Annotated in this window: 52 protein-coding genes and 6 pseudogenes (1 of these 58 cut by a window edge); 37 read left to right on the forward strand and 21 right to left on the reverse strand. The window is 34.9% G+C overall.

What is annotated here, in order from left to right; all coding sequences use genetic code 11:
* Both OPR57_RS04220 and OPR57_RS04225 read right to left on the reverse strand, forming a co-directional pair.
* On the reverse strand, nt 1-723 hold the 5' portion of the coding sequence (locus OPR57_RS04220) for a type I glyceraldehyde-3-phosphate dehydrogenase (protein WP_265035852.1). Its footprint begins 375 nt before the window's first position; 723 of the gene's 1,098 nt are visible here — the first part of the coding sequence; its start codon is at nt 721-723; the stop codon falls past the left edge of the window.
* A gap of 581 nt (nt 724-1,304) precedes the next feature.
* Nucleotides 1,305-1,457 carry a hypothetical protein gene (locus OPR57_RS04225; protein ID WP_265035854.1) on the reverse strand — a complete coding sequence of 51 codons (153 nt, stop codon included), beginning with the start codon at nt 1,455-1,457 and terminating at the stop codon, nt 1,305-1,307.
* 297 nt (nt 1,458-1,754) lie between these two features.
* Here OPR57_RS04225 and OPR57_RS04230 point away from each other — a divergent pair, with 297 nt between their 5' ends.
* From OPR57_RS04230 to OPR57_RS08045, 4 genes are all read left to right on the forward strand, one after another.
* Entirely contained in the window at nt 1,755-2,288 is a 534-nt protein-coding gene (locus OPR57_RS04230) for an HK97 family phage prohead protease (RefSeq protein WP_265035855.1), read from the forward strand.
* A 135-nt stretch (nt 2,289-2,423) separates the two neighbouring features.
* Nucleotides 2,424-2,846, forward strand: coding sequence for a hypothetical protein (locus OPR57_RS04235; RefSeq protein ID WP_265035856.1), 423 nt, complete (start codon nt 2,424-2,426; stop codon nt 2,844-2,846).
* Between the two features lie 101 nt (nt 2,847-2,947).
* Nucleotides 2,948-3,559: a hypothetical protein gene (locus OPR57_RS04240; protein WP_265035857.1), complete on the forward strand. Its 612-nt coding sequence runs from the start codon at nt 2,948-2,950 to the stop codon at nt 3,557-3,559.
* Between the two features lie 26 nt (nt 3,560-3,585).
* Entirely contained in the window at nt 3,586-3,858 is a 273-nt protein-coding gene (locus OPR57_RS08045; protein WP_410541009.1) for a hypothetical protein, read from the forward strand.
* Here the strand turns inward: OPR57_RS08045 and OPR57_RS04250 are convergent.
* Nucleotides 3,842-5,017 (reverse strand): CCA tRNA nucleotidyltransferase, encoded by a 1,176-nt coding sequence (locus OPR57_RS04250; RefSeq protein WP_265035859.1) that lies wholly within the window; start codon nt 5,015-5,017, stop codon nt 3,842-3,844. The two genes, OPR57_RS08045 and OPR57_RS04250, sit on opposite strands and share 17 nt — an antisense overlap.
* Nucleotides 5,018-5,099: 82 nt before the next feature.
* Nucleotides 5,100-6,203, reverse strand: a complete 1,104-nt coding sequence (locus tag OPR57_RS04255; RefSeq protein WP_265035860.1) for an OTU domain-containing protein — start codon at nt 6,201-6,203, stop codon at nt 5,100-5,102.
* Between the two features lie 109 nt (nt 6,204-6,312).
* Here OPR57_RS04255 and ychF point away from each other — a divergent pair, with 109 nt between their 5' ends.
* Nucleotides 6,313-7,407, forward strand: coding sequence for a redox-regulated ATPase YchF (gene ychF, locus OPR57_RS04260; RefSeq protein WP_265035861.1), 1,095 nt, complete (start codon nt 6,313-6,315; stop codon nt 7,405-7,407).
* Between the two features lie 179 nt (nt 7,408-7,586).
* On the opposite strand, the gene OPR57_RS04265 is transcribed toward ychF, so the two are convergent.
* Both OPR57_RS04265 and OPR57_RS04270 read right to left on the reverse strand, forming a co-directional pair.
* On the reverse strand, nt 7,587-8,606 hold the full coding sequence (locus tag OPR57_RS04265; protein WP_265037507.1) for an IS110 family RNA-guided transposase: 1,020 nt from the start codon (nt 8,604-8,606) through the stop codon (nt 7,587-7,589).
* A 318-nt stretch (nt 8,607-8,924) separates the two neighbouring features.
* On the reverse strand, nt 8,925-9,308 hold the full coding sequence (locus tag OPR57_RS04270; RefSeq protein WP_265035862.1) for a hypothetical protein: 384 nt from the start codon (nt 9,306-9,308) through the stop codon (nt 8,925-8,927).
* 132 nt (nt 9,309-9,440) lie between these two features.
* Between OPR57_RS04270 and OPR57_RS04275 the strand changes: the two genes are divergently transcribed.
* From OPR57_RS04275 to gmk, 3 genes are read left to right on the forward strand one after another with little or no spacing between them, the layout of a single operon-like run.
* Nucleotides 9,441-10,637: an ankyrin repeat domain-containing protein gene (locus OPR57_RS04275; protein WP_265035864.1), complete on the forward strand. Its 1,197-nt coding sequence runs from the start codon at nt 9,441-9,443 to the stop codon at nt 10,635-10,637.
* Complete coding sequence (locus tag OPR57_RS04280) at nt 10,630-12,435, forward strand: pentapeptide repeat-containing protein (protein ID WP_265035866.1); 1,806 nt, start codon at nt 10,630-10,632, stop codon at nt 12,433-12,435. The genes OPR57_RS04275 and OPR57_RS04280 overlap by 8 nt, the downstream gene beginning before the upstream one ends.
* Nucleotides 12,419-13,024 (forward strand): guanylate kinase, encoded by a 606-nt coding sequence (gene gmk / locus OPR57_RS04285; protein ID WP_265035868.1) that lies wholly within the window; start codon nt 12,419-12,421, stop codon nt 13,022-13,024. The genes OPR57_RS04280 and gmk overlap by 17 nt, the downstream gene beginning before the upstream one ends.
* A gap of 223 nt (nt 13,025-13,247) precedes the next feature.
* Here gmk and recO read toward each other — a convergent pair whose 3' ends face one another.
* Both recO and OPR57_RS07835 read right to left on the reverse strand, forming a co-directional pair.
* Nucleotides 13,248-13,970, reverse strand: a complete 723-nt coding sequence (gene recO, locus OPR57_RS04290) for a DNA repair protein RecO (protein WP_265035870.1) — start codon at nt 13,968-13,970, stop codon at nt 13,248-13,250.
* Between the two features lie 200 nt (nt 13,971-14,170).
* A pseudogene (locus OPR57_RS07835) lies at nt 14,171-15,202 on the reverse strand (PDDEXK nuclease domain-containing protein).
* 172 nt (nt 15,203-15,374) lie between these two features.
* On the opposite strand from OPR57_RS07835, the gene OPR57_RS04305 reads away from it, so the two are divergent.
* From OPR57_RS04305 to OPR57_RS08055, 3 genes are all read left to right on the forward strand, one after another.
* Nucleotides 15,375-15,995, forward strand: a complete 621-nt coding sequence (locus tag OPR57_RS04305) for a hypothetical protein (protein WP_265035872.1) — start codon at nt 15,375-15,377, stop codon at nt 15,993-15,995.
* Nucleotides 15,996-16,073: 78 nt separating this feature from the next.
* Nucleotides 16,074-16,241, forward strand: coding sequence for a hypothetical protein (locus OPR57_RS08050; protein WP_265035874.1), 168 nt, complete (start codon nt 16,074-16,076; stop codon nt 16,239-16,241).
* Between the two features lie 105 nt (nt 16,242-16,346).
* Nucleotides 16,347-16,508: a hypothetical protein gene (locus OPR57_RS08055; protein ID WP_265035875.1), complete on the forward strand. Its 162-nt coding sequence runs from the start codon at nt 16,347-16,349 to the stop codon at nt 16,506-16,508.
* Here the strand turns inward: OPR57_RS08055 and OPR57_RS04320 are convergent.
* Nucleotides 16,459-16,623, reverse strand: a complete 165-nt coding sequence (locus OPR57_RS04320; protein WP_265034966.1) for a hypothetical protein — start codon at nt 16,621-16,623, stop codon at nt 16,459-16,461. The two genes, OPR57_RS08055 and OPR57_RS04320, sit on opposite strands and share 50 nt — an antisense overlap.
* On the reverse strand, nt 16,620-16,958 hold the full coding sequence (locus OPR57_RS04325) for an outer membrane protein assembly factor BamE (RefSeq protein WP_253302542.1): 339 nt from the start codon (nt 16,956-16,958) through the stop codon (nt 16,620-16,622). Before OPR57_RS04325 ends, OPR57_RS04320 begins: the two co-directional genes overlap by 4 nt.
* Nucleotides 16,959-17,088: 130 nt before the next feature.
* Between OPR57_RS04325 and OPR57_RS04330 the strand changes: the two genes are divergently transcribed.
* From OPR57_RS04330 to tsaB, 3 genes are all read left to right on the forward strand, one after another.
* Nucleotides 17,089-18,078 (forward strand): ribonucleotide-diphosphate reductase subunit beta, encoded by a 990-nt coding sequence (locus OPR57_RS04330; RefSeq protein WP_265035877.1) that lies wholly within the window; start codon nt 17,089-17,091, stop codon nt 18,076-18,078.
* Nucleotides 18,079-18,226: 148 nt separating this feature from the next.
* A complete protein-coding gene (locus tag OPR57_RS04335) occupies nt 18,227-19,357 on the forward strand; it encodes a cation:dicarboxylate symporter family transporter (RefSeq protein WP_320157512.1) in 1,131 nt (376 codons plus the stop codon).
* On the forward strand, nt 19,357-19,941 hold the full coding sequence (gene tsaB / locus OPR57_RS04340; RefSeq protein ID WP_265035880.1) for a tRNA (adenosine(37)-N6)-threonylcarbamoyltransferase complex dimerization subunit type 1 TsaB: 585 nt from the start codon (nt 19,357-19,359) through the stop codon (nt 19,939-19,941). The genes OPR57_RS04335 and tsaB overlap by 1 nt, the downstream gene beginning before the upstream one ends.
* A gap of 1 nt (nt 19,942) precedes the next feature.
* On the opposite strand, the gene OPR57_RS04345 is transcribed toward tsaB, so the two are convergent.
* Nucleotides 19,943-20,560 (reverse strand): hypothetical protein, encoded by a 618-nt coding sequence (locus tag OPR57_RS04345; protein WP_265035882.1) that lies wholly within the window; start codon nt 20,558-20,560, stop codon nt 19,943-19,945.
* Nucleotides 20,561-20,833: 273 nt separating this feature from the next.
* Between OPR57_RS04345 and OPR57_RS04350 the strand changes: the two genes are divergently transcribed.
* The 4 genes from OPR57_RS04350 (at nt 20,834) to OPR57_RS08060 (ending at nt 23,490) form a co-directional block, all read left to right on the forward strand.
* Nucleotides 20,834-21,544, forward strand: a complete 711-nt coding sequence (locus OPR57_RS04350) for a class II aldolase/adducin family protein (protein WP_265035884.1) — start codon at nt 20,834-20,836, stop codon at nt 21,542-21,544.
* 195 nt (nt 21,545-21,739) lie between these two features.
* Complete coding sequence (locus OPR57_RS04355) at nt 21,740-21,967, forward strand: hypothetical protein (RefSeq protein ID WP_265035886.1); 228 nt, start codon at nt 21,740-21,742, stop codon at nt 21,965-21,967.
* A gap of 203 nt (nt 21,968-22,170) precedes the next feature.
* Nucleotides 22,171-23,118, forward strand: a complete 948-nt coding sequence (locus OPR57_RS04360; RefSeq protein ID WP_265035888.1) for an IS110 family transposase — start codon at nt 22,171-22,173, stop codon at nt 23,116-23,118.
* 231 nt (nt 23,119-23,349) lie between these two features.
* Nucleotides 23,350-23,490: a hypothetical protein gene (locus tag OPR57_RS08060; protein ID WP_265035891.1), complete on the forward strand. Its 141-nt coding sequence runs from the start codon at nt 23,350-23,352 to the stop codon at nt 23,488-23,490.
* A gap of 26 nt (nt 23,491-23,516) precedes the next feature.
* Here OPR57_RS08060 and OPR57_RS04370 read toward each other — a convergent pair whose 3' ends face one another.
* Together OPR57_RS04370 and pdhA are read right to left on the reverse strand one after the other, a co-directional pair.
* On the reverse strand, nt 23,517-24,713 hold the full coding sequence (locus OPR57_RS04370) for an IS4 family transposase (RefSeq protein WP_265037552.1): 1,197 nt from the start codon (nt 24,711-24,713) through the stop codon (nt 23,517-23,519).
* A 140-nt stretch (nt 24,714-24,853) separates the two neighbouring features.
* Entirely contained in the window at nt 24,854-25,834 is a 981-nt protein-coding gene (gene pdhA / locus OPR57_RS04375) for a pyruvate dehydrogenase (acetyl-transferring) E1 component subunit alpha (RefSeq protein ID WP_265035894.1), read from the reverse strand.
* Between the two features lie 65 nt (nt 25,835-25,899).
* Between pdhA and hemJ the strand changes: the two genes are divergently transcribed.
* The 11 genes and pseudogenes from hemJ (at nt 25,900) to OPR57_RS04425 (ending at nt 41,336) form a co-directional block, all read left to right on the forward strand.
* Complete coding sequence (gene hemJ / locus OPR57_RS04380; RefSeq protein ID WP_265035896.1) at nt 25,900-26,328, forward strand: protoporphyrinogen oxidase HemJ; 429 nt, start codon at nt 25,900-25,902, stop codon at nt 26,326-26,328.
* Nucleotides 26,329-26,408: 80 nt separating this feature from the next.
* Nucleotides 26,409-26,678 (forward strand): hypothetical protein, encoded by a 270-nt coding sequence (locus OPR57_RS04385; RefSeq protein WP_265035898.1) that lies wholly within the window; start codon nt 26,409-26,411, stop codon nt 26,676-26,678.
* A 301-nt stretch (nt 26,679-26,979) separates the two neighbouring features.
* Nucleotides 26,980-27,927, forward strand: coding sequence for an IS110 family transposase (locus OPR57_RS04390; protein ID WP_265035888.1), 948 nt, complete (start codon nt 26,980-26,982; stop codon nt 27,925-27,927).
* Nucleotides 27,928-28,127: 200 nt separating this feature from the next.
* Nucleotides 28,128-29,258, forward strand: a pseudogene (gene ligA, locus OPR57_RS04395) (NAD-dependent DNA ligase LigA); the annotation flags it as partial.
* A 267-nt stretch (nt 29,259-29,525) separates the two neighbouring features.
* Nucleotides 29,526-30,458 carry an Rpn family recombination-promoting nuclease/putative transposase gene (locus OPR57_RS04400; protein WP_265035902.1) on the forward strand — a complete coding sequence of 311 codons (933 nt, stop codon included), beginning with the start codon at nt 29,526-29,528 and terminating at the stop codon, nt 30,456-30,458.
* A 20-nt stretch (nt 30,459-30,478) separates the two neighbouring features.
* Complete coding sequence (locus OPR57_RS04405) at nt 30,479-31,012, forward strand: pyrimidine dimer DNA glycosylase/endonuclease V (protein WP_265035904.1); 534 nt, start codon at nt 30,479-30,481, stop codon at nt 31,010-31,012.
* A 9-nt stretch (nt 31,013-31,021) separates the two neighbouring features.
* Nucleotides 31,022-31,192 (forward strand): annotated as a pseudogene (locus tag OPR57_RS08160) (pyrimidine dimer DNA glycosylase/endonuclease V); the annotation flags it as partial.
* A 108-nt stretch (nt 31,193-31,300) separates the two neighbouring features.
* A complete protein-coding gene (locus OPR57_RS04410) occupies nt 31,301-32,770 on the forward strand; it encodes a cytoplasmic incompatibility factor CifA (protein WP_265035906.1) in 1,470 nt (489 codons plus the stop codon).
* Between the two features lie 53 nt (nt 32,771-32,823).
* Nucleotides 32,824-36,255: a cytoplasmic incompatibility factor CifB gene (locus tag OPR57_RS04415; protein WP_320157483.1), complete on the forward strand. Its 3,432-nt coding sequence runs from the start codon at nt 32,824-32,826 to the stop codon at nt 36,253-36,255.
* 651 nt (nt 36,256-36,906) lie between these two features.
* Nucleotides 36,907-38,832 carry an ankyrin repeat domain-containing protein gene (locus tag OPR57_RS04420; RefSeq protein WP_265035907.1) on the forward strand — a complete coding sequence of 642 codons (1,926 nt, stop codon included), beginning with the start codon at nt 36,907-36,909 and terminating at the stop codon, nt 38,830-38,832.
* 221 nt (nt 38,833-39,053) lie between these two features.
* Nucleotides 39,054-41,336 carry an ankyrin repeat domain-containing protein gene (locus OPR57_RS04425; protein ID WP_265035908.1) on the forward strand — a complete coding sequence of 761 codons (2,283 nt, stop codon included), beginning with the start codon at nt 39,054-39,056 and terminating at the stop codon, nt 41,334-41,336.
* A 142-nt stretch (nt 41,337-41,478) separates the two neighbouring features.
* On the opposite strand, the gene OPR57_RS04430 is transcribed toward OPR57_RS04425, so the two are convergent.
* Nucleotides 41,479-42,810 (reverse strand): IS4 family transposase, encoded by a 1,332-nt coding sequence (locus OPR57_RS04430; RefSeq protein ID WP_406831669.1) that lies wholly within the window; start codon nt 42,808-42,810, stop codon nt 41,479-41,481.
* A gap of 240 nt (nt 42,811-43,050) precedes the next feature.
* Nucleotides 43,051-43,194 (reverse strand): annotated as a pseudogene (locus OPR57_RS04435) (helix-turn-helix domain-containing protein); the annotation flags it as partial.
* Between the two features lie 312 nt (nt 43,195-43,506).
* Here OPR57_RS04435 and OPR57_RS04440 point away from each other — a divergent pair.
* Nucleotides 43,507-44,436 carry an AEC family transporter gene (locus tag OPR57_RS04440; protein WP_265035911.1) on the forward strand — a complete coding sequence of 310 codons (930 nt, stop codon included), beginning with the start codon at nt 43,507-43,509 and terminating at the stop codon, nt 44,434-44,436.
* Nucleotides 44,437-44,498: 62 nt separating this feature from the next.
* Here the strand turns inward: OPR57_RS04440 and OPR57_RS04445 are convergent, their stop codons facing one another.
* The 3 genes from OPR57_RS04445 to OPR57_RS04455 are packed head-to-tail and all read right to left on the reverse strand — an operon-like array spanning nt 44,499 to nt 45,871.
* Nucleotides 44,499-44,813 (reverse strand): FtsB family cell division protein, encoded by a 315-nt coding sequence (locus OPR57_RS04445; protein WP_265035912.1) that lies wholly within the window; start codon nt 44,811-44,813, stop codon nt 44,499-44,501.
* A 49-nt stretch (nt 44,814-44,862) separates the two neighbouring features.
* Nucleotides 44,863-44,991 carry a type B 50S ribosomal protein L36 gene (ykgO, locus tag OPR57_RS04450; protein WP_006279631.1) on the reverse strand — a complete coding sequence of 43 codons (129 nt, stop codon included), beginning with the start codon at nt 44,989-44,991 and terminating at the stop codon, nt 44,863-44,865.
* A 49-nt stretch (nt 44,992-45,040) separates the two neighbouring features.
* Nucleotides 45,041-45,871: a pyruvate, water dikinase regulatory protein gene (locus tag OPR57_RS04455; protein WP_265035913.1), complete on the reverse strand. Its 831-nt coding sequence runs from the start codon at nt 45,869-45,871 to the stop codon at nt 45,041-45,043.
* Between the two features lie 150 nt (nt 45,872-46,021).
* Here OPR57_RS04455 and ccmC point away from each other — a divergent pair, with 150 nt between their 5' ends.
* From ccmC to OPR57_RS04490, 6 genes and pseudogenes are all read left to right on the forward strand, one after another.
* Nucleotides 46,022-46,732: a heme ABC transporter permease CcmC gene (ccmC, locus tag OPR57_RS04460; protein ID WP_265037555.1), complete on the forward strand. Its 711-nt coding sequence runs from the start codon at nt 46,022-46,024 to the stop codon at nt 46,730-46,732.
* A gap of 139 nt (nt 46,733-46,871) precedes the next feature.
* Complete coding sequence (locus tag OPR57_RS04465; protein ID WP_265035915.1) at nt 46,872-48,149, forward strand: adenylosuccinate synthase; 1,278 nt, start codon at nt 46,872-46,874, stop codon at nt 48,147-48,149.
* Between the two features lie 103 nt (nt 48,150-48,252).
* Nucleotides 48,253-48,987, forward strand: a pseudogene (locus OPR57_RS04470) (IS5 family transposase).
* A 205-nt stretch (nt 48,988-49,192) separates the two neighbouring features.
* Nucleotides 49,193-49,729, forward strand: coding sequence for a hypothetical protein (locus tag OPR57_RS04475; RefSeq protein WP_265035917.1), 537 nt, complete (start codon nt 49,193-49,195; stop codon nt 49,727-49,729).
* A 6-nt stretch (nt 49,730-49,735) separates the two neighbouring features.
* A pseudogene (locus tag OPR57_RS04485) lies at nt 49,736-51,597 on the forward strand (hypothetical protein); the annotation flags it as partial.
* Nucleotides 51,598-51,622: 25 nt separating this feature from the next.
* Entirely contained in the window at nt 51,623-51,781 is a 159-nt protein-coding gene (locus OPR57_RS04490; protein ID WP_265035923.1) for a hypothetical protein, read from the forward strand.
* 253 nt (nt 51,782-52,034) lie between these two features.
* Here OPR57_RS04490 and OPR57_RS04495 read toward each other — a convergent pair whose 3' ends face one another.
* Together OPR57_RS04495 and OPR57_RS04500 are read right to left on the reverse strand one after the other, a co-directional pair.
* Entirely contained in the window at nt 52,035-53,360 is a 1,326-nt protein-coding gene (locus OPR57_RS04495; RefSeq protein ID WP_265035925.1) for a dihydroorotase, read from the reverse strand.
* 122 nt (nt 53,361-53,482) lie between these two features.
* Nucleotides 53,483-54,724, reverse strand: coding sequence for a hypothetical protein (locus OPR57_RS04500; RefSeq protein WP_265035926.1), 1,242 nt, complete (start codon nt 54,722-54,724; stop codon nt 53,483-53,485).
* 312 nt (nt 54,725-55,036) lie between these two features.
* Between OPR57_RS04500 and OPR57_RS04505 the strand changes: the two genes are divergently transcribed.
* The gene (locus OPR57_RS04505; protein ID WP_265035927.1) at nt 55,037-57,133 is read left to right on the forward strand and encodes a heme lyase CcmF/NrfE family subunit; all 2,097 of its coding nucleotides are present in this window, start codon (nt 55,037-55,039) and stop codon (nt 57,131-57,133) included.
* Nucleotides 57,134-57,316: 183 nt separating this feature from the next.
* On the opposite strand, the gene OPR57_RS04510 is transcribed toward OPR57_RS04505, so the two are convergent.
* Nucleotides 57,317-57,616: a hypothetical protein gene (locus OPR57_RS04510; protein ID WP_265035928.1), complete on the reverse strand. Its 300-nt coding sequence runs from the start codon at nt 57,614-57,616 to the stop codon at nt 57,317-57,319.
* Between the last annotated feature and the right edge of the window lie 55 nt (nt 57,617-57,671).

The raw sequence follows: 57,671 nt of genomic DNA on the forward strand, positions 1-57,671 counted from the left end.
AACCATAGAAACATTGCTAACTGGAACTCTGACGGCAGTGCCATCTAGCTTTCCTTTTAATTCAGGGATGACAGAACCAATTGTTTTTGCTGCCCCGGTTGTAGTTGGCACCATAGATAGTCCGCAAGCCCTTGCTCTACGCAAATCTTTATGATTACCATCAAGAACATTTTGATCATTCGTGTAGGCATGTATAGTAGTCATAAAACCGCTTTTTATACCTAAACTGGAGTGTAGGACTTTCACAATCGGAGCAAGGCAATTTGTAGTGCAAGAACCTGCTGATATCACTTTATGCTCTTTTTCGAGCATATCGTTATTCACACCATAAACTATAGTGACATCAGCATCCGGAACTGGAGCAGAGACAATTACTTTCTCTGCATTGTGCCTTATTGCTTCTTCACGTTTGTTGAATGCACCAGTACATTCAAGTATTACATCAACATTCCAAGGAATATTTTCAGGATTCCGTTCTCTATATAAAGAAAACTTTTTGCCATTTATAGAAATCCAATTTTGAGACTCATTAAAATCAATATCACCACTGAATTTGCCATGAACAGAATCATATTTAATCAAATGTGCATGCTGCTTTGCACTGAGCGATCCATTCACAGCTACAACTTCTATTTGTTTGCTATATTCTTCTATTTCGAAAATAGCACGCAATACGCCTCTGCCTATTCTACCCAGACCATTAATTCCTACACGAATCGTCATCTCTTCATTCAAAAAATTTAATTATAGAGGATATCACTTGATATTCCATTCTATTCTTTTGCTTTTCTATTGATATGAACATTATAGCAAGGAGACAGGACTAAAAACTTGCTTGACAAACTCCGCCAGCCCCCTTATCATAAAATTGAAGCTATTTATTTATCTTCGCAATCTGCAGATTAAAACGACAAAGGGAACTTTGTATTTGGCGTAAATCATGCTTAATTTTTTGCACTATGTGCACCTCATGTCTTTATAAAACTTCTGGGTTTCTACCTATACAAGACGAAACGCGCTTATAAAGCGTTTAAGACATCAAAAGACGTCAAATAGAACAAGGGAGAATTTGAATACTAGCTACCCTAGGTTTTCTTTGCCTTTTTTTCTGCTTAGTAAATTTTTTAATCTTTATAGCTAAAAGTTAGTTGCAGTTTAAATGCAGCTGAGTCGCGGTTACTAAGTGTAAAAAACATAAAAAAACGCCAATACTGAAAATAGACAATGACTAGGGTTTCTTTTGCCTGTTTTTCGTTTGGTAAGTTTCTTAATATTCATGGCTAAAGATTGCACGAATGTTGCAATTACAAAAGCGTTTCTACTAGGAGGGTGTCATCCCAGTGCTCCTTTTTTGTCATCCCAGTGTCAAGCACTGGGATGACAAAAAAGAGGCTACTCGGATGACAAGAAAGGAGCACTGCTATTATAGAGTGAAATGAGATCCCAGTGTCAAGCACTGAAATGACATCATAGGGGCTTGCATGACATCATTCTTTTTCTTGGATCCAAGTAGTCAGGGCACTGGGATGACATCATAGAGGCACTAGGATGACACCTTGACAATCGTCATTCCGCTACTTGTTAGCGCCGCGGTGGTATGACGTAGAATTTTATAACCCAGTGTCCAATCTGGATTCCAGTTAGCATTTTTAGTAACTAAGAAAAGTGCTTCCCCCTTTTAGAGCACTGCATATAATAGATTTAACATTGCAGTGCATTGTGCAAACAAAATTCCCAACACTACAGGAGGCCTTATGAATAAGAAATTTCTCTATTCACCATTGTCAATAAAAAGCATAGGAGAAAACGGTGTATTTTCTGGTTATGCTAGCGTTTTTAATATAATTGATAAACAAAATGATCTGATATTGCCTGGATCATTTAAGAAAAATTTAAACAGAAATAAAATAAAACTCCTTTGGCAGCATAATCCTGACGAACCTATAGGTAGTATCATAGATATTTATGAAAACGATGTTGGCCTGTATATAACCGCACATTTACTTTTGGGTATTCAGAAAGCAGAAGAAGTGTATTTGATGCTCAAAACTGGAGCAATTAACGGACTTTCCATCGGCTATATACCTATAGAGTATGATGTTGATCATAAAAGCGGAGCTAGAGTGTTAAAACAAGTGGAATTATGGGAAGTCAGTTTGGTCACTTTTCCTGCAAACTTAGCTGCTCAGGTAATCAATGTGAAAAATCAGAACAATGAACAGGAAGTGTTAGCAAGAGCGATAGGAAAAGCAAATGCTGTACTTACAGACATGTGTATTTCTGCTTAAAGTGTATTAGGCGAGCAAAGACTTTACCATAATTTGACACCTGCATTAGTATTTGTTTAACATTTATACTGATATATATAACTTTACTACTATTAAAATTTTCTGTAAATTAAAGTTAAAAAACAAGGTAATTTTATGCCAAATATTAATAATACGGTTAATTATGAAATTAATGTTAAACAAAAATACAGTTGGTCTACTGTATTTGCTTGGTTGTACCTAAAAACGATTGGACGAATACTACCAAGGAAATGGAACAAATGGACGGAAAATATTCTATATTGCGATAAAGCTACTGAAAGTAATGAAATTCGGACTGATAAAACAACAGATGAAAGTGCTCAAATTGATTTAAAACCTGAAGTTGCAGAAAAAGGGAGTCAAAGTGAAGTAATAAGTAAGGATGGAGAGGTTCAAACTGAAGAAAATAGTGAGTTCACTGATGAGAGTTGTTTTGATACTATAGTAAATGATGAATTCATTGATGAAGACTACGATAGTATGGAAGAAGTAAGCATAGAGGAGGATGAAGAATTGAATAAACAACTGGAAGATTAAGTCAGGAACTAGAACTTGAACGTTCACAAAATGTCCTTTTAGAAGAGGAAAATAGAGAGTTAAGGTCTAAACTTGTAGAACTTGAAAAGAATTATAGAGAATTGGCAGAAGATGCAGGTAAACGGGAAGAAGAGTTGGTAGGGGTGGAGGAAAAAGACCCAAAAATAAATAGTTTAATGCGGTTAAATGAAGGATTAGATGAAGATAAAAAGAAAATGGAAGCTGAAGTGGAGAATCTGAAAAAACAACTACAAAGTGCTCAGGAATCCAAACAACAACTGGAGGAAGGAAAAATTGATTTAGAAGGTAAATTGAAAGATTTAAGCAGTCAATTAAGCACTGTAGTAAGCGAGAAAAAGGACTTAGAAAATAAGGTTGCTAGGTTACAAGAACAAGTTGAACATCTGAATGCAGAACTAGAAAGAGTAAGAAGTATTGGAATATCGTCTATTGGAGAGTGTACAAAAACACTTGATGAAAATTTGAAATTAAAAAATCAACAGATTGAAAGTTCAACAACTGAACATGGACAACAAAATGCGAAAGAAAAGTCAAGAAATGGGAATGTTCAAAAAGGACAAACAAAGGTTCAAAAGCCAGATGCAGAGAGTTGTATGGGCACAGTTTCAAAAACCACTAACAGAATAAAAGGCATACCTAATTCCTTGATAAATTCCTCCGTATCTGTTCAGCAGAGTGGCAAAATAAGGTAGACGAGAAAAGACAACTATAGGAATAAATGGGTGTCATTTCAGTGCGTGACACTGGTTTCCATCCAAAAGGGTGTCATCCCAGTGCCCAGACACTGGGATCCAGAAAATTTGATTGTGTACTATACAACATTTTCGATCAAAAGCTGGATTCCAGTGTCAAGCACTGGAATGACATCACAGGGGCACTGGAATTTTTGTTTCAATATTTGTACATTAGCCATGCATCTGAACAGATACATTCCTCCTATATTGCACAAGCATACATCAAACCGCCAAAAATAGTTAAAGTAGGCTCTTAGCATAAAGCACCAGCTCCTCTTTTGTTAAAGTGTAGGAGCTGTCTTCCCAATGTTGCCTGAGCAACTCTAAGTTTTTACCTAAACTTTTTCCTGGCTGGTGACCTATACTTATTAAATCATCGCCAGATAAAGGAAATTTTGGAATATTGAATGTATTAGCAAATGAAATGTATTTATCAACATTTTCTCCAGACTCAACACCACAAATTTTTACTAAATCACAATATAATTCTCTACCAAATAAAGATATGTATTTTTTTTGCTCTTTTTCTGAAAGTTCTGTTTTGATATCGTTGGATAGTAAAAATAGCAGCTTTTTCTTTTGCTTGTTCGAAAGACGTAAAAACTTACTTATGTATTCTCCAAGACTTAGCCTGTCATTTTTTTTAGTAGTCCTAAGGAGTAACGCTAATTTTACTAGCGTATCGGTGCCTAAAAGAAGTGACGAAGACAGAATTTCGCATTTTACTTCTTTTGGGATAATCTTTTGCAAAACATCAGATTCTTGCATGCTCTTAAGTGTTGGAAAAGGATCATTGCACTCCAGCAATTTAAGTATTTCATCTCTTATTCTCTCTCCAGAGAGGTTTTGGATCATATGCGAATGCTTTTTGCATACGCTTAGTATTTCATCACTCAAATCTCCGACACATATTTTTGCATGAAAACGAAATGCTCTTAAAATACGTAGATAGTCTTCTTTAATTCTATCTTCAGCGTTGCCTATAAAGTTTAATCTTTGCGCCTTTAAGTCCTCTATACCACCAAAGTAGTCATATATATGGCCATGCTTATCTGCATATAGAGCATTAAATGTAAAGTCGCGCCTTGAAGCATCCGCTTGCCAATTATTGGTAAATTCTACTTTTGCATGCCTACCATCACATTTCACATCATGCCTTAGTGTTGTGATCTCAAAAGATCTTTGATTTAGAACCGCAGTGATAGTTCCATGTTTTAAGCCAGTTGGAATAGTTTTTATATTACGGAGTTTTAGCGCTTTAATCGTTTGATTGGGAAGCAAATTAGTAGCTAAATCGATGTCGTGGACATCACGCTGCAAAATTGAGTCTCTCACACATCCGCCGACAAGCCTAGCCTCACCACCAAATTCCTCTATGGCATCAATAATTAAACTAGTCTCATGGTCAACTTGCATTTAGGTTAGTACGTACTGCAAGTTCATATTATATGAAATGCTTGCAAAAGCCCTATATAAAAATATACAGGGCTATGAAAATTTATTTTACAAGTATTTGTTGTGGATGAAATGGTTGTTCTACCATCGTTTCCTGCGTACCACATCTTAGTAAACTTGAAGGGTTTTGCTCTTCAGAGCGCTCTATGCGCTGCTTTATATCACTAACGCACTGGTCTACAACATCACGAATTTTTCCATCAGCATTTTCTGCCAATAACTTATCAAATCCCTTTTCAACCTCTGCTCTCTCAGAGATATCCTTTGAAAGGTTACAATATTCCAAGATCTCATCTAACTGAAGCTTTTTTGCTAATAGGAAATCTTCTTGCTCTTGAATTTCCTTAGTTACAATTTTAGCTCTAGAGTAATGGTTCCCTCCAAGATGTATTGTTTCTCGCTCTTTACTACCCCATAACTCGTCGTTTAATTTATAACTTTCACGATTAAATACCTGATTTAACTGATCATCATTATTTATCATTTGTGGATCTGGCTCAAACCTTTTTTGCTCCTCGCTATTATTATCTTTGTAGTAGACATTAATTTCAATGTTAGCTAAAGAAGCTAACATACTAATTTCTTCAATGAAAACAAAATAACTTTGACTTTTTATTGCTTCAAGATAAGCTTGGTAGAGTTCAGAGTTATTAAGAAATGAGTGTGTAATAAATTCACTATTATATTGAGCATTGTACTCATTTTTACCAAGGCCATGAAGAGCCTCTGCATATTCTCCTAAATCACGCATAGCTTGATCACGTGATATATTAAATTTGCTAACAGCTTTACTTACTAACCTCTTCACATTATCTTCAGCATTTTCAATTTTCCTATTTGTTTGCTCAACCAACTCTTTTATTTTATCAGACTTACCAGTTAAATCCCCTGGCTTGTTTAAAAACATATTAAAAACCTTTTCTAGCTGAGCTCTTAAAGGAGCTGGCATACTTACATCATCTAAAGATGTAAATTGACTTAAAAATTTGTGCCATTCCATTCTCATATCTTGCGCTCTTTCAGCTTTATATGGACCAGAGCTATTATCACCAAACACAGCATGAAAAAAACAATTGCCATCGCCCGCAGTATTATACTTAACTACTTGGCTATTAGTTGGTAATTTCCGTTCCCTAGATTGAAGCATAATTTTTACCTTAATTTAAGCTATATGTTACTATACTAACAAATTGTAACTAATTAAGTATAGCAGAAATTTTTAAATTATGCAATAGTTATAATTTTACATAGCAAATATGAGTTTTAACTGTGGTATAGTTGGGTTACCAAACATAGGAAAATCAACCTTATTTAATGCGCTTACAGAGTCAAGTGCAGCCGAAGCTGCAAATTACCCTTTTTGCACAATCGAGCCAAATATAGGCAAGATTTCGATAAAAGACCAACGTTTGAAACAAATCGCAGCAATTGCAGGCTCAGAGAAGGTAATCTACAACCAATTAGAAGTTGTAGATATTGCAGGCCTGGTAAAGGGTGCGAGCAAAGGCGAAGGGCTCGGCAATAAATTTTTAAGCCACATCAGAGAAGTTGATGCCATCGTTCATCTGCTCAGGTGCTTTACGGATGACGATATCAGTCATGTACACAGTAAAATAGATCCAATATCAGATGCTGAAGTGGTAGAAATGGAATTAATCCTAGCTGATATTGATAGCATAGAAAAAAGGCTTCCTCAATTGGAAAAGAAAGCAAAGCAAGGTGATAAAGAGCTAAAGAGACAACTTGAATTAATGCAAGAGGTATTAGCTACTTTAAAATTAGGTAAACCTGCAAGAAGTTTGGAGAATATCGATGGAGATGAGATGAAGTTGCTTCAATTGCTGACAACAAAGCCCGTTATGTACGTTTGCAATGTTGAAGATACAAATGTTATAACTGGCAATGAATTATCTAAAAAGGTAGAGAGAATGGCGGAGGAAAATAAAAGCAAATTTTATTGTATTTCAGCAAAACTTGAAGCAGATATTGTAAATCTTGATAGTGAAGAGGAAAAACAGAGTTTTTTATCAGAATTTGGCTTACAAGAATCAGGCCTTGATGGAGTAGCGCGTATTATGTATGAAGTGCTGAGTATGATAACTTTCTTTACTGTGGGCCCCAAAGAAGCACGGGCATGGCCAGTAAAAATAGGATCAACAGCTGATAAGGCAGCAGGTGTAATCCACACTGATTTTGAGAAAGGCTTTATAAAAGCAGAGACGATAAGCTTTGCAGACTACATAAAGTATGGAAGTGAACCGGCTTGTAAAGACGCAGGAAAAATTCGCTTCGAAGGCAGAGATTATATCGTACAAGATGGCGATATAATGCACTTTAGGTTTAATGTGTAGTTTATTATGCAGCCACTTATTTAAAGTTAAGTTTTCTGGATCCAAGTAGTCAGGGCACTGGGATGACAAGAAAGGGAGCACTGGAATTTTTGTTTCAATATTTGTACATTAGCCATGCATCTGAACAGATACCTCCCCTAAACGGATATACTGTAGAAGGAGAGTTTCTTCTCCTATGATTATTGTCCAGTAGAAATTTCAAATTTTGTGAAATCTTTAAAAACCCAGTCATTTTTAAGAGTATAGAAAATAGTTATAAGAAATTTCCTAGCAGTAGCAGTTATAGCTTTAGCAGAACCACGCTTCTTTTTTATATGTTCATAAAAACTTTTCAAGTAAGGACTGTAACGTACAGCAATCCAAGTACATTGAACTAAAGAAGTACGCGCTATTTTTGACCCTCGTTTGGTAATTCTTCCAATTGTACATTGCTGATTAGATTGAGAAACTCTTGGTACAACTCCAAAATATGCAGTAAGTTTCTCAGGTCTACGGAAATCATTAATGTCTCCAATTGTTGCAATAAAGACAGCTGCAGAAATTGGACCAATTCCCTTTATGCTGATAAGATTGCTGAACCCAGGAAGTTGTTTAGCAAAAGCTATAATTTCCTTTTCAAGTTTTTTAAGGCTTTCTCGGATAGCTTCTAAATGATAGCTAATCACTTCAATTTCAACTTTTTCTAAAGGCTCCCAATTATGCTTTTGAGTAGCACGTTCAAATCCTACTTTAGTTGTAAGTACTTCTTTTTTAATTTTTATTCCATGATAATTAAAAAGACCATGAACTTTATTGATTAAAGATACCCGTGACTTTACTAACTGATCTCTCGTTTGAAGAAGAGAAGCTAACTGCTGGCATTGTTTGTTTTTGCACCTTGCCTCAGGCAACATATCTTTGCTTAGAAAGAAAGCAATAGCTCGCGCATCATGCTTATCTGTTTTGTTCACAGAGCGACGAACAACTTCAAACTGTCCAGGAGCAATTATTACTATGCGTTTAACGTAAGGTGAAACTGCATCATAAAAGAAACAGCTGTTACCTGTTGCTTCTATGGCTACTTCATATGTTTCTTGAAGATCTTTGGTGAAATTATCCAAGTCTTTTAAGCGAAACGTTTGAATATGCTCAGGTTTCCCTTCTTGTAAGTAACAAGCAGTAAAACTATTGGTATGTAAATCAACTCCAATGTGACGCATATTTTTTCCTCCAATTGCATATTTCAATATATCAGAGTAGAATATTGCCGGTTGTTCCAAACTCCTATACGAGGTCATCACATTTTGTGAGCCTCACGATGATTTTCGGTGGCAGGGGCAGTTAATCTCCCCCACGAAGTCTTCTTTCTACTCCCTGGGCAGAAAGTGCTTCAGAAAAACATCCAACCTGCCACCTATCCACTCTGAGAAGTTATTATCTTCTCTTGCTTCCAACCAAGCAATACTTATTCATACCATCTCCCCAGTAAAGACTAGATTCCAGACTGGAATGACAGCAGTCCTACGTCATACCGCGATTCATTCCATAGCTGTACGAACATTCATTTTTGAAGGTAAATTGCACAGCAAATGGTCAGTGCTTGGCACTGGAATAACGTCCTCCTTTGTCATCCCAGTGCCCAGACACTGGGATCCAGTTTTCCATATAATCTCATCGAAAATGTTGTAACCACTTTCTATGCTAGTTTGCTTGCTTACAAGCAAACTTTTCTGGATCCAAGTAGTCTGGGCACTGGGATGACAGGAGAAGGAGGCTACTTGCATGACACCATTCTTTTTTCTGGATCCCAGTGTCTGAGAACTGGGATGACGAGAAAGGAGCACTGGGATGACATCCTCCCTAGCGGAGATTGCTCTCAAATCACAATGTTCGTACAGTAAGCACTGACCACTTTGCTTCAATATTTGCGATGCCCCTGAACAGATACAAAAAATCTATTGTTTTTTTATAAATTAAATCCTAAGGCATTTTTTACTGTAGATTAATCATTTGATTATAGTATCATTTTAATTAAGCTTATGTTTTGAACATTTATGAAAAATATTGTATATTTCATACTATTAGCTGTTGTATTCGGATCACTGAGCCTATTTGCTGTAGAGCAATTTGAAGAAAAGAAAATCGAATCAGTTCATAAAAACGAAAATGTAGGTGTAAGGAAGCAAGATAGCACAAATCAAAAAGATGAGTTAAAAAGCAACGTCGATGCTAAACAAACACAAGAGGCTGAGAGCAAAAGATTAGACGGCACTACCGATAAAGAGAAACTGCAACACAACGAGGACAAAGCTTCCGTGGTTGAAAAAACTATAAGTAAAGGTGAAAGGATTGATAAAGATTTGCCAAATGACCAGCTAGAAGGAAGCACAGACAAATTTGCTCAAAATTTACCAAATGTGGCCAATAAAGAAGTGAATAAAGATTTGAAACCAGAGCCTTTGCCTTTAAGTGCTGATTTAAATGAGAATACAGCTAACCCGCAAAAAAATCTACAAGCTGATCAGAAGATTGATATAAAAGATAATGAACTTTCAAAAAGTGATGTGAGTCAATTATTAGAAGAAAAAAAAGAAGAAGTAGGAAGTCAGTCTGAAGAAAAAAAAGTGAAAGAAACAAACAATAATTCCAAGGACCGCAATAGGAAGAGTCGAGTAAAACCTATAACTAAAGAAGAAGAGCAAAGTGAAAAGAAAAATTTACAAAAATGGACAAAGCTAAACAGAGAACCAATAAAAGAATGGAGTCATAAAGATATACAAAGCAAGTCAATATATAAACGACAATATGATAGCCTTAATGAGCATCTTCCTACAACTGTATTTATTGATGATTACAGTAAGCAATTTTTTTACTGTATTAAGAAAAATAACTTACCTTGCTTAAGAGGAATAATAAGTAAGCTAGAAAAAATTGGATTAACAACTCAAGAGATACTAAGGTTTAGAAATAAATTGGGTGATACTCCTCTCATTTATTCAGTTAAACAAGGTGAGGTAGACATAGTGCGCTTTCTCTTATTACAAGGTGCTGATCTTAGAGTAGTTAATAATAATTTTCAATCCCCAATTGATATAGCAATCGAAAAAAAGCAGGTCAATATAATAAATGCGATTGCCGAAATGATGCCACATCTTTTGGAGGATAGAAAAATAGACAATAAAGAAAGCTCAGCAATGTACGATTGGGCTGTGAAAACGAAAGAAATACAGTGCGATAAGCAAGATGATTAGATTTTTGATATTAATTTTAGTTGGTCATTTATGTTATGGAAATGAAATAAATGATGAAAAAAATCAGATTAGTGATTTTTTAAATGCTCTGCGTGATGCAAAATACGTATCTTACAGTAAAAAAGACTTTGCTGAATTTTTGGTACAGTGCCACAAAGAGGGCGTGCCAGAAGATTTTAAGAAAGGTTTTGGTTCTAACTTAAATGGAGCTAATTTTAACCAACTGTACCTAAGTAAATCTGTTTTTGATGGAGTAAGTCTGATTGGTGCCGATTTTTCTAACACCGATTTATCCGACGTGTCTTTTATTAATGTTGATTTACGTGGTGCTAATTTCTCCAATGCTAATTTACATGGCATTAAAATAAAAGGTACAAATTTGAGTTTTACAAAATTTGTTTCTGCAAACTTAACAGATATCGTATTTGATCAGTCTAATGTTAGTTATGCTGATTTTATCAGTTCCGATCTCAAAAAAGTAAGTATGCACAACGTAATTGGTTTGCATACTAATTTCTCGAATGTGAAAATGAATCTTTCCAACTTATCAAACTCGAATGTTGGCCACGTAAATTTTAGTGATAGTGAAATAAACGATACCATTATGCAGAAAAACAACCTTGATAATGCAAGTTTCTTTGGAGTGGATGCATATAAATTAAAGATACAATTTTCTTCATTAAAAAATGCTAACATATATGGTGCAGAGTTAAAAGAATCATACTTTACAGGTAGCAATCTTTCCGATGCCTACCTTAATTCTTCTATCATAATTAACAGTAACTTCGACGAAACTAATTTAAGCAACACACAAATTTCCTATGTGAATGACGATCATTCAAGTTTTGTTCAATCTATACTAAATGGTTCCAAGATAAAGCATGCATATGTTTCTGAAACAAATCTTCAGGATGCTGATTTATCCAATATTGATTTTAGTTTTAGTGAACTGCATCAAGTTAATGTCTCTAATGCTGACATTCGTCACGGAAAGTTTCATAATACTAAAGTTGCGAATTCTAATATGAATGGCTCATTTTTTGACCATTCACTATTCACCTCTGCGAAGATAGAAGACTCAGACCTTTCTACAACTTCAATGTATAAGATAAAAATCCAAGACTCTCAAGTTTATAACAGTACGCTTTCTCGCCATAATATTGATTCCAGTGAAATAGAAAATTCAACATTCTTTAATTTATTAGCTGATAATTCGAGTTGGTCCAATTTAAAAGTAACTAATTCAAATTTTGTTGAAAGCGATTTCAGATCTTCTTTGCTTCACGCTAATGCCTTTAGGAAAACTAGCTTTTTTCTTAGCAATTTGAGCAATTCAACAATTAGTGATATGTCTTTTCACTCTTCAAGCATATATAAAAGTTCAATTGCTGATGTTCACTTAACAGGTTGCAAATTTGATAATTCAATTTTGATTGACAATCAAGGGCAGGAGAAACTCACAGGTTCAGGAAATGCTATAACTTCAATTGGAGATTTGCAAGAGAAAATATCACAGGGTGAAAAATTTAATGCAAATTATTCTTACTTTGAATTTAAGGATATGAATTTAGAAAATGCCGATTTTTCTAATTCAACATTGAGTAGAGCAAAGTTTGTAAACGTTAATTTGAATAAGGCAAATCTTGAAAAGACCGATTTGCGCTATGCCGTCTTTGATAACTCTTCTCTTATTGGCACCAACTTATCAAATTCTAATTTAGAAGGTTCTAGCTTTTTAAACTCTGATCCAAAAAGCGTCATGTTAAAAAATGCAAAGAAAAATGACCGTAAAAAGTGAGGGCGTATTATTGGTTCTATCCTCCCCTTCTGGAGCTGGAAAAACTACTATATCAGCAAAATTACTTGAGCAATCAACTAATTTAGTTAGGTCTGTTTCTATGACTACACGCAAGCCTCGCCCCGGCGAAATAAATGGAAAAGACTATTTTTTCGTTACCGAAGAAAAATTTCACGAGTTATGCGAAGCTGGTCAGATGCTTGAATACGCCAAAGTTTTTGAGAATTTTTATGGTATACCAAGAGATTTTATAGAGCAAAACTTAAGCAGTGGAATAAGCGTTTTACTAAGCATAGACTGGCAAGGAGCATTTCACTTATTCAAGCTCATGAGAAAAAAAGTTGTGAGTGTTTTTATACTTCCCCCTTCAATGGAAGAGCTTAGGTTGCGTTTGCAAAAGCGTAATAGTGATGATGCAAGCGAAATAGAGCGCAGATTAGCTGAAGCTCAAAAAGAGATAAGCAAACGTGATAAATATGATTATGTAATAATCAATGATGATATTGATAAAAGTGTAGAAGAGATAAGCTCCATACTAAATAAAGAAAGACTTAAAAAATCAGAAGAAAAACCAAGCCTGGAAGACTGATAAAAACATCAATTTGCAGCTATAGTTTCTTATCCTATAGCTATACCGCTTCGGCATAGATTCCGCTAACTATAGTATTTTCTAAAATGAATGATAAAGGTATAATATGGAATTGATGAAATATAAGATAAGTAATGGCATACAGTGTGGATTTAAGGGAGAAAGCTATCTCTGACTTTACCCAGATGACACCGTCATTCTTTCAAAAAAATGATAACTAAGATTAAAGCAACAACATGAGGTTTCTCAGCTCTGGAAATTTCACGTTTAACTGCAAAAATAGATACTTATTTAAAAAATATCCTGTGACTTTCAGTCCTAACTGAAATTCTTGGAATGAGTAGCTGTTTTGTAAGTTATTATTGTATACATCATGCAACATTTGTGGAAAAGGTAGGAGTTTATCTGCATAATAATCTCCTACTTTTTTTGACACTGCTCTGCCAGTTTTTGGAGAAATAAATTGTAAATTTTCCTTAACACCTGTTACAGCGCATTTGGATAAGTCTAACTTGAATCCCAATTGCGTAAGAAGCAGAAGCTCTAAGTTAAGATAATGGCTTTGCCAAGACTGATTGTTGTGTTTAATTACATCGATGAAATATCGAAAATTGTCATACAGCATGGCACAGGGTTCACTTTCTGGAAGCACTTTTTCTAAAATAGAGGAGAAAGAAACAATAGTAATGCTTTTTAACCTATCTTGAAAGAAATGATGGAATGGAGATTCGATTAATTCGCACTTAAAAAAACCTAGATTTTCAGGTAACTTAGCACTCCATTCTGCATGTAATAGATTACTTATTTGAAACTTATAATTGCTATTGTTTGTTAGCTTAGTTAATCCCCTGCGCTTTCCATGATTTTTTGTAAATAGAGAGAGAATTAAGTTTTTATCACCGTATTTTTTAGCAGCTATAATGATGCCTTCATCTTTCCATCTCATTTAGAGTGTATTGACCGTATGATATTATAGGATAGTACACCTAGAGCTTGTAATCCATAAAAATCACTTACTCTGTTACTGTTTGCTTCCAAAGTTTCAAGGCTATGAGAGAGTAAGTTATTGGCTGCCACTCTTCTTCCTGAGCCTCCATGCTGAGTTTTTGGTTTGCTAAATAATTGTTTGAATGATTTTAGTAACCATTACTTTTCCTTATCTGAAATTTTGGATAATTCAGCTTCTAATTCTTCTATCGTCGGTAAAGCTGTTTTTATGTTCTCTGGTAGATTTTCAGTTATTCGATATTCCGCTAATTCTATTGGTTTATTTATGTCTTTGAGTGTATATTTAGCAAGTACATCGTCTTTAGATTTACATAAGATTAACCCTATAGAAGGTTGATCTGTCGAGTGCTTCAGTAAATCATCAACTGCAGAAAGATAAAAATTCATTTTACCAGCATATTCCGGCTTAAAATCCTTATCTTTTAGTTCAATCACTACGAAGCAACGTAACTTTAAATGATAGAATAATAAATCAATATAAAAGTCTTTATTACCAACATCTAAATGAAATTGTCTACCAACAAATGCAAATCCTTCACCGAGTTCTAACAGAAATTTTTCCATATGCCCTACGAGTCCTTTTTCTACTTCTCTTTCATGAGCATCCTTACCTATACTTAAAAAATCAAAAATATATGGATCTTTTAATGTGTAATGTGCTAGATCGGATTGTGGAGATGGTAATTTTTCTTTAAAATTAGTTATTGCTTTTCCTTGACGTTTATGTAGTCCAAGTTCTATCTGCATCACCATAATGTTACGTGACCAGCCATGTTCAATAGCTTTTTTTACATAAAATAATCTTATTTCATGACTTTCTATTTTTTCCAAAAGAGTGATATTGTGATACCAAGTTAATTGTGCAAGAGGCTCCTGCACAAATTCAACATCAGGATATTCTTAGGCAAACTTACGCATATACTTCAGATTTCTCGTGCTAAAGCCTTTCATTTCTGGAAATGTACTTCTCAAATCCTTACTTAATTGATCAATTACCTTAGCTCCCCAGGTATGTTCTTTTTGGCGTTTTAGGATCTCTGTACCAATATGGTGGTAAAGCAAAATAAGCTTACTATTTACTGCAAGTGCTGCTTTATAACGGTTTGTTGCAATATGATCCTTCAACTGCTCTAAAAATTCTGTATATTCTTTTGCTATAATTTTTGTCATACGGTTCCTTTTAATCCATTATACAATTCCTTTGTCTGTCGAGAAGACAATCTTTCGCTTGCCTTCAGCTTTGAAAGGATTCCTTATTTACTTCAAACTCGTCCATCAACTAAAATATATTGACTTTACGTGCAATATTAGCTTTAAACCAGTAAAACAAGCTGCTTAACATATGCGTTTTTTCTATTCTAATTATATTCTTTTTTTGTCTTTATGTTGTTTTTTGCTTTTTTCGTTATCTTCAACAAAAGCCCAAACGAATGATACGTTAGCTGTTCCTATACCACAAAGGAAAAAAGAAATAGTTGAGCACACTGTTATAGCACAACCGAGGCAAATTATTGAAGTGCAAGAAGAAGTCATTATTAACGAGGGTAAAGAATTCATTCCAATTCCAAAAAGAAAGAAAAGTGTAGAGAAAAAACTAAGAAGGGATGTTAGAGAGGCAAAGAATGAAATAGGAAACGAAAAAAGCGTTGAGAGTAAAAAGGATGAATTAGTTGTAACAGAAATTATTAACTCTATAAGAGACAAGCTCACAAAATGCTGGAGCATTCCTGAAAGCATAGCTTACAAAGAAAATTTTAATATAAAAATTAACTTATTATTGTCCAGTCAAGGCGAGATAATTATGGCCGATGTAGCAGACAGTGATTCCTATCGAAATAATCCACTTTTTAGGTCGATAGCAGATAACGCAATGCGTGCAGTATATAAATGTAGCCCATTGACCGGCTTGCCTACTCAGCACCACCACATTTGGCGTGAAGTAACACTAGACTTTATTCTATAGCTAAAGTAATTCTATAATTTAATAAGCCCACTGTATCCGTTCAGGATAGCAGCAAGTTAGTATAACCATAGAGTAAAAGTGAGTTTACAACAAATGGTGTCATCCCAGTGCTTGACACTGGGATCCAGTTTTTTTTACAAATTCACCAAAAGTGCTTCATTCTATAACGCAAAACCCATACTCACCAAACCCAATGCATTACTTGCAATTAAGTTTCCTGGATTCCAGTGTCAAGCACTGGAATGACACCATAGGGGGAGCTACTTGGATGACGGGAGAAGGAGGTTGCTTGGATGACACCCTACTTAGCCGTCATACCGCGAATGAATCGCGGTATGACGGCTAAGTAGGGTGTCATCCCAGTGCTTGACACTGGGATCCAGTTTTCTTTACAAATTCACCAAAAGTGCTTCATTCTATAACGCAAAACCCATACTCACCAAACCCAATGCATTACTTGCAATTAAGTTTCCTGGATCCCAGTGTCTGGGCACTGGGATGACACCGTCATAAAGGAACCAGTGTCAGCTACTTTCATGACACCCTTCTGGTAGGCCCAAATCGCAATGTTCGTACAGTTATGGAATGAACCGCGGTATGACGTAGGAAGATCTGAGCAGATTTTCAATCAGAAACAGCCAAAGATCTCTCTAAGATGTCAGTTTCTTTTGTATCTGCAACTTTACCGTTCTGATCGAATGAAATTTGCAGAGACTTACTGCTATACTTCCTTTTTCCTAAGAAGTTGGCTTGTTTAATTTTATATGAGACATAGTACCAAACATTGTCATCGAACTTTGATACTAATGTTGGTGATCCTAAAGTGTGAACCACTTTTTCTTTATCGTCACCTACTTTTATCTTGCTCCACAATTCAACACTAATGCCAGGAGCTCCGTGATTGTGAATAGTGTGAGTGCAGCTCACTGTAAATAATAAAATAAAAGATATTAATACTCGCATTTCTGTTGATAAATTACTTGAAGCTATAATACACTAATAGATTACCTGACGTCAAATTTCAAAAAGTTAAATTGACTAGTTCTCAATATCACTTAATATAATATTTACTTTAGAAAATAATAGGTATCTTATGTCATTGTTAGAAGCAGATCCAATATACAAACCTTTTAATTACCCTTGGGCATATGATGCGTGGCTGCAGCAACAAAGAATTCATTGGATACCTGAGGAAGTTCCGCTTGCTGATGACGTAAAGGATTGGAAAACTAAACTTTCAAACGTAGAGAAAAATCTACTAACCCAGATCTTTAGATTCTTTACTCAAGCGGACATTGAAGTAAATAACTGCTACATGAGGCATTATTCAAATATATTTAAGCCAACAGAAATATGCATGATGCTTGCAAGCTTTTCCAATATGGAAACTATACACATTGCAGCTTATTCTTATCTTTTAGACACAATTGGCATGCCAGAAAGCGAATATCAAGCATTCTTAAAGTATGATGCTATGAGAAAGAAGTATGAGTACATGCTAGAATTTGAGGAAAGCAAAAAACATGATAAAAAACATGTAGCTAAAACCCTAGCAGTGTTTGGTGCATTTACCGAGGGGTTGCAGTTATTCGCATCGTTTGCAATTTTGCTCAATTTCCAACGCTTTGGAAAAATGAAAGGAATGGGGCAGATAATCGCCTGGTCAGCCCGTGATGAAACTTTGCACACCAATTCAATTATTATGTTATTTAATACATTTATTAAAGAGAATAATGAAATTTGGAACGATGAGTTTAAAGAGGAATTATATTCTGCATGCCGCACTATTGTTGAGCTTGAGGATGAGTTTATAAAGCTTGCTTTTGATTTCGGAGACGTTGAAGGACTATCTGCAGAAGCAGTGCGCAATTACATACGCTACGTAGCAAACAGACGGTTAATGCAATTAGGTCTTGAGTCCATATATGATGTTAATGATAATCCTATTCCGTGGCTTGATGAAATACTAAATGGCGTGGAACATACGAATTTCTTTGAAAATAGAGTAACAGAGTATAGCCGTGCAGCAACTCAAGGCACATGGGAGGAGGCTTTTACTGAAAACGACACGAATAATAAGTGAGTGCTAATTTCACTCTTCTTTGTCATTCCAGTGTCAGCTACTTTCATTACACCATCTGCTGTGCAGTTTACAGCAGTTTAAACAATTTTGCTTTACTTAACAACTAACTTGCCATATATATGTCCATAGGACATTGGTATATAAGAACGTGCTACAACTACTAATCTTACTCACGGTCATCACTTCAGTTGCATTCTTTGGTCATTTAGTTCCAATGGAAGCAAAAACCTTCTTGTACTCAACGAGCCTGAGTATAAAAGAGGTTTTGCTATTTATAATGCCTTTTATTATTTTTGCGTTAATCTTTAGCAGTGTTAACAATCTTAAGCAGTCAGCTATAAAGTTTATATTGTTACTTATTATAATGATCTTCTTGTCAAATCTGGCTTCAAGTGTAATAGCTTATTCTGTTGGGCATTTTATCATACAAAACACTTATTCAATACAAGATATAACGTATGAAGAAACAATTGTTCCCTTATGGTCGTTTAGGCTGCCTGCATTGCTTTCTAATTTTTATGCCCTTGCTTGTGGATTTGTGTCCAGCATAGTAGTGTCTATACTGCTACCCAAGAAAGGCAAAGAGCTTTCGAACAAAATGTTAGATTTAACTCTCTTTATTTTGAAGACGTTTTTGACACCGATTATTCCAATATTTGTACTTGGGCTTGCTTTAAAAATGCAGCATGATCAAGTTTTATCTATAATATTTAAGGATTACTCAATAATTTTCATTATTATAGCATCTGCAACCTACCTTTATGTTTTCCTCTTATATGGAGCAGCAAATTCATTCAAGATCACAAGCTGGATAGCTAGTATAAGCAATATGATACCGGCATTTATTACTGCGATGAGCACAATGTCTAGTAATGCAACTATGCCTCTTAGTCTTGAAGGAAGCAAAAAAAATGTAAAGCAACCTGACATAGCATCATCTGTTGTACCAATAACTGCTAGCTTTCATTTAGTAGGTGATTGCTTTTTTATTATAATATTATCAATGATAATTGCCTCCGGTTATTCATTGTGCACAACAGACTATGTAACTTTCCTTCTCTATTTTTTGTTATTTAAGTTTGCTATCGTTGCAGTGCCGGCAGGAGGAATTATGGTAATGCTACCTATTCTTGAGAAACACCTCAAATTTTCTCCAGAAATGCTTTCGTTAATCACAGCATTGTATATAGTGTTTGATCCAATAATCACTTCAGCAAATGTTATGGGTAATGGTGCCTTTACTATGATATTTTCAAAACTATATGATAAGCTTAAGTAATGTCTATTTTAGCGATTGATACTGTAGGTATTGGTAGTTCAATAGCAATAGTTGATTATGATGGTAACTGTTTTGTAGAGCGCAATTCCACCAGCAATAGTCATGCAGAATCATTTTTTCAAATACTGAATACTTTGTTTGATAAGCACAACTATAATTATGATAAAATAGATCATTTGGCGGTAGTAGTTGGACCAGGAAGTTTCACTGGAATTAGAGTTGGTATATCAGCTGCACAAGGTATAAATCTTGCTACAAATAAGCCGTTATACGGAGTTAGTGCGCTGGAAGTTCAAGCCTACGCAATATCTTTGCTTTGTGCAAATAGCAAAAAAAATATCAGAGCTATAATCAAAAATGCTCAAGGGTTTTATACGCAGTCATTTGATTTCAATTTATTGCCGCTATCTGGTCCAACTGCAGCGCGTGACCCTGGTCACGCTACAAGCAGTACATATATGGATTGCAATTTAAATGCTAGCCATGCAGGACTATTAGTTCATTATAGACTGAAGAACAAGCAAAAATTAAATGAAGTTGAGGCTCTATATTTAAATGAGCCTCAGTATATGAAATCATTATAAACTATTCTTTCGCGTACATGCTAATTTGGCTAAGCTTGTGCATCTGGTTTACTATCTCTTGAGCTACTTCTTTTATACTCATATCTGAATTTTCTATCTCTATGGCACTCGGTGGTATAAATAAATTGTTAATCCTACATTGCTCTATCATGCTACTTACATTAATCACCTTCATATTTTTTCTTTGCCTTTTTAATGCAATACGCTTTTGTAATGTCGGTAGATCACACTTAAGTACCACAGGAAGGATTTCTGTGTTCATTTTTTTACTAAGCCTTACTATTGAATCATACATCCTCATGTTCTGGTCATTATTTTCCATCCACTCATCAATAAATATGTAATTTTTTGAGTGAATCGGATAATTTTCTATTACCTGAAGCATAATTTGCATAATGCCATATATTCTATCTTGAACTTCTTTAGGTATTTGATCACGTTCAAAGACACCGTCGTATATAGAGCAAGCTTGAACATTGTTATAGAACTTACTATTTGCAATTAATGCGTCTATCACATTAGATAATTCTATTGCTGTGGAAAGTTTACCACTTCCTGAAAGACCAGAGAGATATATGAAAAATCCTGCTGGCTGTTTTTTTGTGTTAATATTTACCATATTATTTTCAATCTTGAAACTTACATTTATAATAACATAAAAATGAAGCTTTAAAACATATGAAATATTATATAGAAAATTATTTTTATAGTTAAGATATTATGTCATTTAAAAACATAAATTCTGTATATAAACTCTATAATAACGATAACTATTTTTAAGCAAGCTACAACACAAAAGTGTTTGGTATTCAAGACAGAGTGACATAGACTTATTAGTTTACTACAAGTCTCTTTTCGCGTATAAACCTTCAGAAGATTCTAACAGAGGATTGTGTTGTTAACAAAGAGCAGAGTAAAAAGGGATCTAGTCTATGCCTATCAGATTTTGTCCTACCTTAAGTTCGATGATCATACATATACTCACCTTTCAGTGCGTTCTGAAGATCAAAAGTCGTTTTATATTTATCCGTTTGGTATGCGTTTTGATGAAGTAGATGAACGTTCGTTAATGAAAGTATCATTTGATGGGAATGTGATTGAAGGCAAAGAATATCAATATAATAGAACTGGCTATATAATTCATGGTTTTGTTTATCAAGCAAGGAAAGATATTCAAGCAATTTTTCACTTGCATACACCCTCTATTGTAGCGGTTTCTTCTCTCAAAGATGGGCTGCTTCCTATAAGTCAATGGGCACTGCACTTTTACAATAAAATCTCTTACCATAACTATAATTCTCTAGCACTTAGCGATACAGAAGGAAAGAGGTTAATAGCTGATCTGAAAGAAAATTTTGTCATGTTAATGCGTAATCATGGATCTATAACGTGTGGTCGGACTATACAAGAAGCAATGTTTTACACGTATCATTTAGAACGAGCGTGCAAAACTCAATGTTTAACGTTAGCAATGAATAAGGAGTTATCAATTCCAAGTGAAGAAATTTGCTCAAAAGCTGTAAAGGATCTCCTATCTTTTGAAAGCAATCTTGGTGAGAGGGATTGGCACGCATGGGTTAGACTAATTAAAAGTAAGTTGTAAGAGACTTTCGCACTACTATCTGTCATCCAAGTAGATACCGCCGCGCCGCTAACAAGCAGCGGGATGACGAATTTGTTGTTTTTCAAATTGTAGGTAAACCTAAAGCTATAGAAAAAAAGAAGAACCAGTTTCTTAGGTTTTCATTGACATAATCCACTTCATATGCCATAATAAAGTTTTATAGCTTGGTAGGAAATGGTAGAATCAAAATTTGAAGAAATGCTAAAGGAAATATTACAAGAGATCAATAATAATCAAGATATAAATAAAGAAAATGTAATTGATGAAATAAGAGACAAATTGGAAAAAAGATTTCTTCCAAAAACTAATCAAAAAGAAAATGTAATTGATGAAGTAAGAGACAAACTGGAAAAAAGATTTCCTTTCAAAATTAATCAAGACGATTGTAAGTTGGAAATGTGATATAAAAAGAAGCAAGAAGGAAGATAACTCTATAAAAATGTGGTTATCGCCAGGCTTGAGCGACCGTAAGACGGTAGTATTATAACATACGTAGATATCAAGGTACTCAAGCCTATCCTTCGAGACGTTTGAATAGTTGTTTGGGACATATATATGCACCCGTTTACAATCTTAAATTTTAACTTAAACTCTCGAGGTTCTTTATGGTTACATCTTATCAAAATTTTATTGGCATTGATATCGGAAAACTTGAATTTGTTACTGCAGTTAATGAACAAAAAGGTGTCATCAAATTTGACAATAGTTGTGTTGGTTGGAAACAATTCTACCAAAAATTTTCAAATATCTTGCCCAACTCCATGGTAATTTTAGAAGCTACAGGAGGTTATGAGCTTGGCTTATTGTATTTTCTTATTGATAGAAACATTGCTGTGCATCGTGCTAATACTCGTCAAGTTAAAAACTTCATTCTATCTCATGGAACTTTGGCAAAGACCGACAGTCTTGATGCAAAAGCGCTTGCCCAATATGGTTCTGAGCGTTGTGGACATCTGCAGCTATTTACACCTATCTCAAAAGAACAAACCACCTTGTTTGCACTTTGTCAGCGTCGTGACGATATTACGAAAATGCTTGTTCAAGAGAAGAATAGGCTAAAAACTCCTGGAAATGATTACATTAAGGAAAGTTGTCAACAAGCTATTGAATTCCTCAACAACCAGGTAGAAAAGCTTGATCAAGCTATACAAAAAATAGTCAATGAAAATCCTGAATTGCAACGATGCCAAAAAATTCTTGAAACAGTCCCTGGAATAGGTAGAAAAACCTCTCAATGTTTATTGTGTCTCATACCGGAACTTGGTTCTTTAAATAAAAGGCAAATTGCAAGCCTTGCAGGTGTTGCGCCTCATCCTAAGGAAAGTGGTAAAGCTATTGGCTACCGAAGGATTATAGGTGGAAGAAGTAACGTTCGTTCAAAGCTTTTTACAGCTGCCATGGCTGCTGCAAGGTCCAAATCTGCACTTGGTGCCTTTTATTCTAAGCTTATTGAAAGTGGTAAGAAAAAGATGGTGGCTATAACAGCTCTAATGCGTAAAATAATAGTGATTGCTAATGCAAGGCTTAAAGAAGCAGTTAATTTGCATATTTAAAAATTTACATAGCAATAACTGAAATTGGTTAATGAATATGCGCGTCCACACACATTAAAAGCGCATATTCATTAACTTAAGCAGAAATTGCTGTGGTGGCTGTTTGATACAAAATTCTGTTTCTATAACAAATGGGTTTTTATTGCCCATATGAAGTTGCAAAACTACAAATAAAAAATTTTTAAAAAAACATAGTTGATATCTCAGCAGATCCCGCTAACAAGTAGCGGGATGACGATTGTCAGGGTGTCATCCCAGTGCTCAGACACTGGGATCCAGGTTGCTCACAAGCAAACTATCATAGAAAGTGGTTACAACGTTTTCGATGAGATTATATGGAAAACTGGATTCCAGTGTCAAGCACTGGAATGACACCCTACTTAACCATACGCGTCAAGTTAAGAAGCAAGGGTAAGAAAATTCAATGAACTTAAGGTGGATACTCTAGTTTTTCTATATCTATCTTTCACAGAAAATTGTGACCAGTCTGTGGTAAGTTTTTTCAGGAAAATTCTCAAATTATTAATTTTACTGCTTAACGCTAAAAACAACTCCCTAATCCTTCTTTTTAATTCAATGAATGCCTTTGTTAAACTCAGCTCTGTATTCTCTTTCAGTTTTATACAACCAACTATTCCATGAAATATAAGAATTGCGCACAATTTAGCGTATAGTTCACATAATACTCTGTATGGTTTTCCTTTAAGTTCGTCAAGCCTGATGTGACTCTTATACAATTTAAATAATAATTCAATCTGCCATCTTACCCTGTAAACTGTTAATACTTGTTCAGCGCTGATTTTACTCTCTGGAACGTTAGTTATGAATATCGACCAATCCAGCAATTTTTGATTCTTTTGAGAAGATGTATATCCATGTGATTTTGCTAACTTATTAGCCCTTCTTCTTCTAATTATAGACTGTTCTTCAGTTAATTTTTGACATATAATTCTCACTTTAATTTTTACTTCTTTTCCTAATAGCACTTCCATCTCTAGAAGGGATTGACCTTCTAAACATTCCAACAACTCTATTTTTTGATTTGTTTCTATATCATATATATTGGTATCAGACTTATAACGACTAACAAAATATGCACCTGCTTCATCAATCTGTTTAAAAGAACTAGGCACAAAGTAGCCCAAATCAAATATTAGCAAATCATTGGCTGATAAACCGTTCAGATAATCCCTATAACCTTGATCCGACCTTATTCCTTCTATTAAATTTAACTTATCTAGCGCTTGGTTCAGGTAATCAAAGACTAACTGCAGCTTTATTCCTGATTTGGTATTACTCTCACAATCTCTATAGCTACTCCCATATCCTTTGTACATATCTTCCATGCTACTGGGCAGGCTAATATAATCCAAACCCTGTTTTGTAATTTCTATCGAGTCTTCATTTAGCAATTGGCACATTGTTTCTATGCTGCAATCACCAACTCCTATGTTACCAAAAACCATAGCTTTTATGAATGATGAGCCATTAAGTTTTCTCTTTCTTTTTATAAAACCTACTGCAATTGATATTTCGTCTGCTTTTTCATTAAAGAATTCATTGAGGTCTTTTGATAAGCAAGCTATTCTGTCCATTGTAAGTTCTCTCATTCACATATCCAAGAGAACTTATACCTTATTCTTTTCCTTCACTCTATCAATTTTACTTACACTTTTCCTTAACTTGACGCGTATGGTTTACTATACAATGTTTGTACAGTTCTGGATAAAAAAAATTAGCTAACAAATTTATAAACATCAGTATACAGCTCATCAACGCTTGGTTCTTTACTATTTTTGGCAAAATCTTCCGACTTTTTTACTAAATCACGTATTTCCTTATCAATTACTTTGCACTCTTCTTCTGAAGCAATTTTATTATCTGTCATGTATTTCTTTAAAGTGCCTATAGGGTCATGATTTTGCTTCATATCTTCAACTTCTTCTTTTAAGCGATAAGTAGCAGGGTCTGACATTGAGTGACCGCGATATCGATATGTCTTCATTTCAAGCAGGATAGGCCCTTTTCCGCTGCGTGTGTGTTCCGCTGCTTCGCTTGTAGCCTCATAAACAGAGAGAAAATCCATTCCATCAACTTGTTTTCCAGGAATACCAAAACTTTCTCCTCTTTTATATAACTCTGTTACTAAAGTTGATCTTTGCACGGAGGTTCCCATTGCGTATTCATTATTTTCTATGATGTAAACCACAGGCAACTCCCACAAAGATGCCATATTAAATGATTCATATACTTGTCCTTGATTTGCAGCACCGTCGCCAAAATATGTAAATACCACGTTATCTTTTTTCTTATACTTATTAGCAAATGCTATTCCTGTGCCAATTGGAACTTGTGCTCCCACTATTCCATGCCCGCCGAAAAATTTTTTTTCAACGTCAAATACGTGCATCGAACCACCTTTACCTTTCGAGCATCCAGTTTCTTTGCCGGTAAGCTCTGCCATTACAACATTTGGATCAGAATCACATGCGAGCATTAAGCCATGGTCTCTATAACTTGTGATAAAAGCGTCACCTAATTTTGATGCAGCTTGAGTTCCAACTGCGACTGCTTCTTGTCCTATTGATAGGTGACAGAACCCGCCTATTAATCCCATTCCATATAATTGTCCTGCTTTTTCCTCAAATCTGCGTATGAGTAGCATTTTCCTGTAAAATCCAATTATCTGTTCTTTAGTGAAATTTTCTGCTTTCATATCGATTTCTTTTTCATTAAACTAAGATAATATCAAAAATTTTTAACATTTTGTAATAAATCTCAATGGATTATTATCACTGGCTTGAGGCTTTTCACGTTATCTCTGTCATCATGTGGATGGCAGGTATGCTTTATTTGCCCAGGCTTTATGTCTACCACGTAACTGTAAAACCTGGATCGGAAAATGATAGCTTGCTTCAAACAATGGAAAAGAGGCTACTTAGATATATCATAAACCCTGCAATGCTTTTCTCACTTGGTATTGGAATTACACTAATGGTTATTAGGGAAGCATATCGTGAAGGATGGTTTCATGTGAAAGCACTAGCATTATTTTTTATGTTTATCATTCATGGACTACTTGCAATGCATAGGAAAAACTTTGCAATGAGTTCAAATAAGAAGTCACATATTTATTTTCGCGTTTTAAATGAAGCAGTTACAGTATTGATAATAGTTATAGTTATTATGGTTGTTGTAAAACCTTTTTAACTGACCTTACCCCAAAAAAGCAGAAAGCTCGTATCTGTTCAGATGCATGGCTAATGTACAATACTGAAATAAAAATTCCAGTGCTCCCTTTCTTGTCATCCCAGTGCTTGACACTGGGATCCAGCTTTCTTTACAAATTCACCAAAAGTGCTTCATTCTATAACGCAAAACCCATACTCACCAAACTCAATGCATTACTTGCAATTAAGTTTCCTGGATGCCAGTGTCAAGCTACTCGGATGACACCATTCTTTTTCCTGGATCCCAGTGTTAGCTACTTGCATGACACCCTGACAACCGTCATCCCGCTACTTGTTAGCGAGATTTATGCTAAGAAATACCGCGAATGAATCGCGGTATGACGGTTCGCAGTTACATGACGATAAGCTCGTCATCCCGCTACGTGTTAGCGGGATCTATGCTAAGAAATTGTAAGTTGGAAATGTGATATAAAAAGAAGCAAGAAGGAAGATAACTCTATAAAAATGTGGTTATCGCCAGGCTTGAGCGACCGTAAGACGGTAGTATTATAACATACGTAGATATCAAGGTACTCAAGCCTATCCTTCGAGACGTTTGAATAGTTGTTTGGGACATATATATGCACCCGTTTACAATCTTAAATTTTAACTTAAACTCTCGAGGTTCTTTATGGTTACATCTTATCAAAATTTTATTGGCATTGATATCGGAAAACTTGAATTTGTTACTGCAGTTAATGAACAAAAAGGTGTCATCAAATTTGACAATAGTTGTGTTGGTTGGAAACAATTCTACCAAAAATTTTCAAATATCTTGCCCAACTCCATGGTAATTTTAGAAGCTACAGGAGGTTATGAGCTTGGCTTATTGTATTTTCTTATTGATAGAAACATTGCTGTGCATCGTGCTAATACTCGTCAAGTTAAAAACTTCATTCTATCTCATGGAACTTTGGCAAAGACCGACAGTCTTGATGCAAAAGCGCTTGCCCAATATGGTTCTGAGCGTTGTGGACATCTGCAGCTATTTACACCTATCTCAAAAGAACAAACCACCTTGTTTGCACTTTGTCAGCGTCGTGACGATATTACGAAAATGCTTGTTCAAGAGAAGAATAGGCTAAAAACTCCTGGAAATGATTACATTAAGGAAAGTTGTCAACAAGCTATTGAATTCCTCAACAACCAGGTAGAAAAGCTTGATCAAGCTATACAAAAAATAGTCAATGAAAATCCTGAATTGCAACGATGCCAAAAAATTCTTGAAACAGTCCCTGGAATAGGTAGAAAAACCTCTCAATGTTTATTGTGTCTCATACCGGAACTTGGTTCTTTAAATAAAAGGCAAATTGCAAGCCTTGCAGGTGTTGCGCCTCATCCTAAGGAAAGTGGTAAAGCTATTGGCTACCGAAGGATTATAGGTGGAAGAAGTAACGTTCGTTCAAAGCTTTTTACAGCTGCCATGGCTGCTGCAAGGTCCAAATCTGCACTTGGTGCCTTTTATTCTAAGCTTATTGAAAGTGGTAAGAAAAAGATGGTGGCTATAACAGCTCTAATGCGTAAAATAATAGTGATTGCTAATGCAAGGCTTAAAGAAGCAGTTAATTTGCATATTTAAAAATTTACATAGCAATAACTGAAATTGGTTAATGAATATGCGCGTCCACACACATTAAAAGCGCATATTCATTAACTTAAGCAGAAATTGCTGTGGTGGCTGTTTGATACAAAATTCTGTTTCTATAACAAATGGGTTTTTATTGCCCATATGAAGTTGCAAAACTACAAATAAAAAATTTTTAAAAAAACATAGTTGATACCAACAAAGCACCACGTTGGGCAATGGCACATAAACTTCCTGCAGCTCAAGGAAAAACTAAAATAAAAAAAATATCGGTGCAAGTCGGCAGAACGAGCCAATTGACTCCAGTTGCTGAATTAGTTCCGATAAATATAGGAGGGGTTCTGATCAGTAGAGTAACTTTACATAATCAAGATGAAATCAAGCGTAAAGATATACGTGAGGGCGACATCGTGGTAGTAGAGCGGGCAGGAAACGTCATTCCAAAGATTGTAGAAGTTGATAAAAGTTCTCGCCCTGAAAACACACCTAAATTTAAATTTCCTAAGATTTGTCCAGAGTGTGGCAGTTCAATATACAAAGTTCCAGAAGAAGCAGCAATAAGATGTTCAAGGGTTATCTGTAAAGCTCAAATCATAGAAAGGTTAAAATATTTTGTTTCCAATGATGCTTTTGACATTACTGGCTTTGGTGACAAACAACTGGAATCTCTCTATAACCTTGGTTTAGTAAAACAGATCCCTGATATTTTTACTCTGGAAGAAAAACTAAAAAATTTCAACTTAAGTGAACAAGAAGGGTGGGGTGAAAAATTAATATCTAACTTATTGAATTTTATCAATAGTAGAAAAACCATAACCCTTGACAGATTTATATCTTCTCTAGGGATTCGATACGTCGGACCACATGTAGCAAAATTACTAGCAAAGCATTATCAATCTTATGAAAATTGGATGGCTCAATTATCTTATGACAGCGAAGCTCCTGATAAATTAATGAGCATAATAGGCGTAGGCGAAGAGACCATAACTTCCTTGGAGGAATTTTTCTCTGAAGAGGATAATATTGAAATGGTAAATGATCTTGCTTCTCAACTAAAGATTGAGCCTGTTAGTGCTAATGTTAGTAATTCCCCTCTTAGCGGAAAAATAGTGGTTTTTACTGGGACCCTCTTGACAATGGAAAGAAAGGAAGCGCAAGCAAAAGCCGAATCTTTAGGTGTAAAAGTTAGCTCTAGTGTGTCCAAAAATACGGATTTTGTGGTTGTAGGTAAAGATCCAGGGTCAAAGTATCACAAAGCTTTAGAACTAGGTGTTAAAATTTTAACTGAGAAGGAATTTAATAAACTAATCATGAGAGAAAAATAAACGCTATTGAAGGGTGTCTTCGATGGCCATCACAGTTGCTAAATTCATGATATTCATTTGCTAGCCTTTTAAGATACTTTACAGGGGGGTTAATAAAAAGATATACAAAAGGACGTCTAAAGCAGAGAATGCGATTCTAAGTCCACCTCTGAAGGTCGTTTTTTTCTCGAAGCTTAAAAAAACAAGATTTGGTAAACCCAATATAAAAACGTTGAATATTTCTTCAGAATTGTGTATAATTATTAATGCTTTTTAGGTTGATTTCTTATGACTTTTTCTAAGTTTCTTGATCCCAAAAATGATGTATCGTTTAAGCGTATCTTCGGTACTGAAAAAAATAAAGATATCCTTATTCACTTCCTCAATGATATTCTTGGCTTTACTGGTAAAAATGAAATAAAAGATATAGAGTTTTTAAGTACTATTCAAGACCCTGATATTGCTGCTAAAAAGCAAAGTATTGTTGATGTTCTCTGTAGAGATTCTACAGGTGCTCAATACATTTGCGAGATTCAGGTCGCTAAAACTAAAGGCTTTGAAAAACGTGCCCAATACTATGCAGCTAAAGCTTATTCAAGACAAGCTGATCAGGGCGATCAATACCATAACCTTAAGGAAATTATCTTCATTGCTATAGCAGATTGTGTACTGTTTCCTAATAAATCTGAGTACAAATCAAAGCATACTATTCGAGATGAAGACACTAATGAGCATGATCTAAAAGATTTCTATTTTATATTTATTGAGTTGCCAAAATTTCCAAAGAATAAGGAAGATCAGTTGGAAAATATAGTTGAAAAATGGGTTTATTTTTTTCGATATGCAGACGAAACTAGTGAAGAAGAGCTGGAAAAAATAATAGGCAGTGATGTAATAATTAAAAAGGCCTATGAAGAACTAAATAGATTTAACTGGTCAGAAAAAGAATTTATTGCCTATGAACAGGAAATAAAACGTATTCTTGATGAACAGGCTGTACTCGCTCAAAAACTTGATGATGCTACTGAAAAAGGCATCCTAATCGGACATGAAAAAGGCAGAGCTGAAGGCAAGGAGGAAGGTATTCAAATTGGCGTGGAGAAGGGTGAAAAACAAGCTAAGATGACAGCTGCAAAAAATCTACTTAAAGCAGGTGTTTCTATTGATATTATAGCTCAAACTACTGGTCTTACAGCTAATGAAATTAAAGACTTAAGCTGATTCTATCTTTGGATGTTTAGATGAACATCTTTGTACTAGATGAAAACCCAGAGATTGCGGCAAAAATGTTATGTGATAAGCATATAGTAAAAATGCCATTAGAAACTGCTCAGTTATTAAGTAATGTTTTTTCAATAGCATTAAAAGTGCCAAATCCTTTAGTCAGCATCACAGACCAGAATATAGAAGTTCCATATAAACTTACTCACAAAAACCACCCTTGTTCTCTATGGGCTAGACACTCAAAAGGAAACTTTAATTGGTTGATAAAGCATGGAAAAGAATTGTGCATAGAGTATAGCTTGCGATACAAAAGAACGCATAAATCCGAAGAAGTTATAGATTGGTGTGATAATAATAAGGATTTGCTAATTTTTCAATCAGCTGATATACAAATTTTTACACAAGCGTTACCTGATCGATATAAATGTAGTAATCCAATAGAAGCCTATAGAGAATATTACCTAAAAGAAAAGATGAGGTTTGCTAAGTGGGAAAAAGGTAGAGAAGCACCAGATTGGATAATCTGCTACACAATACCACAGCTAATATAGCTCATAAATAAAGAAGCCATCCAAATCGGACATGAAAAAAGCAGGGAAGAGGGCGAAAAACAGGCTAAAATAGCTGTGGCTAAAAATTCACTCAAGGCGGGTGTTTCTATTGATGTTATTGCTGAAATAACAGGGTTTTCTGTTGATTATATTGAGAAAATTCAAGAAAAGAAGTTTTAGCCATAACGTTTTTTTATTAAACCCTCTATTCTAGTAATTTTAATATTGCAATCCATTCTAATGTCTGTACAATGCCTTTTTTATATAAATACTTAATAGGAGGGGTTAATGCCAACACAGAAAGAGCTTCGGGCTGCAATGTCTAAAAAATTACAGGAAGCTGTTAAACATCCAGATCCAACAGTTGCTGCCGGGAGGAAGTCAGCTATCAAGAGATGGGTGGGAGTCCTTCAAGATAACTTTATGGAGCACATAAAATACTTTAAGGGTGATAAGTTGAAGTTTTTGCACAATGTATTCCAAGATGAAGGTTGCTGGTCAGGTGTAAGGTTGGATAATGCTGCTTTAGGTCAAAGATTGACTGAAGAGAAAATAGGAGAAATCGATAATCCACTTCGCAAATATGAGATGGCTTGTAGTTACTGTGTAGTGGATAAAATTCATCCACTCTTTCAAAAAAGATTTGAATTTTGCAAGGACAGTTTTCCTCCTGGTGCATTTGATGGTAAAACTGAAACTGAAATTAACAAATACGTACGAAACTCCCTGCTAGATACTATAAAGAGAAATGGTCCTGTGTTTGATTTCTGGATCGATAGAGAATCTGGGGAATTAAAGAAGTATGATGCAGTAGAAGGTTTTGACAGTGCTGTAAAACTTAAGTGGAGCGAAGGAGTAGAGTATTTTTATAATCATTTAAAAGAAGAAGATAAGGAAAAGAAACTTACAGAAGCTATTATTGCTCTTTCTCGTCCTCAATCTGTTGAGAAAGATGCTCCTATTTTAGATTTTTGTGTAAGGAATATAGGTGATAAAGATACTCTTTTACAGAAATTGCTGCAGAAAGATAAGGGAGTATATCCCCTTCTTGCTAAATTAATAGAGTCATGTTTTTTTGATACGGTTCATGATTTGGTACAGTGCTGGTGTTATAAAGGCGTTTCAGCAGGAGGAGACTGTGCGGACAAAATATTCTCACAGCGAGACTATGAGCTTTTTCTTTCCTCTCTTTCAGATGTGATGTTGGAAAATCTTGAGTCAAGTGTTCAAGCTAGATCTGCAATTATGAAGATTTGGGAGTGTGGTAGCTTGGATGAATATAGAAAGGCTGCTGTTAATACTTCTAACTATACAGTTCCTACAAGTGGTGTATTTGCAGGGTTAATAGTCAATTGGAGACGAGAAGACATTTATAAGACTGATGAAGAAAAAGAAATAGAGAAAAAAGAAATATTAGATATGATCTCATTTGCCAAAGATTGCTTTCCTGAAAAGTTTGAGCTCTTTAAAAAACTAATAATAAGAGATCTTAGATTATGCGGTAGGGAAGGAATGGAAGAAAGTATAAACTACGATGATTTGGCGAAAGAATTATTCTCTGAGTTAGAGAAAACAATTTTACCACCTGGAGGTGATGGCCCTAGGTATAATTTACGGACACGATCTAAAGCTCATGGTAGTAAGAAAACAACTTTGCCAGTTGATGATGGTCCACAGTCTGAGCTTGGAACTCCTAGTGTAAGTGGTGTTTCTTCTTATAAGAAAAAAAGCGTCTTTACGCTTAGTGGTAATAAGTAATCTACTTATGAACTCTTGGTGTTTCTGGTCGTAGTAAATAAGGGGTATTTTGTATGAGTAATGGTGATGGACTTATTAGGAGTTTGGTGAATGGAGATCTTGAAGGATTTAGACAAAGATTTGAATCTTTTTTAGATCAATGTCCATCTTTTTTGTATCATGTAAGTGCAGGTAGTTTCCTTCCTGTATTCTTTTTTAGTATGTTTTCTACTGCACATGATGCTAATATCTTAAATGCAAATGAGAGAGTCTATTTTCGTTTTGATAACCATGGTGTTAATCCACGTAATGGTGAAAATCGAAATACAGGAAACCTAAAAGTCGCTGTTTATCGTGACGGACAGAAAGTTATCAGATGTTACAGTATTTCTGATCGTCCTAATAGTGATGGGTTAAGGTTCAGTACAAGGGAGAGAAATGCTCTAGTGCAAGAGATTAGACGGCAAAATCAAGGTTTAAGGAAAGAAGACCTAAATTTTGAGCAATACAAAGTATGCATGCATGGAAAGGGCAAGAGTCAGGGAGAGGCAATTGCAACAGTATTAGAGGCGATTCGTGAAAAAGATCGTGAAGATAAGGATAAATTTGCCAAGTATTCAGCATCTGAGATCAATTTTCTTAGGCAACTTCTAGGAAATAACATGACAATTAAGCAAATAAATGGAATACAACTCAATCAAAACCAGCGTGCACAACTTGATAATCTTGTCAATTTTGCGCAAGTAGCACAGGGTCAACCAGGAATTTCCAATTTTATGGAAATGCTAGCGAGTGATAGAAGACAAGATGTAAGAGATAGAATACGCAGAGAAATTTTGCCATACATAACTGACATCTATGATAATTACAGACAAGTACTGGAAAATAATATTGAAGATCGCAATCAAAGATTTGAGGGTCACGGGTTTTTATTAGGTTTCTTAGCAAATTTTAGTCATCGCTACACAATAGATATTGACCTTGATTTGTCTCCTGGGAGTTCATATGCTGCTTTTCTTGTACGTCGTCAAGCAGAAAGAGAAAACGTTCCTATTGTCATTAATCTTGCTATATTTGAAACATTATCAGTTACTGCATTAAACCGTGCCATAGGTCACGCTGAAAGGTTACATGTTTCTTCATTTATACCCATCCATACTGAATCAAGACATGCTGTTTGTGTTGGATTAAATTTCAATTTAAATCAAGTTCCTTTTAGTATGGATACAGTAGGGCTTCAACAGGATAGATTCCCTTTAGTGCAAAGATTATTTGAGTGTGTAGAAAATGAAGAAGTTGGGGAAAACATTAGAGATTTCTTACTTCACCATCTTCCTGCTGAAATACCAATGAATGCAGAGAATTATAACAGAATATTTGACTATATAACTGGTTTTGCTTTTGGAAGTAGTGCTTTTGATAGGCACCATTTACAACTTGAAGGGGGAGGAGAAGTACCTGTAACAAAGTATATATTTAGACATGGTGATGAGGGTTTAAGATGTTTAACTATGGTCTTTCATGCTGAAGGTTCTGATATAGTTATACTTCATATTAGAGCTCACGATGCGCAACAGCAAGAAGCTATCGATTTACAAGCTCTTAATGTTAATAGAAATAATGTTCATGCATGGGAAGTTTCATGCACACTTAATGACCAATTTGAGCTAGATATTGATCAACCAAATGACCTTGGTTTATATCACGATTATCAAAATAATAATGCAAATAATTTTCTTGATGGTGATCTTGTACAAGTACCTAATGCTGAAAATGTACATGGTATTTCAGAAAGGGTTATGGATGATGGCTGGAAAAATGTAGGTCAGCATAGAGAACTATTTCAAGAGATCTCTGGAGCATTGATGCCGCTTATGGATGCAATAAATGTTAATAGTGAGGATAAGTTTCGTTCTATACTACATGGTACATTTTATGCTAGTGATAATCCTTATAAAGTGCTTGCTATGTATAAAGTTGGTCAAACATATAGTTTGAAAAGGGGGCAGGAAGAAGAAGGAGAAAGGGTAATACTCACAAGAATTACAGAACAGAGATTAGACCTTTTATTATTAAGACAACCTACAGAAAATGATCCAGATACTCATCCAATTGGATATGTATTAAGATTTGCTGGTAATGCAGAAGAAGTAGCACAAAAGGAGAATAACGCAAAAGATCGAATAAAAGAACTTATGAACAAGCAAAGAGGATATTTGCTTATTACTTCTGGAAATGAGGTGGTTTTATTTCCTCTTATATTTAATGCAGGTGCAGAGAGAGTAGAAGGTCTTATATCTATTCCAGAAGGAATAGGAAGAGAAGAGTATGTACATAGACTTGATTGTGGTGGTCGTGACTCAAGACCAGGAGTATTAGTGGGACCTGAAAGTGTTATTGATGAAAATCCACCAGAGGGTCTATTATCAGATCAGACTCGTGAAAATTTAATAAATTATATTCGAGAAAATCCCGAACGGAACCGGATTTTACCGTTTGATCTAGGTGATAATCGATGTGTTAGTATTATTACCTTCGAAGGTAGTATACAACAACTCCTAGAAATACTAAGGTCAAGAATAAGGAGAGGTGATAATTCCATTCCTACAGCACAAGAGATAAGAAGACAAATAAGAGATATTCTTGGAAATCAAGGGATAGAAGTAAATGATCTACTTACACTAGAATTTGCGACGAGAAATGGACATTATGATTACTGGCTTCAACAAATTGATATAGCTCACGCTGGAAGATTGCGATATCAGCTTCGTACTGAAGGTAATCGCACTTTTGAAGTAGCTAATTTGGCAAGGAATGACGGTAACGAGCACATTGTTAGAGTATTAAATCAATTTAGGGAAAATGAAGAACAACAGCGTTTAACTTTAATCATTACTTTAAATAATACTCATTGGGTTACACTAGTGATTGAACGTCAAAATGGGAACTATGTTGGGTACTATGCTGATTCAACTGCTACTGCTGTTCCAGGTGGTATTACCGATATCATTCAAAATAACTTAGGAAATAATATCAGGATTAATAATGTTTCTGTTCGTCAGCAAACAGATGGTTGGAATTGTGGTTTATGGGCATTAGAAAATGCTACAGATATTAATAGAGTCCTAAATGAAAATCCTGGAGAACAAGTTCAGAATGTTGTAAATATTATGCGTGATTTTCTTGGAAGAGGCCACCCAAACAGAGATAGAAATTACTTTCAGAACATAAGAGTGAGCATTTCACAATTATTCAGGAATGATCCGGGATTTCAAGATGTGCAATTGCAAGCATACATTCAAAATAGAGAACAAATTGATCCATTACTACGTACTTATCTAGAATTAGGATATCACAGAGTGGGAGGAGGGTGTGGACCAGTAGAAGCACCTATATCGCTTAGTGTTAGTGATTCCAGTAATTTTGGTGGCCTGCCACAGTCGAGTTTAGAAGGTCCTGAAGCTAGTCGTGTTTCTGACCTTAGCAAAGGTAAAGGCGGTAGGTAGAGGTAATCGGTAGATGAAAGGAGTGTAACAAAAACCTTATGCATCAAGTAAAGATTGTGAGCAAATTTAAAGAAGTTAAGGTGGGTAACCTGTTTTTTCTACTTGCAGCAATGTTTCAAAAAGTATAGGTGTAGAGTTGGGTAAAGTTGAATGAGGTTCTTAAATGAGCAGCTATTAATTTGGTAGTATATAACATTAATAAATTTAAACTATGCAACCATTTCCAGCAACCAAAACCAGCTAGCGTGAGAAGATTTTTTCTTGGAATCGCGTGGTCTACCAAATGATCTGTGCGAACTTTTTTATATTATAATTTTATTATATGCCAAAACCAGCTACATTGGCTCACTTTCGCTAAATCCACATACGAACTAATTTCCCTGACTGTGTTGCAAAGATTGCAAGTTCCTATTTTCATAACCCTACTTTTACGTAGCTTGTTCTTACAAAGATACGATCTTTTTGGGATCTTTGAAGAAGTAAATAATTGAAATCTTTGTAATACTTGGTTGCAATGTTTTTTAGAGACAAAAGGTATTTTCCTATATCTGAATACAATAAATTTGTAATTCTGAAAAAAATATAAAACTATTGCTAATTATAATAATTGTGTAATAATTAAAACATAAGTTTTTAAGTTAAGGTAGTGTCGTGGGTAATCAATTGGAAGAAGTATCTAGTCCAATAAATATTCAAGCAGATTTAGAAGAGAACAGTATGGTTGATGGAATAGAAAAGCGGTCAAAAGAACAAGGTTTTTATGCAACACAGACCATACCAATTTATCAAGTTAATCAAAATATTACGTATTCATATTTAGCTACGCTCGATAGTCACTTAAAAACAGATGAGCATTGTGTACACGAAAGTAATATACATACTGACTTACTTAATTTTGCTTTTCATGGTTCCTTAGAGAAAGTTCAAGATCTATTAAACAAAGGAGCTAGTGTTGAGATAAAAGACAACAATGGTAACACGCCTTTGCATCTTGCTGCTGGCAGGGGCCGCTTCGTAATCGTTGGAACCCTGTTAAAAAAAGGAGCTACTGTTGAGGTAATAAACAATGAAGGAGCTACTCCGCTGCATATCGCTGTTCAGATGGGTCACTTAAACGTAATTCAAGTTCTACTAGATAATGGTGCTGATGTTGATGCGCAAAAAGATAATGGTGACACTGCCTTACATATTGCTGCTAAAGCAGGCCACTTAGAAGTAGTTCAAGTTCTATTAGGAAAAGGAGCTAGTGTTGAGGCACGAAACGAAGAAGGATGCACTGCTCTTCATTCTGCTACTGAAATGGGTAAATTAAAAGTGGTTGAGTACTTTATAAGTGAAGAAAAAATCAATATTAACCAAGCAACCGATGATAATGACACTCCTTTGCATATTGCCGCTGAAATGTGTCACTTAGACGTAGTTCAATTTCTGTTAGAAAAAGGAGCCAGTGTTGAGGTAATAAACAATGAAGGAGCTACTCCGCTGCATATCGCTATTCAGATGGGTCACTTAAACGTAATTCAAATTCTACTAGATAATGGTGCTGATGTTGATGCGCAAAAAGATAATGGTGACACTGCCTTACATATTGCTGCTAAAGCAGGCCACTTAGAAGTAGTTCAAGTTCTATTAGGAAAAGGAGCCAGTGTTGAGGCACGAAACAACGAAGACTGTACTGCTTTGCATATTGCTGCTAGCGAGGACCACTTAGAAATAGTTAAAGCTCTATTGGGCCAAATGAATAATGCTGACATACGAAAGAATAGTTTCAAATGTGTATTGCATATTGCTGCTCGAGAGGGTTACTTAGAAATCGTTAAAGCTCTATTAGGCAAAGGTACTGATATTAATGCAACAAACTATGAAGGCGATACTGCTTTAAATGAAGCTGCTGGATGTGGTCATTTGGAAGTAGTTCAATTTCTGTTAGACAAAGGAGCTAGTTTTGAAGCACGAAACGAAGAAGGATGCACTGCTTTGCATATTGCTTGTGAGGTGGGCTGTTTAGGCATAGTTAAAGCTCTGTTAGAAAAGGAATCTGATGTTAATGTAGTAAGCGAAAAAAATGGCGATACTCCATTACATGAATCTGCTAGAATGAATCGCTACGATATAGTTGAATATCTTGTAGAGGAAGAAAAGGCTACTATTGATGTAAAAAACTTTAGAGGTGAGACTCCTTCCGATTTGGCAGATTCTAATGGTTACAAAGATATAGTTAAGTATCTTAGTCTTCGAGTAAGGGAGTGTCCCAAAACCTCGGGAAGTCTGGCTGATGGTAAAAATGTGATACAGTATCAAAAAGTGACAGAAAATAAACACCTAACTATAACTAATAGAGCAATAAAGACCAGTTTCTGTGTAGGAATAATGACCATGTTGACAAGTGTGGCTATTGGATGTACTGCTATTCATCTTAGTTTATCAATATCAGCTACTGCTGCATTGATTGTTGGGGCCATTGCTGGTGGCATTACATATGCAGTATTAAAGCCTAATAGTAGGCTAAATGAATGTGAAGTGAATAGGCAAAGCTTACCTCAAATGCCTAAGGACGAATGTTGCATGTCATATTAGTTCTTGCATTTTATGTCATGCGTGTGAAAATGGTGCGTAGTATTTTTAACCGAGGTGGAGTTATGGAATTGAATAAATTGTAGGAAGTATTAAATTCTGCTAACGCTGATGTTGGTTTAAGTAAGAGTAATGTAGTTAGTAAAATAGAAGAGAGATTAAAGCAAGTAGATCCAGGTACATTGTGCCAATTAAGTTTTGCTGTTTTAAAAAACAACAAACAAATGGTAGAAACCCTTATAAAAGGAGGAGCTGATGTTAACACAATTGATGCGTACAATCGTGATCCATTATATTATGCTATCTCACAAGGGAACACAAGAATGGTAGAGATCCTAATAAAAAATGGAGCAAGTGTTAATAAGAAGTATAATGACGGAAGCACTCCTCTACATCATGCTGTCTTGAGCCAAAAAATAAAAATAGTAGAGTATCTTATAAACAATGGAGCTGATGTTAATGCGTTAGATGAAAAACGGCGCACTCCATTATACTTAGCTGGACGAAGTACAAAAATGGTCTCGATTCTCATGAAGAAGGGGGCATTACCTTTACTGGAAAACAGAGATATTGAATTTTTAAAGGATCTAGCTAAACGCATTAAAGATGATGATACAGAGTATTTAAAGGAGGTAAAGGTAGAACAGAAGGAGGGGCGGGTAGATGATAAGTATGAGTCAATTAAATACTCGTTGCTGCTTAGTGATAACAGCTCTTTGACCTCTATTATTAAAAGGGAAAAATTCAAAAATTTAATATCTGATTGGTCTTTCAACGTACCTGATTTAAAAGATAACCAAAAAAATTTGAATAAGGCACTGTTAAATCTTCTTACAGACTTTCCATTTTGTGACATTACAAGGTTTGAGGACTTTTTACACGATAACAAAGGTGATGATCTAAAAGCTGTTCTCAATCTTCAAAGGGGAGAATCCAAATTGACAATACTACATGTAATACAAGGTATGGAGTATTTAGCAGTGGAAAAAGACATAGGTTGTGCAGTTAGTGCATTTATGACTTTACTTTTAAAATCTGGTGCTGATCCTAACATAGTTAACAGTGAAGGGCAAACACCTTTGCACTATGCTGCTTATTATAATACTTTAAATATACCTTTGCTTCTGAAAAAAGGAGCACGTGGTCAAACTGACAGACAAGGAAAAACTCCTCTAGACATTGTAATTATTAACAAAAAACCTTTTGAAGTGAATCTTTTAGAACAGATCTTTTTAACTCAGGAGCAATTGGAAGCAAAAAATGATTTAGAAGGTATTTGCGGTCATAGCTTTAACACTAATCGACTAAGAAAGTTTTTCAATCAGCACAAAGGAAATGAAGGTCTTAAAGAGATTCTCAATCTTCCTGATTGCGAAGGAAAGTCTCGAGTTTTTCAAAAGATTAGGGAGGCTTGTTATGGTAATGAAACTCATTTCAAAGAAGCAAAAAAGTTGCTGCTAGAAGCAGGAGCGATTGATTACGAAGAGTGGAAGGACAAAAAACGTTTGCCTAAGCTTAGAACTCTATGGGATGATTTAATATTAGATCAGTCGGAAAAGTTGAAAATATTTTTGGGTAGGGTAAATAAATCCAAAGATATAGATGAGTTAAAACGCGTTGTAAACGAAGCTATAGAACTTGGGGTAAGGCTGAACTTTCCTAACCAGGGTAGTATATACGGAAAGGTATATGAAAAGGAATATAGTTTTACAGATTTTGTGATAAGAAAGATTAGTGAATTAAGAAAGAGTTCCGAAGGTTCAAGGAATATAGAAGTTGCTAGTGGTATAGTATGTCAATTGATATCAAAAGGGGCAATTTTGTACAACATAAGCAGTATATATGTAATTGACGAACTGGAAGAGTTTGAAAGCCACAAAGCTAATATGAAAAACGCTTATGCAGATTATGAGAATCGTGCTTTAGATTTCATAACAATCGTTCAAAGCGCAACAAGTGGTAAGGTAAGAGACGTAAAAATCGACAACTCTACTCTCTATCTTGAATATTCACAGGATAGTAAAGTAGATGTTGCAAATATTACAAATGGAGCAAGGGGTTTAGGTATCACTCAGGAAGGTGTACAATACGGAAGAAATATAATAAAGATAGGTAAGAGTGAGGTAGAAATTATAACGGAAAACGCTATAAGGAATTATGTAGGCCTAGCAGATGGTAGTAATATAGTATTGACTTTCGATACTGGCTTGGGAGAGTTGGAAGTGAGATTATACCCTGATAAGCAAAATCTAATAAAGGTAGAAGTAGAAGATCAAGAAAAGTGGAAAAAATTACAGAATTGTGAGGAACGAATAGGGGAACAATGTTTGCTTGGTGGGTGTTCAGTACGTGATGCTATTGAACGAGGTTTTTTTACTAGATCTGGAGAGTTGATTCGTTCTGAAACAATTAATCAATCTGATGCAACAAAAGTGGACTCTTGGACAAAGCGCGAAAAAATGAGAAAAGCTTCAAGTCTTGAAGAAACAGTAGGCCGTTTTCTATAATGAAGTGATGGTGATGTTAAGTTAACATTTTAAAAGATTTTTTGAGAAATTTGTCTTATTTGTATCTGTTCAACCAGTGGTATCGACTTAAGAGCTTCAATTGACGTCCAAAAGAATGTGATTTTTAACCATACGCGTCAAGTTAAGAAGCAAGGGTAAGAAAATTCAATGAACTTAAGGTGGATACTCTAGTTTTTCTATATCTATCTTTCACAGAAAATTGTGACCAGTCTGTGGTAAGTTTTTTCAGGAAAATTCTCAAATTATTAATTTTACTGCTTAACGCTAAAAACAACTCCCTAATCCTTCTTTTTAATTCAATGAATGCCTTTGTTAAACTCAGCTCTGTATTCTCTTTCAGTTTTATACAACCAACTATTCCATGAAATATAAGAATTGCGCACAATTTAGCGTATAGTTCACATAATACTCTGTATGGTTTTCCTTTAAGTTCGTCAAGCCTGATGTGACTCTTATACAATTTAAATAATAATTCAATCTGCCATCTTACCCTGTAAACTGTTAATACTTGTTCAGCGCTGATTTTACTCTCTGGAACGTTAGTTATGAATATCGACCAATCCAGCAATTTTTGATTCTTTTGAGAAGATGTATATCCATGTGATTTTGCTAACTTATTAGCCCTTCTTCTTCTAATTATAGACTGTTCTTCAGTTAATTTTTGACATATAATTCTCACTTTAATTTTTACTTCTTTTCCTAATAGCACTTCCATCTCTAGAAGGGATTGACCTTCTAAACATTCCAACAACTCTATTTTTTGATTTGTTTCTATATCATATATATTGGTATCAGACTTATAACGACTAACAAAATATGCACCTGCTTCATCAATCTGTTTAAAAGAACTAGGCACAAAGTAGCACAAATCAAATATTAGCAAATCATTGGCTGATAAACCGTTCAGATAATCCCTATAACCTTGATCCGACCTTATTCCTTCTATTAAATTTAACTTATCTAGCGCTTGGTTCAGGTAATCAAAGACTAACTGCAGCTTTATTCCTGATTTGGTATTACTCTCACAATCTCTATAGCTACTCCCATATCCTTTGTACATATCTTCCATGCTACTGGGCAGGCTAATATAGCTACTATCCAATAGCTTAATGCTTCTAAATTGCTTCAAAATTCTGCAATCAACCTGTAAGCTGTTTTTAAATAAAACTAAAGATTCATTATACATTCTTTTCATAAATTCCACTGCTTCTTCAGTAAATCTAAAATCCAAACCCTGTTTTGTAATTTCTATCGAGTCTCCATTTAGCAATTGGCACATTGTTTCTATGCTACAATCACCAACTCCTATGTTACCAAAAACCATAGCTTTTATGAATGATGAGCCATTAAGTTTTCTCTTTCTTTTTATAAAACCTACTGCAATTGATATTTCGTCTGCTTTTTCATTAAAGAATTCATTGAGGTCTTTTGATAAGCAAGCTATTCTGTCCATTGTAAGTTCTCTCATTCACATATCCAAGAGAACTTATACCTTATTCTTTTCCTTCACTCTATCAATTTTACTTACACTTTTCCTTAACTTGACGCGTATGGGCAGTTAATCTCCCCCACGAAGTCTTCTTTCTACTCCCTGGGCAGAAAGTGCTTCAGAAAAACATCCAACCTGCCACCTATCCACTCTGAGAAGTTATTATCTTCTCTTGCTTCCAACCAAGCAATACTTATTCATACCATCTCCTCCTGTTTCATATAGTTCTTTGAAACGATAAAACGTATCCCTTGAATATCCCATCACTTTACATGCCTGTCCTAATTGTTTTGCAAGTTCTAGCAATCCTAACTTTGGTTTTAGTATTTTTTCTTGTGTTGTACCCATATCTGACACTCCTTTAAAATTTGTTTATATTTTTATCTTACTTTATCAGCCTGTCAGATCAAGTCTAAACTATTACAAGAAGTTTAATTTTTAGTAAATATGTCATTATTTAAAAATATGCAAGAAGCTTTACAGAAACTTAACATAATTTTATCATAAAAATATCATTCTTAAGTCCTATGTAAAAACAAATTTTGGCACTAATTTAATTAACTATGAGCTGGATAAATTGGAAAATAAATTTTGTTTACTTTTACAACACCTTAAGATCTAATGTCACTTTATCAATCAAAAATATTACAATAGGCTAGTATGTTCCTTACTCTTTTTCTCAAAATATTACCTATTTATATTACAATATTTATTGGTTACTTAGCAGGAAAATATCTTAAAATTGATAGAAATACTATATCTCAAATACTCTTTTATATAGCTAATCCAATAGTGATTTTATATGGAGTCTCTCATACAGAAGTTAATTTAAAAGTAATTTCTCTGCCGATTTTGATATGGTTTATAGGTAGCACTATGTCCTTATCAGTGTATTATCTTTCTTCTTTTTTATTTAAGGATAACACAAGAAACATATTAGCATTTAGCTCGGGCAGCACAAGTATGGGTTATTTTGGCCTGCCGATTGCCATGGCTTTATTTGATGAAGATTCAGTATCTGTATATGTTGTTTGTTATATAGGAATGGCGTTGTTTGAAAATAGCTTAGGATTTTACATAGCCGCAAATGGTATTTATACCGCAAAAGAATGCATATTAAAGTTGTTCAAACTTCCTTCGCTTTATGCGATGGTTCTGGGCTTCTTTTTAAGTATATACGATATACAAATACCTACTTTTTTAACAGATGTTATGATGAATATTAGAAGTACATTTGTTACACTAGGAATGGTGCTACTTGGAGTGAGCATTGCGAATATTACAAGCTTTAAAGTAGATTGGAAGCTTGCTTTGATCACTATTACAGCAAAGTACGTATTCTGGCCACTGTTTGTTTTAGGAATTGTCCTTTTAGACAAGCATGTTATAGGTATATACGATGAGAGCATATATAAAGCACTGATGTTGCTAGCTATTATTCCAGTTTCTGGGTCCAGTATAATACTTGCTAATATTTTGAATTATCAACCAGATAAAGCTACTCTGTTGCTTCTAATCAGTACTGCAGTGGGACTATTTTATGTTCCACTAATAATATCATTATTTTTTACTAAACTTGTTCCTTTTTGATCAAAAAATTGAGCGCTTCCACAACCATTATTTTGGTAAAGTCAATCTCTAGCTATACACTGCTATTCCACGTCAAGAACAACCATAAGTTCATTAGGGTTCACATAACCTAAAGCATTTTTTGCTTGCTCATCAAGCAGATCTAAATCTAAGCTTTTTTCATATAAGCTAAATACTTTGTTGTCCAACTTTTCCTTTTCAGAAGAGACATCTTTTAGCAAAAGTTTATTGTACTCGATTTCTTTTTTTAAGTCTATTAGCGTCAATAAGCCACGTTTACCTGTAATTGTGCTAATGCTGAAATATAATGTAAGAGAAGAAATGAGTAAGGCTGCGCTTAAACACAGTAACTTTTGCTTCTTTTTAGATATAAGCACCGTACTTTCACATATAAAAAATATATAACATGAAAAGGTGAACAAAAAGCTAAGAACCTTGACGCGCTTTACACCTTGGCTTTACCTTATTTATAATGTAAATCTTACCACCCCTTTTCACAACTTTACAATTTTTATCTCTGTTACGATGAGACTTTAGCGACCCTTTGACTTTCATATCTATAGTAAGAATTAAATTACTTTACATTATAATCACTTATCAAGAGTTAGTCAATTGATAACATTTTATTAAAATATTGTATAATTGTTGCTGATACTTCTTCGATTGACTTTTGCGTGACATCAATAATTGGCCAGTTATTCTGCTTAAATAGTTCCTCTGCTTCTTTAATTTCCTTTTCTACTTTTTCAGGGTTAGCATATATATTATTATCTTCGTTGTTAATTGAAGTAAGTCTATTTTTGCGTATTTCTATTAGCCTACTTACGTCTATTGTTACCCCTATCGTTAGTTTATTTTTTAATTTTGCCAAGTCGACATAAAAGGGTACTCCACTAACAAAAGGAATATTTGCAACCTTATAGCCTCGGTAAGCTAAATACGTACTGGTGGGAGATTTTGATGTACGTGAAACTCCAACCAAAATTATATCTGCTTTATCAATATCTTGAATATTTTGTCCATCATCATGATTAATAGTGTAGTTTATTGCCTCAATGCGCTGAAAATATTCGTTATTTATCTCAGTATGCAAGTCAAGCTTTTCGTCTTTTTCAATTTCAAGATAGGACGAAATTTCTCTAATAATATGTGATAATATTGCTCTATAGGGAATTTTCAACTTTATACAGTTATCTTTTAGATATTTTCTTAGCTCATCATCAGTAATAGTGCATATAACAAAATTGTGCTCATCACTTTTCCTATTAATTTCCTCCAGAATTTTGTCAATCTGCTCTTCTCCTTTTACAAAAGACCAAACATATTCGATCGTTTCTATAGAACGAAAGTGTTTCAGGGCTGATTTTGCAACTGATATAACAGTTTCACCACTTGAATCTGATACTAAGTGTAGATTAAGCTTTTTAAGGGTCATGTTTTATATAGTGTTATACTAAAAATAATGGCTAGCAATCTGCTACTGAAATTATGCTAATTTGTTGACCTACGTAAATATAGAAAAACTATCCTGTTGATAAAACTCAAACTAATTGGTAAATTCTTAACACAATTATTCTCAAAACGAATGTTTTTATTAAAGCCCACAAATTTCTCTTATTTTTCCAAGAAAGCTCTACCTTGGCTTGGGGTTATTTGTTTCGTATGTTTTTTAATTGGAATGTCTTTGGCGTTATTCTTCTCTCCAGAAGATTATAAACAAGGAGAAATTGTACGAATCATGTACATTCATGTGCCTTCTGCATGGCTTGCTCTTGGAATATATGGATTAATTGCATCACTTAGTTTCATTTCATTGGTGTGGAACAATAGCATTGCTAGTGTCTTGGCACATGCTGCTGCTCCTGCAGGGACAGTCTTTTCGGCAATATGTTTAATCACAGGCAGCATCTGGGGAAAAGGAACCTGGGGCACTTGGTGGGTATGGGATGCAAGGCTTACTTCGATGCTGATTTTATTTTTCCTATATGTTGGCTACCTTTCATTGTGGAGCGCTTTTGATAATGAAGCGAGGGCAGAAAAATCAGCAGCAGTATTTGCCATCTTTAGTGCTATAAATATTCCTATAGTAAAATTTTCCGTGAATTTATGGTCTACTCTCCATCAGCCAGCAAGTATTCTAAGAAGAGGTGGAATAGCAATAGAAAGTTCTTTACTGTTGCCACTCATTGTAATGTTTATGTTTTGTGCCACATTTTTTTTAGTAGTGTGGATACTCTATTCACTTTACTTAATTAATTTATATAAGATAAAGAGGGAAATCAGTATGCGGTATTAGACGGTTTTGCAATTTTATAGGAAAAATGTTTAATCTGATTTAAAAACTCTTTATTTAAGAGGTGTAGAAGAGGCATAGATTTCTCTTTCTATTTGTAGCGTACTGCATTAATATTTATGTATTAATCTAGAAAATAATGATGAATAACATTGTAATTGTTGGTCTGCAATGGGGTGACGAAGGCAAGGGTAAAATAGCAGATTATCTTTCTGAGAATGCAGATGTAGTTGTGAGATTTCAGGGAGGAAATAATGCAGGGCACACTATAGTCACAGATGATGAGGTTTATAAATTAAATTTACTGCCCTCTGCTGTTTTGAGGCCAGGCAAAATATCTATCATAGGAAATGGCGTTGCTCTTGATTCACACGCTCTAATCTCAGAAATAGAGTCATTGAAAGTTAAAGGAGTAGACGTAAACCATAACAATTTGATGGTATCTGAAAGCTGTCCATTAATACTTAGCGTACATAAGGACAAGGAAAAGCTATTTGAAGATTTAAATGGAAATCACAAAATTGGTACAACAAACAAAGGGATAGGACCATGTTATGAAGATAAAGTTGGGAGGAGAGCTATACGCCTTTGTGACTTAGAAAACGCAGATGAGCTCAATAGAAGGGTAGATACTCTTTTGAATTACCATAATGCTATCAGAAAAGGCCTTAACTACCAGGTGGTTAAAAAAGAAGAAATATTAAAGGAAATTCAAGAGATTTCAGAAAAAATTCTTTCATATAAAAAACCTGTGTGGAAGATATTAAATGACTTTATGAAAGAAGGTAAGAAAATAATATTTGAAGGCGCCCAAGGCACATTTTTAGATATTGACCACGGAACTTACCCTTTTGTTACTTCAAGTAATACTGTAGCGTCGCAAGCAATAACAGGCTCAGGATTAGCCTCCAATGCTTACATTATTGGTGTGGCAAAAGCTTATACAACAAGAGTAGGCAATGGTCCATTCCCTACTGAGCAAAAGAACGAAGTGGGGGATAGCTTATTTACTATAGGCAAGGAACTTGGAACAGTGAGCAATAGAAGAAGGCGCTGCGGATGGTTTGACGCAGTTTTAGTGCGCCAGGCTGTGCAACTCTCTGGAATTTCAAGCATTGTATTAACCAAATTAGATGTGCTTGATTCTTTTGATACAATTAAAATATGCAGTGGTTACAAGTATAGCGGAAAAATGTATGATTATTTACCCGCATCGCATTCAATACAAGAGGAATTAGAGCCAATATATGAAGAATTTCCTGGCTGGAAAGAAAACACTCAAGGTAAAAGGTCGATTGAAGCATTGCCTATCAATTTAATAAAATATATAGAAGGGTTAGAAAAATTAATAGGTGTACCAATTCATCTAATCTCAACTAGTCCAAAGAGAGAGGATGTTATTAAGCTTAAAGATTTCTGAAAACGTCTTTGTATCTTAGAGCCTGTACGTAATCTCAAAAAAGAGATAAAGTGAGAGGATAAAGTATATAAAGCAGGATATGTGAAGTTTATACCCAAGTGACATAAGTCGAGAAAAGTTTGAGATTATTGTAGCAGATCTGGAATCTTGCAGAAAGAAGATAAAACCAAGAACACTTGATTTACATGATATATTTTGTGGAGTGTTATACGTGTTAAAAAGTGGTTGCCAGTGGAGAATGGTACCAAAAGAGTTCCAAAAATGGCGCAATTGTTACGACTATTTTAAGAAGTGGAATGAAAAACCAGATGCAAATAAAGAAAGTGTTCTGGAGCTGGTATTAAAAAAAAATAATTGCGACAAAACAATGGTCGGAAAAGCTTCTGCATAATTGATGCATAGAGTATAAAAAATGCAGATACTGCTGAAGCTATGATGCAGGCAAGAAGATTTCAGGGCCGTATTGCAGTAGATACGCAAGCATGCAATTTATATAACAACAGCAAAGATCACTGACCGTAGCAGTGCTGTGAGAATGGTCGAAAATGCAAAAGAAAACCTCTCGGGAGTTAAAAATGTACTGGTTGATGCAGGCTATACTGGAGAGAATTTTGCAACTCAAATAAAAACGATTATTGGTGCAACCGTTGAAGTGATCAAAAGAAATGAATTACGTTCCTTTGTTGTATTGCCCAAAAGATGGGTTGTGGAGCGATCTTTTGCTTGGTTAGAAAAATGTAGAAGATTGTGGAAAAATTGTGAGCGAAAACTCAATACTAGCCTACAAATGGTCGTTCTGGCTTTCACTGCCTTTCTAATAAAAAAAATACTTGTGTAACTTCGAATAGTCTATTATGCAAGACAGCAGTATAAACATGTAGTAAGAAATGTATAATGAAAAATAGAAGCTCAAGTTTAACACTTGCAGTTATTTTTACACAATCAAGTAATCATAAAAGTTAGTGTAGAACGAGGTTATACAGTTTGATTTTTTTAATATATGTTAATTAGTATAATATAAATATAGTTAAAGGAGGTGTGTTATGATTGGAAGTTTGGCTAAGGAAGACAAAACAGCAGAAGCAGGAAAAACAAGTAATCAGTCAGAGAATTATGATATTGAATCAGTTATAAGGGTAGCATCATGTGCTTGGAATGCAATACATTGCTTGTTGGCATCTTATGAATACGATCTATATTCGTCATGGCTTGAATCGCATTTTACATCCCTCAAGGACCGTATCAATAAAATGGAAAAAGACAATTCTTTCACTAAGGACTCTGCTATAATAAAGTTCTGCCGCTCAATTGCAGAAAATAATAAATTATACAAAGAGTTAAAAAATTTAAATAATCCTGCTGAAAATTTTGCCAATAAAGAATTTGATTCTCAATTAGAGAAGATAATAACAGGCTTTAAACTAAAAGACCTAGAAGACAAGGTAGGCTTCTTAATGCTTTTGAAAGAAGAAAGTGACTTCACTGCTATACAGAAGGCTTATAGAGATGAGTGGAGTTTTTATGACCTAATAAACGATAGAGATTTTAAACAAACGTACATAGATAAAGCAGTAACATAGTCTGCTAATAAGAGCTTTAAGAAAGATATAGATAAATGCATAAAGTTGGCAGAGCAGGGAAAAAAAGCTGCAAGTAAATATCTTGGAAGGAAAGGCGTAGAGCTTCGAGCTTATTACACAGAAACTGATAACGCTCATAGAGTTTTGAATATTAATCTTATTAATTACAATAGAAGTGAGCCAACCAGGATTAGTGACATTTTACAGCAAGAGAAAGATATTAAAGAGCTGAATATCTATTGCAATAAAAAACATGAAATACACGCTCATCAAAAAGATAAGAAAAGATATTATGAATTTAAAGAGGCGCATATTATGAAATGAAAAGCACTTGGCCTGTAAAGGATGGATCCGAAATGTGTACCATGATTATGAATGTGAGTAGCGATGGCATAACTGAAGTACTAAAATTTAATGATGAAGATTTTGTGCTATCGGAGGAGATCCTAGAATTGATAAAGCAAAATGATGAATTATATATTCAAGGTCTCTCCTTATATGATGCTGTACTAGAAAAGGGTAAGGCTGCTGATGTTGTGCCTACTGCTAATAACAATTTTCAAAATGAATCTATAGTGGCCTATCGCAAGGAACCAGAGGAGGAATTAGACCCTAAAGTTGATGCTGACAATAGCCTTCCTCCTTCTATTAATAGCAATGCATCAACTCAAACAAAAGTTGCTTCACAACAAATCGAAACTCAAACGGAAGTCAATTTACAGCACACTGGAACTCAGACAGAAGTTGCTTCACAACAAATGGATGAATTGATTTTAAATAATCAGATGCTGTCCGAAGAAAACGTTGAGTTGAACCAAGAAATGTCAAATTTGAAAAAAGAAGCTGTTGAATTGAAGCAAGAAATAGAAGCAGGGTTGCAAGTGATAAATAAAAAGCACCATGAATTAATACAAGAAAATCAGCGACTACAGGAGAAACTAGAAACAACCCAAGCAGAAGCTAATCAAACAATTGTAAAGTTAGAGAAGCAGAATAGCGATTTACAAGACAGGTTTGAAAAAGAGGAGCAAAAAAACACGGAATTGCAAACTGAACTGGCACAAAAAAATGAAGAATTAGCAGGTGTGTTAAAAGAGCTACAAGGGAAAGTACAAGAACTTAAAAGTGTATATGAAGAAAAAAGAAAGCTAAAGGAAGAGCTGAAAATTGTTAATGCAGGAAAGAAGAATTTGGAAAAAGAGCTAAATCAAGCACGAGAAGATGCGGAACAGATAATGGTTGAACGACGCCAGCAGAAAGAGCGCTTGAAAGATCAGCTAAGAGAATTAGATCAGGAATATAAGGTACAAGTAGAAATTGAGCAAAAGATTAAAGAATCAGATAGGCAGGATAGCGATTTACAAGATACACTTGGAGAAGAGAGACTAAAACTCAACATTGAAGAGCTAGAAAACGAGTACGAGGAATTTCCAGGAGATAAGGTGCTTACACTTGAACTCACTAAAGATGAAGATAAAGTCGAAGAGTTAAGAAACGAGCTAGAGCGTGAGAAAGAAAAGTGTAAACAATTATTAGAAAAAGAAAATGAATTGTGTGATGAATTTGTAGGAATGCTTGATGGACTGAAAGAAAAAATTCGTGCTGATGAACAAAGGAGCTTCAACCGTCAATTAACGAATGCTCCAAGGTTATCCAAATCTTCAAGCGTTGGTAATGAGTCTTATGTTCCACCAAGAGAGAAGACAACATTACTCAGATCTTTAAGCGTTGATAGTGGACTTGATAGCGATGAGGAAAATTGTGATAATGATTTATCTTTCAACATAAGTCCTATAAGTTCTATTGAGAAGGTGGCAGAAAGTAAAAACAAGGTAGCTCGCCTTTCTCTCGTTGGGTTGCTTACTTAGAAAAAACCCGATTAGGTTGGAGAAAGTGAAAAATACAAGGCTGCACTTCGAAAGCATTATTGTGAAGATGGTTGGGATTAAGTTGCAAGAGAAATACTTAAGTGGGGCGCAAAAGGGTATCCGTTCAGCCAATGGCGTCAACTTAAGGAAAAATATCAGCGATAGTGTAAAAATTTCTCTCTAAATTTTTTATCATTAAACTATCCAAAGAGTGCAAGAAACAGCACTTTTGTTTCTATTTTATTGCAACAAAGAAGTCTAAAATGTGTCCTTTTTAGGTGAAACATGCAAAAAGGAAAAAATCTTATTCCACAAATTAAAAATACAATATACTCAAAAACTTTTCAGAAAATCCATAGGAGGGTTTGCTAATGAAGGCTCTTAAGTTGACGCCATTGGCTGAACGGATACCAAATTGGAATAGTAAGGTATGATAACTAACTCTTCTGTGAGTATATAGTTTTGCCGGACACAACAGTACGTACTACATGTCCTTTTACTTTGCGCCCATCGAAAGGGGAATTCTTTGATTTACTAGCAAAGTTGTCAGTTTTAATTTCCCACTCATGATTGAGGTCAACTAAAATTAAGTCTGCAGCAAGGTTTTTTTGTATACGACCACGTGGTACGTGTATTATATCTGCAGGCTTATATGTCAATTTTGCGAGCACATCAAGTAGACCCATTTGCCCACTGTGATAGAGTTCAAGTGAAAGGGGCAGCATTGTTTCAAGACCAACAATACCAAATGCAGCATTTTCAAGTGGCAGATCTTTAGAACTACGATCATGCGGAGCGTGATCAGTTGCAATGCAATCAATCACACCTATCTTTAAACCTTCAACCATAGCTAAACGATCTTCTTCAGTGCGAAGCGGCGGATTCATTTTTGCAATTGCTCCATGTTGTTTTACTATATCTTCAGTTAAAGTGAAGTGATGAGGGGTTACTTCGCACGTAACATTTAATCCCAAATCTTTTGCACGTTTAATAGCGTCAAGTGAATCTTTTGAAGAGACATGTAGAATATGGTAGTGTACATTTTCCATATCCTTCATTAGCAGTATATCACGATTTACCATAACTGATTCTGACGCACTCAAGATCCCCTTTACTCCCAATTCTTCAGAAATTTTACCTTCGTTGATTGCGCCACCAGCAGATAAATTTAAATCTTCTGCATGTTGCGCAATAGGGACATTCAACATACTTGAATAAAGCAGTGCCTGTCTCATAATCATTGGGTTCATAACTGGCATGCCATCATCGGTGAACCCAACCGCACCTGCTTCCTTTAAAAGTGCCATTTCAGTCAACTTTTCTTCCGAAGTGGTGATTTTAGCGTAAAATTCAACGTTTACATGTGAAGTTTCAAGTGCTCTATATTTCAAATATTTAGCCAAAACAACGCTATCAATTGCTGGAACAGTGTTTGGCTGACAAACTACAGTTGTAACTCCCCCCGCAGCTGCAGATTTGCTGCCTGTATATATAGTTTCTTTATGCTCCTGGCCTGGTTCACGAAAATGTACGTGAATGTCAATAAGGCCTGGCATTAGAACAAGCCCTTCACAGTCTATTGTTTCATCGACCCCACTTGTTGAAAATAATGATTCACCAAAGTCGACAATTTTATCCCCTTCAGTCAATAATGAACCTTTTATATCAAGTTTAGTTTCCGGGTCGATAATACGAGCATTAGTATACGCAATTTTATAGCCTTCCTTTTGCCCTGTTTGCAACAAATTCCAAGTTTGAGTCATTATATCTGAGTATCGATTATAAAATAAATCTAAAGTTTTTTTAATAAAACACAACCAAATTAAAACACAGACTAAGAGCTGTCTTGAATTAAAGTGCTTTCATTACCCTAAAAATTTGGTTCTTATAACCTAGTTAGCTCAGTTTTAACGTTAATGTGTGAAGCTCTGAGTTCTGTTGAAGGATTTTCCAGTTGAATATCTAGCTCATTCTGTATGTTCGATACACAAATTAAAGCTGAATCAAAAATTTCATCACACTGCTTTGCTTCATGTATATCATCAATTATTTCCTCGAATTCTTCCATATCATCCATTTCTTGCGGCGCACTTTTTAATATCGCTTTTATTTGGTTTAAGTTTTGACGAATTTTCTCCTGATATCCAACAATTCTCTCTTGATATATATCAATCATTTTTTGACATGCGTTGCCTCTAAATGGATGTTCTTTTTTCTCTTTTATGTAAGAACTTTGAAAGTCTTTACAGTTAAGGATTGCTTCTCTATGTTTTTTTATGTCATTAATTGCGCTGATTATCGACTTATCTATTTTCTTTAAATTTTCTTCCCGTTCTTCTCTTTTAATTATACTTTTGGATTCATTTTTTATCTGGTTCATTTTGTCATACAGGTTTCTGCATCCTTTGTAAGATGCCATTGGTTGTAATATTCCTTCTTCTACACCTTTATTGTAAAAATTCTTCAACTCATCACTTGATAGTATTGTTATAGCATCTTCCCTTTTACTCTGTGATTTAGGATACTTTTTATTCAATAAACTAACATGATTTAACAAGAAATCTTTAACTAGCGCTTCTTTTTTTACTTCGGATAATTTTTCTAGTGTTTCTATATATTTCAGAGTTTCCGCAAAGAGCTGTCCACCAGAGGGAGCAAATCCTTGAAGTGATTTACTCTGTGCTTTACAAAAATCGGTTTGTAAAAAATCTTCAGCTTGTTTTTTTATTACTGAAAGTTCATTAAAGGCTTTTTCTGGATTGATTTTTCTCAAAATACTAATAGCTTTTCTAATCGCTTTTTCTCTCTTTTTATTATCTTGCTTTTCATTTAATATGAGATGTTCTGTTTTGATAAAAGCATCACCGCGATCACTCTTTGCAATGTTACAAACGATGTTTTTTACAACTTCTTCGGTTGCCGCATAATCTATTTCTTTTGCAAAGCAGTCAACAAATGATTGCCAAACTTTTTTATTAACAAGTTTACTTGTCTTATTTTCAAAATCTTCTATATCTTTGAATCCTAAAATAGTATAGAGATTTTTTTCGATTATTGGTTCGGCATGTTGTTTTGCCACTTTACCTTTTATATTGAATGGAAATTTACTAATCTTAGTTGTACCCACAATGTTACCTCAATATTAACGCTATCTATAAAAGTATAAAGACTTAATATTTAATTTTTAATTAATGCTAGCACAGCTAACTACGGGAGCATTATGCTATAGCTGACCCAAGAAAGATTTCCCTACGTCATACCGCGATTCATTCGCGGTATAGATTCCGCTAACGAGTAGCGGAATGACGAATTTGTTGTTTTTCAAATTGTAGGTAAACCTAAGCCACTTTAGCTATAGCATCAATAGCAAGCGTCAATTAACACTTTAACTTCTTACTTGTCATCAGTAATATTGTTTATATAAAAACTATAATTTTTTATGCCTGAATTTGGGAATATATTGCTATTGGTAGCCTGCTTATTGTCTTTGACATATTTGTTTTTACCGCTTAGTTCTTGTCGGTTTATTACCACTGCCATATTTTTTTGTGTATCAACATCAATGGCTATTTTGATCTACTGCCACATTACAAATGATTTCTCACTCGAAAACGTATATTACCACTCACACACAACAAAACCTTTGATCTATAAGATTTGTGGAGTTTGGGGAAATAAAGAAGGGTCCATGTTGCTTTGGGTTTTAGTGCTTGCCGTGTATTTATTACTAATGGATATTTATATACCTTCTGTCATCCCAGTTTCCCCCTCTGTCATCCTAGTGCCCAGACACTGGGATCCAGACAATTTAATTGCAAATGAGTACATCAAATGGCAGTATAATAAAAACTGGATTCCAGTGTCAAGCACTGGAATGACACCAGAACGAACTAATGGTAGTAAATTAAAAAAAATGTCTCTTATCACCCAAGGCTTGATTTGCTTTTGTTTTTTACTGTTCACTTTACTTGAATCCAGCCCCTTCACTAAAATGCCAGGCATTGAAACAGATGGACTGGGTTTTAATCCGATATTGCAGGATATAGGCCTTGCTATTCATCCACCGATATTATATTTGGGGTACCTTGGGTTTAGCGTTCCTTTTTCGTTCTCTATAGCTGGATTAATTTTAAATACTGAAGGAAATGTTTGGGCTAAAATTGTCAGGCCTTGGGTACTTATTTCTTGGTCGCTGCTCACTTTGGGCATCAGCTTGGGTAGCTGGTGGGCATATCGCGAACTTGGGTGGGGTGGATTTTGGTTTTGGGATCCAGTGGAAAACGTTTCTTTGATGCCGTGGCTAATTGCAGTGGCGCTGACACATTTGTTGCTCGTTGTACGAAATTTCAATACTTTAAGGAATTTTGCTATTTTACTTACGCTCACAACTTTTATATTGAGTGTGACTGGAACATTTCTAGTCCGCTCAGGAATACTTACCTCAGTGCACACGTTTGCAGATGACCCAAGGTATGGACTGTATATATTAGCTCTACTTGGTGTAATTACAGTCAGTAGCTTAGTAATATTTGTAGTATTTACGAGAAAAAATCACACGTCTGCGATGTCATTTCAATGCTTGACACTGGAATCCAGAAAGAAACTTGCTACTCAAGTGACAGAGGGTAGAAGATTCTTTTCACGCCTTACGATGATGCTGATGAACAACTTATTATTCATCACTGCCTTTTTCATTGTGTTAGTTGGCACTTTATACCCTACAGTGCTTGAGTATTTAACCGGTGAATTAATTTCAGTTGGAGCACCATATTACAATTCTTTATTTAACTCTATTGCACTAGCTATTCTAGTGCTCACCATGATAGGGCAATACTGCAGTTGGCAGGGAAATAGTCTATTGCCAATATTCCGTGAATACAGATTCTCATTCTGTAGTGCTGCAGCTATTTTGCCGTTTATCTTTCACATGGAGCTAATGATTGTGCTATCAATTACTATCTCCATAGCATTATTAATCTTTGTTTTAGAAGCATACAGTAAAAGAATTCGTTTATTTAAGGTAGCATTTGGTAAATCAATTTTATTAGCAAGAAAAGTTTCTAAATCCTACTATGCAATGATGGCAGCTCATGCTGGAGTGGCAATTTTAGTGCTTGGTATAGCATATTCGGTTGGTTGGCAGGAGAAAAAAGAAAATCACTTAAAAATAGGGGATAGCATAACAGTCAATAAATTTAAAGTTACTTTACGAAATATTGAGCTAATAAAAGAAAAAAATTTCCATGCAGTGAGGGGTACAATGGATATCAGGAATTTGCTGAATAATAAGATATTAGGTGAAGTAACTCCTGAATATAGATTTTACCTTGCGGAAGGTCAGAAAAATGTTGAAAGCAGTATCTACCACAATTTATTTTCTGATATTTATGTTGTAATTGGAGAGATTGATAAGAGTAAGAGCAAAATCGCAGCTAAAGTGCACTATAAACCTGGAATGTCTATAATCTGGCTTGGATCCTTTCTCATCGCTTTTGGTTCGCTCCTTGCTGCTTTTCCTTTATTGAGAAGATTTTAATAGGACTCCTTTATACTATAACGAAAAAACTTACCTGACACCCTTCGCCAGCCCCCTTATTATAGTATTAAGGGTATTTATGACTCAAAACTTGTTTTTGACCTGCAGGCTCAATGACAAAATTCAGTAAAAACTCAGGGTATTTTTTGGCGGATTACATAAAATTATAGCGGCTACATGTCTTTAAATTTTTTCTACATTCAGCCAAATCGCGCTTAATTTAAGCGTTAGCACATTATTACAGCGCCACTTACAGTAATAGAGAGTCAAAACCAGCATCACGGGGCTTCTTTTGCCTTTTTTTCGTTTGGTAAATTTCTTAATATTTATAGCTAAACGACAACCGTCATCCCTGTAAAGGTCAAGTATCCCGCTAACAAGTAGCGGGATGACGATTGTCAGGCCAGCGCCTCTTTCTCCTGTCATCCCAGTGCCCAGACACTGGGACCTATTTTGCATGTAACTCCAATTGTGTTTTGGCATAAAACGCGACGCGTATTAGACTTATTTGCAAGCAAAGCTTGCTAGATCCCAGTGT

Origin of the sequence: Wolbachia endosymbiont (group A) of Anomoia purmunda, assembly GCF_947251545.1 — a bacterium.
Taxonomy (GTDB): domain Bacteria; phylum Pseudomonadota; class Alphaproteobacteria; order Rickettsiales; family Anaplasmataceae; genus Wolbachia.

Bases quoted from the DNA above. Each gene is read 5' to 3' on its own strand.
- OPR57_RS04230 (WP_265035855.1), top strand. From the start codon at position 1,755: ATGAATAAGAAATTTCTCTATTCACCATTGTCAATAAAAAGCATAGGA.
- OPR57_RS04235 (WP_265035856.1), top strand. From the start codon at position 2,424: ATGCCAAATATTAATAATACGGTTAATTATGAAATTAATGTTAAACAA.
- OPR57_RS08045 (WP_410541009.1), top strand. From the start codon at position 3,586: ATGGGTGTCATTTCAGTGCGTGACACTGGTTTCCATCCAAAAGGGTGT.
- OPR57_RS04250 (WP_265035859.1), bottom strand. From the start codon at position 5,017: ATGCAAGTTGACCATGAGACTAGTTTAATTATTGATGCCATAGAGGAA.
- OPR57_RS04255 (WP_265035860.1), bottom strand. From the start codon at position 6,203: ATGCTTCAATCTAGGGAACGGAAATTACCAACTAATAGCCAAGTAGTT.
- ychF (WP_265035861.1), top strand. From the start codon at position 6,313: ATGAGTTTTAACTGTGGTATAGTTGGGTTACCAAACATAGGAAAATCA.
- OPR57_RS04265 (WP_265037507.1), bottom strand. From the start codon at position 8,606: ATGCGTCACATTGGAGTTGATTTACATACCAATAGTTTTACTGCTTGT.
- OPR57_RS04275 (WP_265035864.1), top strand. From the start codon at position 9,441: ATGAAAAATATTGTATATTTCATACTATTAGCTGTTGTATTCGGATCA.
- OPR57_RS04280 (WP_265035866.1), top strand. From the start codon at position 10,630: ATGATTAGATTTTTGATATTAATTTTAGTTGGTCATTTATGTTATGGA.
- gmk (WP_265035868.1), top strand. From the start codon at position 12,419: ATGACCGTAAAAAGTGAGGGCGTATTATTGGTTCTATCCTCCCCTTCT.
- recO (WP_265035870.1), bottom strand. From the start codon at position 13,970: ATGAGATGGAAAGATGAAGGCATCATTATAGCTGCTAAAAAATACGGT.
- OPR57_RS04305 (WP_265035872.1), top strand. From the start codon at position 15,375: ATGCGTTTTTTCTATTCTAATTATATTCTTTTTTTGTCTTTATGTTGT.
- OPR57_RS04325 (WP_253302542.1), bottom strand. From the start codon at position 16,958: ATGCGAGTATTAATATCTTTTATTTTATTATTTACAGTGAGCTGCACT.
- OPR57_RS04330 (WP_265035877.1), top strand. From the start codon at position 17,089: ATGTCATTGTTAGAAGCAGATCCAATATACAAACCTTTTAATTACCCT.
- tsaB (WP_265035880.1), top strand. From the start codon at position 19,357: ATGTCTATTTTAGCGATTGATACTGTAGGTATTGGTAGTTCAATAGCA.
- OPR57_RS04345 (WP_265035882.1), bottom strand. From the start codon at position 20,560: ATGGTAAATATTAACACAAAAAAACAGCCAGCAGGATTTTTCATATAT.
- OPR57_RS04355 (WP_265035886.1), top strand. From the start codon at position 21,740: ATGGTAGAATCAAAATTTGAAGAAATGCTAAAGGAAATATTACAAGAG.
- OPR57_RS04360 (WP_265035888.1), top strand. From the start codon at position 22,171: ATGGTTACATCTTATCAAAATTTTATTGGCATTGATATCGGAAAACTT.
- OPR57_RS08060 (WP_265035891.1), top strand. From the start codon at position 23,350: ATGACGATTGTCAGGGTGTCATCCCAGTGCTCAGACACTGGGATCCAG.
- OPR57_RS04370 (WP_265037552.1), bottom strand. From the start codon at position 24,713: ATGGACAGAATAGCTTGCTTATCAAAAGACCTCAATGAATTCTTTAAT.
- pdhA (WP_265035894.1), bottom strand. From the start codon at position 25,834: ATGAAAGCAGAAAATTTCACTAAAGAACAGATAATTGGATTTTACAGG.
- hemJ (WP_265035896.1), top strand. From the start codon at position 25,900: ATGGATTATTATCACTGGCTTGAGGCTTTTCACGTTATCTCTGTCATC.
- OPR57_RS04390 (WP_265035888.1), top strand. From the start codon at position 26,980: ATGGTTACATCTTATCAAAATTTTATTGGCATTGATATCGGAAAACTT.
- OPR57_RS04400 (WP_265035902.1), top strand. From the start codon at position 29,526: ATGACTTTTTCTAAGTTTCTTGATCCCAAAAATGATGTATCGTTTAAG.
- OPR57_RS04405 (WP_265035904.1), top strand. From the start codon at position 30,479: ATGAACATCTTTGTACTAGATGAAAACCCAGAGATTGCGGCAAAAATG.
- OPR57_RS04410 (WP_265035906.1), top strand. From the start codon at position 31,301: ATGCCAACACAGAAAGAGCTTCGGGCTGCAATGTCTAAAAAATTACAG.
- OPR57_RS04415 (WP_320157483.1), top strand. From the start codon at position 32,824: ATGAGTAATGGTGATGGACTTATTAGGAGTTTGGTGAATGGAGATCTT.
- OPR57_RS04425 (WP_265035908.1), top strand. From the start codon at position 39,054: ATGGTAGAAACCCTTATAAAAGGAGGAGCTGATGTTAACACAATTGAT.
- OPR57_RS04430 (WP_406831669.1), bottom strand. From the start codon at position 42,810: ATGGACAGAATAGCTTGCTTATCAAAAGACCTCAATGAATTCTTTAAT.
- OPR57_RS04440 (WP_265035911.1), top strand. From the start codon at position 43,507: ATGTTCCTTACTCTTTTTCTCAAAATATTACCTATTTATATTACAATA.
- ykgO (WP_006279631.1), bottom strand. From the start codon at position 44,991: ATGAAAGTCAAAGGGTCGCTAAAGTCTCATCGTAACAGAGATAAAAAT.
- OPR57_RS04455 (WP_265035913.1), bottom strand. From the start codon at position 45,871: ATGACCCTTAAAAAGCTTAATCTACACTTAGTATCAGATTCAAGTGGT.
- ccmC (WP_265037555.1), top strand. From the start codon at position 46,022: ATGTTTTTATTAAAGCCCACAAATTTCTCTTATTTTTCCAAGAAAGCT.
- OPR57_RS04465 (WP_265035915.1), top strand. From the start codon at position 46,872: ATGAATAACATTGTAATTGTTGGTCTGCAATGGGGTGACGAAGGCAAG.
- OPR57_RS04475 (WP_265035917.1), top strand. From the start codon at position 49,193: ATGATTGGAAGTTTGGCTAAGGAAGACAAAACAGCAGAAGCAGGAAAA.
- OPR57_RS04495 (WP_265035925.1), bottom strand. From the start codon at position 53,360: ATGACTCAAACTTGGAATTTGTTGCAAACAGGGCAAAAGGAAGGCTAT.
- OPR57_RS04505 (WP_265035927.1), top strand. From the start codon at position 55,037: ATGCCTGAATTTGGGAATATATTGCTATTGGTAGCCTGCTTATTGTCT.
- OPR57_RS04510 (WP_265035928.1), bottom strand. From the start codon at position 57,616: ATGCCAAAACACAATTGGAGTTACATGCAAAATAGGTCCCAGTGTCTG.